Consider the following 57,671-nt stretch of genomic DNA (forward strand, 5'->3'; position numbering starts at 1 on the left):
TTAAGTACGATACTATTCCCCATATAAAAACAGTCATAAAATGTAAGGAATGTAAAGAAGAATCTTACGGATTTTTGATAAAAAAAATAAAAAAGAATAAGAAAAGGCAAGGCTCTATTCGTACACTTGAAGATTTTTTTAAAGATAGAACAGGTTTTAACTTTGGAGGTGGTTACTTTCTAATTAATGGTCACTATTGTAAAAATTTAGGGATGCCAATAGAATAAATCGAAATAACTTTTTCTACATCTACCTGAAAAATAGCCGGTTTTTAAAGTCTGTCCCATCATAAAATAAGTTGATTAATTCTCAACTTATTTTGGATTGACTTTGGTTTTAGGTGTTTCAGGAATTTCAGGTTTAACAGGGTTGAGGACTTTATATTTTAAAAGGTCGATTTTAGGTTCTTTTAATGACATATAGAGCGAAGTATCTGGTTTTACAGTTAGGATTTTATACAGGTCTTTATATTCTTTTCTGGAGGCAGCATTTAGTTTTTCAACAGACAGGATCTCCGGCTTCCCCTGTTTTAAGATCTTAAGAGTATCTGTTTTGGGTAGGAGGGGCAGCTTTTCGGTTTTTTGTGCAGAAACGGCTGCTGAAACTAGAATAAGAGGAAATAATAAAGCTTTCATGCGATGTAATTTTAAATTAAAATATTGGAATCTTCTGTTATTCGGAGGTTCCTGATATTATAAGACAACTCATGTCCTCATATTATTACATTGTCTAATGAAAAAAGGCTTATTTGATATGCAGTCTTGTAATGGAATTGATTTTTCTGTCTTTATCTAACCTGAGTTCAAAATAATGATCTTCCTTACTTTTAAGATCCTCAAAAAACAGTTGCTGCAACTGGAGCTGATCTGTAAAATATTTAAAATCTTTGGATAGCTGAAGGCCGGTATCAACTGATGAAACACACTGAACATCGTACATTGCTTCACAATGTTCATTATTCCCGTTAACATCACTTACAGATGCCGTTCCGGTCAAAATTGAAGCACAGCGGAAGGTCAGTATCATATTTTTTGCTTCTTCTTTTAAACGTACATCTGTAGCAAAAACTATAGTATCTGTCTTAATGGTTTTTTCACATACACATAGTTCTTTCCGGAAAGAATTGTCATTTTGAATTCTATGATTTCCATTCTTTTCTTTGTTGCAGGCAGAGAGCATCAAAACGAGTATTGCAGATGTTATTATTTTCATACGTCTTCTTTGGAATGGCACAACAAGATACTGTTTTTTCTGTTGATATTCAATAAAAAAGCGCCTCAGAAAGGTGAGACGCTTTAATCAAATTTATGTATAAAAGACTAATAATTTCCTTTTTCGATATAGTGAGCAGCCACTTTTTCAGTGAGTGCCACTACATTTGGATGGTTGGCATATTTCGTGAATCTTCTTAATCCTGAAAGCATCATTCTCTGCTCATCTCCTTCAGCGAAAGAAACAATTCCTTCTTTAGCTGCAACAATGATCTTTTCAACCGCTTTATAAAGGTTAAGCTGGGCCATAGCTGCTTCTACAGAATCAGGAGCAAAGTGTTTTTCAGCTCTTAATATCGCAGATTCTGCCATATAGATCTGGTTAAGGATCTCCGATGCATTTAATAATAAGTGCTGCTGTTTTTCAATATCCATCATATACTTCTGAAGCGCTGCTCCGGAAACCATAAGGAATACCTTCTTAAGATTAGCGATGATTGATTTTTCTTCACTCATGAATTCAGAATAATCAGGAACTTCAAATGAAGGAATTCCCATTAATTCTTTGCTGATCGCCATTGCAGGAGACAATAAGTCTAGTTCTCCTTTCATTGCTCTCTTAATAAGCATTCCAACCGCTAATAATCTGTTGATTTCATTGGTTCCTTCATAGATTCTGGAAATTCTTGAGTCTCTCCATGCCGCTTCCATTGGAGTATCTTCAGAGAATCCCATACCACCGTAAACCTGGATTCCTTCATCAGCTGTATGCTGAGCAAGATCAGAAACGAAAACTTTAAGGATAGAACACTCTACTGCGAATTCTTCAACTCCTTTAAGCTCTGCTGCCTGATGATCCATTCCTCCTGCTACCAGCTCATCAATTTTATCCTGAATATTTTTTGCCGCTCTGTAAGAACCTGCCTCACTTACGAAAACTCCGGTTGCCATTTCAGCGATTTTCTTTCTGATGGCTCCAAAAGTAGAAATAGAAACGCCAAACTGCTTTCTTTCGTTAGAATACTGGATAGAGTGGTTTAAAATTCTTCTCTGTGCATCAAGACATGCTGCCGCTAATTTAATACGGCCAACATTTAGTGCATTTAATGCGATTTTGAATCCGTTGTTTCTTTCTCCCAATAAGTTCTCAACAGGAACCTTCATATCATTAAAGAAAACCTGGCGGGTAGAAGAGGCACGAATACCTAATTTATGTTCTTCTTCACCGAAAGTAAGGCTTTCAGGGTTTTCAAGCTCAGATCTGTTGATGACGAAACCGGTGATGTTTTTGTCATCATCAATCTTAGCGAACAGAGTGAATGTATCAGCGAAACCTGCATTGGAAATCCACATTTTCTGTCCGTTGATGATATAATGTTTTCCATCCTCGGAAAGTTTAGCTCTTGTTTTTCCAGAGTTCGCATCAGAACCTGCATCCGGTTCAGTTAAGCAGTAAGCCCCGAATTTTGCTCCTGTTGCCAGATCCGGAAGGTATTTGTTTTTCTGCTCTTCAGTTCCGTAAAGAACAATTGGAAGGGTCCCGATTCCGGTGTGCGCGCCATAAGCAGTTGCCAATGAACCTGTAACTCCTGAAATATAATCGCAGGCAAGCATTGTGGTTACAAAGCCCATTCCAAGACCTCCGTATTCTTCAGGAACGGCAATTCCCAACATTCCCATTTCACCAAGCTTACGCATCGTTTCTTCAGTAAGAGCATAATCTTTCTTTTCAAAACGCTCTTTCTGCGGAACTACTTCTCTATCTATAAATTCTTTCGCAGAATCACGAAGCATTTTTTGTTCTTCATTTAATTCTTCAATACTGAAGATTTCGTTTGCAGGAATTTCTTTGATCAGGAATTCTCCGCCCTTAAGTATATTGCTCATTTGTTATTATTTTAAATTTTAGATTATAAATTTTAAATTAGATTTTGTCGTTATAAATTTTCAGATGATGTTTTAATGATTTTAGTCAAAATATTAATAATCATTTCTATTTCTTTTAAATAAGGCTCGATGTCAATTTGAACAAGACTTGAAGAAGGGTAAAGCTTCAGCCAATATTTTGTTTCTCTAGCTTCTTTGTTTGCAATAGAAAGCTTTGATATAAAATCTTTTTTTAGACTGAGCTACAATAGCTTCTTCTACGTTTGCTCCGATAGAAGTTCCGGAACGAAGAATTTGTTTTGATAAAATAAACTCATTTTGAGATTTACATTCAGTATAAAGTTTTATTATTCTTAAAGCAAATTCAAATGTTTTTATTTGGATCAAATTGTCTTGTTTGAAACTCATCTAAAATTTATAATTTAAAATCTATAATTAATTAAAGTAGTTCAAAAATAGAAGCCGCTCCCTGGCCCGTTCCCACACACATGGAAACCATTCCGTACTTGTTGCCGCGTCTTCTCATTTCGTCAAGAAGCTGAACGGTAAGTTTAGTTCCGGTACATCCAAGTGGGTGACCTAAAGCGATGGCACCTCCGTTTACGTTCAGGATATCTGGATTTAAGCCTAATTCTTTCTTAATTGCTACCGATTGAGAGGCAAAAGCTTCGTTAAGCTCAATAAGCTCGATATCTTTTAGTTCTAAACCTGCCTGTTTTAATGCCTTTGGAATAGCGTAGATTGGTCCCATCCCCATGATTCTGGGTTCAAGACCTGCTGCTGCATAAGCCACTAATCTTGCTTCCGGCTGTAATCCTAATTCTTTAACCATTTCCTCGCTCATTACCATTACGAAAGCTGCTCCGTCACTCATTTGCGAAGAGTTTCCGGCTGTAACGCTTCCTCCGTTGGCGAATACAGGTCTTAACTTTGCTAAACCTGCAAGAGACGTATCTGCTCTTGGGCCTTCGTCCACAGAAAAGTCAAACTTTTTGGTCTGCATTTTCTGATTTTCGTCTAAGAAGTTATATTCTACAGGAATAGGAACAATCTGATTGGCAAATTTCCCTTCCTGATTTGCTTTTAAGGCTTTCATATGGGATTCAAAAGCAAACTGATCCTGCTCTTCTCTTGATATATTATATTGTTTAGCTACTTCTTCAGCTGTGTAACCCATTCCCCAGTAATAATCAGGGTTGGTTTTTGCGATATCCGTTTCCGGAACCGGCTTATAACCTCCCATCGGAATATAAGACATAGATTCTGTACCTCCCGCGATAATACAGTCAGCCATTCCTGCCTGGATTTTCGCTGAAGCAATCGCAATGGCCTCACTTCCTGATGCGCAGTATCTGTTTACGGTTACTCCCGGAACTTTATCTGTATTTAATCCCATCAAAGAGATCAGACGGGCAACGTTAAGCCCCTGCTCAGCTTCAGGCATTGCATTCCCCACGATAAGGTCATCAATTCTGTTTTTATCTAATTGCGGAAGCTCTGCCATTAATTTTTCAATAACGGTAGCTGCCATTACATCGGGTCTTGTAAATCTTAAACTTCCCTTTGGAGCTTTTCCAACGGCCGTTCTGAACCCCTTTACTATATATGCTGTTTTCATATTTTTTGTTTAATTAAATTGTTTTTGAGAAATTTTGCCTCGTAGAGGTAAACTGTTCATAGTTGTATTGTATTGCAATTTGGGGAGCTCCGTAGGAGCGACCTGTTAGTCTTCAATCCATTCAAATAAATATTTCGGATCATATTCAATTTCAAATTTTGACATAAAATCCAGATATTCTTCTCTAAAAGTTTTCTTTTTATGATGTTCTTCCTGTTTTAAAATATATTTTACAACAGAATCAACACTGCTTTTAGAATAAGAAAAAGCTCCGTACCCTTCCTGCCAATTGAATTTTCCATTGATCCATCCTTTTTCATTGATGAATTTTGAAGAACCCGCTTTTATATCTCTTACTAAATCTGAAACTGACAATACAGGATTCATGCTTATAAGAATATGAACATGGTCGGGCATTGCAAATACAGCGAATAATTTTTGATTTCTGTTGCTAATGATACCTGTGATGAATTTATGTAATTCCTCCCTGTTTTCTTTTGAAATCAGGTTTTGTCTTCCTTTTACTGCGAAAACAATTTGAATATAAATTTGTGTATAGGTATTAGCCATAAAACTAACAGGTCGCCTCTACGAGGCTCTGCAAAATTGTAAATTATTCATAGTTATTAACAGTTCGCTCCTACGGAGCTCCCTATTAATTTCTCAACGGTTTACCATTTTGTAACATATACTGAATTCTCTCAAGAGTTTTTCTTTCGCCGCAAAGCTGAAGGAAGGTTTCTCTTTCAAGGTTCAATAGGTATTGTTCCGTTACGACAGTTGGTTCAGAAAGATTTCCTCCTACCATTACGTTGGCTAGTTTATCTGCAATTTTCTTATCGTGTGCGGAAATATAATTTCCTGTAAGCATCTGGTCGGTTCCTACGTAGAACATTCCTAATGCATCCTTACCAAGAACTTTAACTTTTTGCTCGATGGGTTGAGTATAGCCTTGTTCTGCCAATAGTTTGGCTACTTTTTTAGCTTCGGCGATTTGTCTGTTTTTGCTTACGGAAACAATGTCTTTACCTTTTTCAAGGATTCCCATATCGTAGGCTTCATAAGCTGAAGTAGCAACTTTACCCATAGCGATATTCATGAAGGCCTCACGGAGTCTGTTGTTTTTAACATCATCGTTGTGGAATTCTCTTGAAGTTCTTAAAGTCAATTCTTTTGTACCGCCACCGCCAGGAATTACACCAACACCTGTTTCTACAAGTCCGATATACGTTTCTGCTGCTGCAACCACTCGGTCTGCGTGCATGGTCATTTCGCATCCGCCTCCTAAAGTCATTCCGTGAGGAGCAACTACAACAGGAATAGAAGAGTAGCGTACCCTCATCATGGATTTCTGGAAGTAAGCGATTGCCATATTCAGATCATCCCAGTCCTGTTCGATAGCCATCATAAGGATCATGGCAAGGTTGGCACCTACAGAGAAATTGGCTCCTTGGTTTCCTACGACTAATCCATCATATTCTTTTTCTGCTAAGTCAATGGCTCTGTTTAATCCATCAAGAACTTCGCCTCCAAGAGAGTTCATTTTTGAACGGATTTCGAAGTTGATGATTCCATCACCAAGATCTTCAATTGCAGCCCCTGAATTGCTCCAAAGGGTTTTGTTTTTTCTAATATTATCAAGGATAATGAAAGCATCCTGTCCTGGAATTTTATTGTATTCTCCAGAGTTTTTATCAACATAAATGCTTTGTCCTTCGTCATTTACTTTATAGAACGTTTCTACATTTTTCACCCAGTCTGAAACTTCATATCCTGCATCTTTAGCCAGTTCAATACCTTTTTGAACCCCTACGGCATCCCAGATTTCAAATGGTCCGTTTTCCCATCCGAAACCGGCTCTCATGGCATCGTCAATTTTATAAACTTCGTCAGAAATTTCAGGAACTTTATGCGAAACATAGGCGAATAGTGCTCCTAAAGATTTTCTGTAAAGTTCACCTGCTTTATCTTTACCGCCGATCAATACTTTGAATCGATCAATTGGTTTATCAATAGCTTTGGTTAATTCCAGGGTAGGGAAAGAAGATTTTCCCTGAAGTTCATATTCTAAGGTATCAAGGTTTAATCCGTGAATTTCAGATTTTCCTTCTGCATTTTTCACTTTTTTATAGAATCCTTGTTCTGTTTTTGAGCCCAGCCATTTGTTATCCATCATTTTCTGGATATAGGCAGGAAGAGCGAATACATCATTGAAGTCGTTCGCTTCAGCACCGCTTTGGCGTACACCATTGGCTACCATTACTAAGGTATCCAGACCAACAACATCAGCCGTTCTGAATGTGGCAGATTTAGGACGGCCAATCACAGGACCTGTTAATTTATCTACGTCAGAAACAGTAAGACCTAATTTCTGTACATTATGAAGAAGATCCATCATAGAAAATACCCCGATTCTGTTAGCGATGAAAGCGGGAGTATCTTTGGCTAAAACGGTTGTTTTACCTAGGAATTTAGCCCCATAGTTCATATAGAAATCTATGATTTCCGGATCTGTATCATTGGTAGGAATAATCTCAAGAAGAGGAAGGTATCTTACCGGATTGAAGAAGTGAGTTCCTGCAAAGTATTTTTTGAAATCTTCGCTTCTTCCTTCTGTTAAGAAATGGATTGGAATTCCGGATGTATTAGAAGAAATTAATGTTCCCGGTTTTCTGAATTGTTCAATTTTTTCGTAAACTGACTTTTTGATGTCAAGTCTTTCAACCACAACTTCAATAATCCAGTCTGTATTTTTGATTTTCGGAAGATCATCGTCAAAGTTTCCTATCTTTATTCTGTCTGCAAATTTAGGCGAATAAAGGAGTGCCGGACTCGCTTTTTTTAGTTTTTCAAAGTTTTCAGCAGCAATTCTGTTTCTTACTGCCTTATCATCTTTGGTCAAACCTTTTTTCTGCTCAGCTTCAGTCAGTTCAAAAGGAACGATATCCAAAAGTGACACTTCCACGCCAATATTGGCAAAGTGTGCTGCAATACCGCTGCCCATAATTCCTGAACCAAGAACCGTTACATGTTTGATTCTTCTTTTCATATGTAAATTTTTATTGTTTCTAAAGGCCATATATACCTTGTGGTGATATGATCGCTTATTTTCTGTTGTTTAATAATTCGTTGGCTATCTTCATGACTTCAGACATGACTTCTTTGAAGGTTTCCAGTTTTTCAGGAGCAATCTTTTCCATCACTTTCTTATTAAAGTTCACAACAACTTCTTTAGACATGTTTCTGGAGTTGAGACCTTTATCTGTAAGCTTGATGATCACTTCTCTTTTATCGGTGGTCGTCTTTTCCTTATAGATATAGCCGTTATCCTCCAGAAGTTTGATGATCCGGGTCAGGGAAGTGGGTTCAATGGCCATTTTGGGGCCAAGATTGGTACTTCTTGTTCCTTCTTTCGGATCAATCTTAAGAAGAGTTAGGGCCTGAACAGCCGTAGAATCATGCTCCTGTGCCAATTCTGTGTACATTTTGGAAACAGCTAACCATGTCTGCTTCAAAATGAGATCTACGTTTTCTATTTTTTCCTTGTTATTATCCATCTTTCGTACTAATGGTGTTACCCAAATTTAGTAAATATTATGCATGCATAGCATTTATTAACGTTAAATTTTGTTAATAATCTGATAATAAGACGGTTAAATTGTATGACAAGCATAATACTATGCATGCATAATATGTGAATTAAATAAAGAAAACTGAGTATTAATGAATGTTTTTAACGAAATCTATTATTTCTTCAAAAGATTCGCATTGGTGCTTAGAGTTGTTATTACGAATCTCCCAAATTTCATTCTGATAGTCAAAATAAAGAGAGGAAAGATCTTTTTCAAAGTTTTTCTGCAGTAAAGAATACAGCATTTCCTTATGAACCTGGGGGGCAGTTATAGATGGAGGAACAAAACGGTCATTGACCTGAAATAAAGAAACATTGGTGAGTTCATCATGCTGCAGGAGAACATCTTCAACCATTCCTGAAAAAAGCTTTTGATCTTTCACATACCAGATCTTGTCAGCAAATTCTTTGGCCAGCCGCCAGTCGTGGGAAGAGAATAAAATGATTTTGTTCTGTTCTTTTGCCAGTTTACGGAGGGTCTTTAAAATAATTATTTTGTTTTTTTCATCCAGATGTGTGGTAGGTTCATCTAGGATAATAACAGGGGAGTTCTGTGTAATGGCACGGCCGATAAAGGCTTTCTGCAGATTTCCGTCTGAAAGATTCTTAAGCGGAGTATGTCTGTACTGAACCAGATCCAGTTCCTCTATAATATGGACAACTTCTTCCCGGTCTTCTTTTTTAAGTTCAAAATAGAAAGGATAGTAGATGTATTTTCCTAATGAAATAAGATCTTCAACGGTATGATGTTGGGGAATATTCGATTTTGAAAAAACCACAGCGATATTCTCTGCGATTTCTTTCACAGAAAGATTCTTTATGTTTTTATTATTGATCAGGATTTCACCACTTAAAAGAGACTGCTGGTGAAGAATAGATTTAATCAGCGTTGTTTTTCCAACCCCGTTATTTCCGATCAGAAGACATATATCACCCAGCTTCAACTCAGCATTTGCATTTGAAATTAAAATTTTTTGATATCCGATGTTGGCTTGTCTGATTTGTAAGTGCATGTTTAAACAGAAATAAAAATTACAAATAAAATAAGAGGGAGAAGGCTAAATAAAAAATATGAGATTTTATTGTTTTTGACTTTCCCCAAGGAATATCCTCCTAATATAATAGAACCCCAGAAAGCAACAGGCATTGCAATAAAAAGCCACCAATTATGCCCGGATGAATAAATCCAGTGGAGCTCTTTATTCATCCTGAACATTTTTGAATATTCCAGAAAAATAACACTAAATACAAACAAAATTATGCTTGCTGAAATTAACTGTTTCTGTGTTATCCTAATACTCATTGAGTTTATTCTAATATCGTCACTTTTCAATTCGACATATCAATATTACAAAATTTATAGATAAGAATCTGCTTTATCCGCGAGACAATAAATAATCTCGGATTAGATGCAAATATTAATCAAATTATAACTTCTTCATAAATTGACCATTCACACTCATTCACTTATTGACTTTTTAAACCCTATTTTGCTTCAAAAGCATCACCAGGATTACCGGTATCCCAAAAACAGAACTGATCACATTCAGTGGAATATGTGTTTTCTCCGAAACAATGGAGAAAAGAAGCATAACCAACATTCCCAGAAACATATTCAGGATCCACTGTTGCCATAATTTTGATGGATTATATACCAGCCTGCAGAAATGGGGAACAATAATTCCTATGAATAGGATAGGCCCTAAAAAAGCAGTAATTGATGCTGAGAGCAAGGAAGAAGCTGCGATGATCAGGATTTTCAGCTGGTTGAGATTTACGCCTAAGCTTTGTGCATAGGAAGCTCCCAGTGAATTACCTATCAATGGTTTTATGGTTTTAAAGCAGAAAAACAATCCAATGAAAACTAGGATAGAAAGTACATAGATCTGGTTTCTGGATACCATATTATTGGCTCCGAATGACCATAAAATATAGTTTTTCAGGCTTTGATTTTCCGCATAGAACTGAAGAAGGGAAACAATAGCTCCTGCAAATGCAGAAACGAGGAATCCGAAAATAATAAGATAAGATTTATCCTGAAATTTATTTGACATGGAGAGCAAAACCAGCATTAAGACTAAGCTGCCCGCAATGGCTGACAGACTGAGGAAACTGTTTTGCAAAAACTCAGGAATCAGGATATTATGGGAGAAGAAAATATAAAAGGCAACAGATAGGCTGGCCACGGAAGTAATTCCCAAAATATCGGGTCCGGCCAGTGGATTTTGAAAATATTCCTGCATCAGAAAACCTGAGGTTGGAATTGATATACCGGCAAGGAGCATTACCAGAACCCTGTTAATCCGGATTTCAGCGATCTGGCTGTTGGAGGAATCCTGAAAGAAATCCTGTAAATTTAAACTGAGAAATCCTGTGTTCAGATTAATCACTGCAGTCAGTATAATGGCAGCTGTTAAAACTAAACACAGGATTTTGAATTTATTTGACATTATTCAGAATGAATTCTGTAAATTTTATTTTAAAAGAGCATCAATTTTTGAGTTCAGAACTTCCTCTGTCATCATTCCTAAATATTCGTCGGTTTTATCACCTTTTCTCATGTAGGTAAAAGGAATAGAGCCGCCGTCCCACTGTTTGAAATTATTGGCAAAGAACGTCTGATCCAGTAGTTGTCCATCCAGAAGAATAATATTTTTAGCCAGGTCATTTTGTTGGGCAAAACTTTTCACGGAACTGTTCCATTCCGATTTATCATCCAAATTGATAAAAGTAAATTTCACAGGTTTATCTTTCAGCTCCTGCATTTTGTTTTTGAAATGAGGAATTTCTCTCATACAGGGGCCGCACCAGGTTGCAAAAAAGTTCGTTACGTAAAGCGTATCATTATTTTGAGCTAAATATTTTCCTACATTTTCAGGAGAAAGTTCTTTTGAAACGTAAGCACTTGTTTCAGTTGCATTCTCTGTTACAGAAAGTGAATCTGTAGCTGCAGTATCACCGGTTTTCGAGCCTTCTTTGTTACAGCTGTAAAGTGCGGAAAGAATAAGCGTGGATAAAATTATCTTCTTCATAAATTATTTTTTGTCTATTTTTGAATTGAAGTATGGAACAACAAATCTATAAAGGGAAACTGATACAGTTTCATCGGTTAAAAGTAACGAAAAAGGTAGAACTGACCAAAAATACTTTCTCTCTGGAGTTTGAGATTCCGGAGAATCTACAGGAGAGTTTCAGATTTGAAGCCGGACAGTTTGTAAGCATAAAATTTATGGCGCATGGAGAGGAAGTCATCAATGATTATTCAATGACCTCTGCGCCGTATGAAAAAAAGATATGTCTGGGTATAAAAGTAAACTCTAATGAAGGAGCTGCCTCTCAGCTGTTTCATCATTACCATGAAGGAGATGAAATGCTGGTAAGTGAGCCTTCAGGAAGATTTACCCTGGTGTCTAAACCCAGTGAATTCCGGACGATAGTTGCTTTTGCTGCCGGTATAGGAATTACTCCCATCCTCAGTCATTTTAAAAATATTCTGCATAATGAGCCTCGAACAAGACTGTTTCTTTTCTTCGGAAATAAAAGTTCGGAAGAAGTGGTATACAGAGATCAGCTGGATAATCTGGCCAGAGTATATGGGGAAAGATTCCAGATCTTTTACTTTTTCTCACAGGAAAAAACACCGGATCAGTTTTTCTACGGAAGACTGGATGAAAAAAAATTACGTCTCATTATCAATCAGATCCTGCATCTGGATGATACAGATGAAGAATCCACAATCTGGGATGCTGTAGATGAAGTACTGATCTGCGGAAAGGGAGAAATGATCAAGACGCTTGCTAATGCCTGCTATCATCACGGTATACCTAAAAAGAACATACATTTTGAGCTGTTTGAAGAGTTTAATGATGATATTTATCCGATAGAAAAAGAATTTCCGCTGATCAGAAATGTTGAAGTGGAATTTACGTCATTGGGTAGAGATTATCTGACTGAACTTCCTGATAATAAAGAAAAAATTCTGCAACAGCTGCTGGTTCAGAATTTTCCGGTTCCCTATTCGTGTAAATCCGGAATCTGTGGAAGCTGCGAGTGTTATCTGGAAGATGGAGAGGTAGAACTTCTGGAAAATGAATATCTGACAGAGAAAGAAGAGGCACAGGGAAAAATATTAGCTTGCATGTCAATAGCAAAAAGTAAGAAAATAAAGCTTAACTTTGATCTTAGTTGAGAATTATTAGGAACATATTTAATTTAACCTTCATATCAATAGAAATGGGAATTCTGTTGATTATTCTTTGTAATGCCTGGGTTTTTGGGCTGACGAACGGACGTACCTATACCAAGATCTCCAAAATTCCTCCCAGAGAAATCGCTTTAGTTCTGGGAACTTCCCCAAAAATGAGATCAGGACTTTCCAATCCTTATTTTACGAAAAGAATGGATGCTGCTGCGCTTCTTTACCATCACGGAAAAATCAGGAAGATCATTGTAAGCGGAGAAAAAAGTAGGGGATATAATGAACCTGCAGCCATGAAGAATTACCTGGTGTATCAGGAAGGAGTTCCCGAAGATATTATTATAGAAGATCCGAAAGGATTTAATACCTATAAAAGTATTTTACGCTGCAAAGATGTTTATAAGAAAACAGACGTGATTATTGTATCTCAGGGATTTCATAATCTTCGGGCGCTGTTTTTTGCCAGAAATAATAATATGAATGCACTGGGATTTGATGCTCAGGATGTAACGAAGCCCGAAAGCTACTACAGAAACCAGTTCCGGGAGATTCTCGCCAGAGTGATTGCTGTAGTATATTTTATATTGGGCATTTCTCCGGATTAGAAAGGATATCCGAATGCAATATTCAATGTAGGTTTAAAAGGCTGGAAGTTCTTGAATCTCCATCGGTCCCCGTCCGGTTTATTCGGATCGTAGATCTTGTAAGCAAGGTCTAATCTTAAAGTAATATAAGCAATATTCAATCTTAATCCAACACCGCTTCCAACTCCAACCTGTCCCAGAAATTTATTGAACTTGAATTCATCGCCATAGCCTCCGCTTCCATCGGGTTTTCTAAGACTCCATGTGTTTCCTATATCCGTAAATAATGCACCTTCATACATTTCATTAAAAGGAATCCTGTATTCTATATTCGTGGTTAGTTTTACATTGTTCGTCATATAAGTACGAACTCTTTCATCAATCTGGGAATCTGAAGGCCCCAGTCCTCCAAAAGCTACCCAAGCCCTGATATCATTGGACCCCCCATTAAAATAAGACTTAATCACGGGCATATCCGTAGAGTTTCCATAAGGGATACCAACACCAATAAACTGTCGCAACACTAAGGTCTGATTGCCATTGAACTTAAAATATTTTCGGGTATCGATATCAAATTTTACGAACTGAGCGTAAGGGAGACCAAAAATTGTTCTCTGAGGGTTCGCTATAACACCTCCTGCATCTCTTTTTTGATTGAATATGCTTAAAATATTACCCGCAAGTTCTACTTTTCCGTTAAAATAGAAGGCATTCGGATAATCTTTTTTACCAATCTCACTATAAACAAAGTTATAAATCATGGAAGAAATGAGGATATCCTGAGTTTGTCTGTCTTTATTCACGAGTGAGCCCATAAATGCCAACAGAAGATCCTGGGTTTTCTTATCCAGTGAGCCTATGTAAGTATTGTCTTTCAGAATCATTTCTGAAACATCATCAATACTAAGTTGTCCTGAAAGGTATCTGTTCTCAATATTCTTAATCTCTGGAATAGTAGAAGTAGAGGTGTAATCAAAATAATTTCTGAACATATCATCCTTGATTCTTTCATCATTCGTGAAATAATCATAATAAGCATCTTTATTTTTGGTAAGACTGACCTGCGTGTTGAACAGGGTAAGCCTGTGTGAAACCTGATCATTAACATTGGCTTGGTAGTTAAGCCCTGTGTTAAAGTTTACCCTTCCCAAACCGATATTATTTTGTACCGATGCTCCCAATAGGATAGAAGAGGTCGGAGTGTATCTTTTAGGAAGAAGTTTATAATAATCAAAAGGTAGCAGCAATCTCGGGAAGTTAAGGGAGGCCTGAGCAGAAATTTCATAAGCCAGTTCTCTTTTGCTGATATCCTTGGTACTTCTTATAGATCCGAAAGCTCCGGAAAGACTGGTAGAAAGGTTTTCTGCACCTCTGAACACATTCCTTGTGGTAAGATCTACGGAAGGGGATATCCCAAGATTCAGAATCTGTGAATAATTGACGTCGGTTCCTACCTTCAGTTCATATTTTGGAAGAGGTTTTAAGATGTAAAGAACATCAATGATGCTGTCATTAGGTGCCATACCGCCACCTCTTCTCAGTGAATCTCTAGCTTTTACAAGGCTGAAGTTATTCATGGCGAGAAGATTTCTCTTCGTAAGATCCAGCTTTTTCTGATCATATGCCTGCTTATTGTCCACAATAATAGACCTCCACAAGGATGATATTTTATAATTATCATTCACTTTATGGAACCTTATTCTGCGCAGACTGTCTTTAACCGTATTTTTAGGGTAGTCGCCGGGCTCATCTATGATAGCTACATCAATATTTCCGATAGTGGAAACCTTGTAAGGACGGTCTGTTGAGTCTCTGTGGATCTCAAGTATAAGCGGAACCTTTTTTTTACTTTTTAAAGAATCTGCTACAAAGGATATTTCTTCATTAGAACTGTTGAATCTATAATATCCGTTTTCTCTCATCAGATCGGTAATTCTGGCGGCTTCCTTTTCAAGGACAGTCTGGTCAAGGATCTGTCCGGATCTTATCAGACTTTTGTCAAGTTTCTGCCAGTAAAGACCTTTAACGGTAGGGTCTGTAATATTATAGTAATAGTCTTTAATATAAGTGGGTTCATTGTGCTTGATGAAATAATTAACAGCTGCCTTTTTTGAAGCAGAATCCAGCACATGTTTAAAGTTTACTTCTGCATCCCAGAACCCTCTGTAAACCATTCTTTTTTCAACAGATTCAGCACTTTTTTCACTTCTTGTCTGATCCAGAATAACAGGCGGGCTTCCCCAGTTGTGAAGAAGGCGGTCAAGAAAGAGTGTTTTTCCGACACTGCTTTTCATGTCATATTTGATGAACAGTGAATCTCTCAGTTTTTGACTTCTCATCTCACTGGGATAAGTCATGTATTCATTAAGCAGCGTATCATATTTAGGATTAGCCATATTGTAAAATCCTAAGCTTAACGGCATGAACAGAAGCTGCTTTTTATTGGGCTTCTGCTGTACATAATCTTTCAGTTCTTCATCAAAAGGTTCTTTCTTATCTTCAAACTCAAAATTGTTTTTGGAAAGCAGATATTCGCCGTCCGGAACCTTTTTGGTGGTACTGCATGCATAAAGGAGACCAACAAATGTTGCAAATGAGATAATTTTATAATATTTTTGAGGAGAATTCTTATAATGCTTACAGCTCATACAATAAAAGTTTTACAGTCTTTAGATAAAAAGAAGTTCAGACAAAAATACAATTTGTTTTTGGTTGAAGGTAATAAAATCATTTGTGAACTTTTCAATTCGAACATTAAAATTAAGGAAATATTCTCTACCGATCCACAAAAATTGGGCCGTACAGACGCACCTGTTATTCAGATCACTGAAAATGAGCTGAAAAAGATCAGTTTTCTTAAAACCCCGAAAGATTCCGTTGCAGTATGCTATCTGGATGAAGAGGAAAAAATGGAAGACAGGGAAGTACAACTTGTACTGGACGGAATCCAGGATCCCGGAAATCTGGGTACGATTATCCGACTGGCAGATTGGTTCGGAATTGAACAGGTTATCTGCAGTGAGGATACGGTAGATGTCTATAACCCGAAGGTGATACAGGCCAGCATGGGGTCTTTCACACGCGTAAATGTTGCTTATACCGATCTTACAGAATATTTGTCCGGAACAGAAAGTGTTAATATCGGAACCGATATGGAAGGGGAAAATATCTATACGTTTGAAAAGCCAAAGAAAATGAACCTTATTCTCGGCAATGAAGGAAACGGAATGCGTCCGGAAACAGAAAAATTACTTCATAAATGTGTAACAATTCCCAGATTTGGAAAATCACAGTCTACAGAAAGCCTGAATGTTTCAATGGCAGCAGGGATTATTTTGGGACAGCTCTTTAGAGGGTAGTTTCAAAATTTCAGAAATTAGATACCAGACATCAGATATCAGATTTTACATTATAAGTGAATATTCTATCACTCATAGATCTGAAATCTGATGTCTTATATTAATTTATCAGCTTTGTTATATCAACTGCTCCATACTTGAAACACTTTTGTTTTTCTGATATTCTTCAAGTTTTTTTCTTACATATTTAAGAGCAATAGGAGCAAGATAGATCATGGCTGCACCCAGTAATTTCTTTTTCCAGTTGGGACTTTTCATATTCTTTTTGGCGTAGTTGCCAACAAGTGCTGTTACTCCCAATTTGATAAGACTGTCCGTAACATTTCCGCCTAGTGCAGTACTGGCAATGCCTACGGCTGTATTTTTATTGATCAGCAGGTCTTTTACCTCTGAAGTAAGCTGTCTGGCAATAACGTCTTTGCGTAGAATTACTTTTTCATCGCCGTCTTCATCTACTTTCTCCTGCAGATACTGGTCGCTAAGTCCATTGGTAAAGGCGCTTAAACTTTCCTTTGTATTTTTAAAGGTAAGAAGGTTTTCCAGGTCGTCTATTTCGCTTTGAAGCAGTTTTTTCTTTCTCCTTAGTTCTTCGATGCTTTCATATTTTCTGCCCATAGTTTAATGATTTAAAAATTTAATAACCTGGTCTGCAACCGTATTGACAATTTTATTCTTGAATGCAATGACAAGCGCCATGACTACAGCATAAAATGCAGCAACAATCAAAAATCCGTAAGAAGTATTATCCAATGCTTTGCCGATAAGAAAGGCAATTCCGAAGTTGAAAAGGATAATAAAAAAAGCAAAAGCAACAAGCAGCACTACAAAGTAGGTAATGAGCCCAGCGGAAAGAGAAGATTTTTCGGTAGCTTCAATTTTCAGAAGATCTATTCTCTTCGAGGCATATTCTTTAATAGTCTCTATCATTGTTTTTTTTTAAAGTTACAAAAAAAGGAACTTTCGCGCAAAAAGTTCCTTCCCATAATTTACTCAAAAAATAAATTACTTATTTTTTAAGATCATTCAATTCAGCTTCTACATCCTTTACTACGTCTGCAGTTTTAGAAACGATCTGATCTTTGTATTTATCATATCCGTCTTTTACCGTATGGGCTACATTATTAGCTGTTTCTTTGAAAGTAGAAGAAATGTTACCGTACTGATCTTTTACTTTTTCAGAAACCTCGCCATATTTGTTTTTAGCCTGATCTTTTAGGTCGTTTGCTTTATTTTTGATTTTCTTTCTTGTTTCTTTACCTTCTTCAGGGGCATAAAGCATTCCTAAGATTACACCTGCTGCAGCACCTGCAAGAAGTCCTGCCAATATACCTGCTGTATTTTTTCCTTTTCTAGACATTTTAAGTTTTTTAATAGTTAATAAATAGTAGTTTTTACTGTGTTAAAATGTACAATTTGCATACCAAAGGAGGTCAATGGCCTATTAAAAATTGTTAAATCTTATGGATGTGGGATAAAATCATGTCTATTGTTTCTTCTTTCGTCAGTGTTGTATTGTCGATAACAATAGCATCCTCAGCCTGCTTCAATGGAGCAATTTCCCGTTCACTGTCGATCTTATCACGTTCAATAAGGTTCTGTTTTACCTGCTCTCTGTCTGCTTTAATTCCAAGGCCTGCCAATTCAAAATATCTTCTGTTGGTTCTTTCATCAATACTGGCCGTGAGGAAGAATTTGTAGTCCGCATTTGGCAGAACTACTGTCCCTATGTCACGTCCGTCCATAATAATACCGCCTTTTTCTGCCAATGAGCGCTGGGACTGAAGAAGAAAATCTCTTACTTCTTTCTGCTTGGCAACAATGCTTACATTATCAGATACCTCATTGGTACGGATCTGCTTGGAAATATCAATATGATTAAGATAAAGAACCAGTTCTCCGTTATTATTTCTGAATTCCAGTTCTATTTCATTGAATGAATTAAACAATTTCTGAAGATCAATGGTACTATCCTTGTTCATACAGTTCTGTAATGCAAACCAGGTTACCCCTCTGTAAAGCGCGCCGGTATCCAGGTGAATAAGACCCAATTTATCGGCAATGACTTTAGAGATTGAACTTTTTCCGGTAGACGAGTACCCATCGATAGCTATTACAGGTTTTTTCATACCGCAAATTTCAAGATTTTTTTTAAAAAACCAAGGCTGTAAAGAAAAAAATCTACATAACAATGTAGATTTATATTGTAGAATTATTCTCCTGCGTGGCTGCTAAGGTCTATAGATACCCCTATCTGGTTCACATTGGAAGAGTTGTGATAGCGCACATGGGCATAATCAATTCGGAATTTTCTTAATTTAATTCCAAATCCTCCGGAAAGTCCCGAAAAGTTTCTCTGATCTGCCACGGCAAGTTCATTACCTCTTTTTACGTTATATCCCAGTCTGATATTAAACCCTTTTTCCGGGAAAAGTTCTGCTCCCACAGAAAAGTGGTCTGCCAGTTTTCTTCCGAAGCCTACTTCCTGTCCGTTCACATTATATTGATCAGAAATATCAAACTGCTGAAGATCGTGAGCGGTAATGGTGATGGCAAGAGGAATCATTTTCAGAATCTTGGTGTAGCCCAGGTCAACCCTGAACGGAAGATTTTCTCTTGTTCCGTTGAATGATTTCAGCTGAAATCCGAAGTTTCTTAATACTAGGGAAAGAGTTTCTTTATTTTTCTTATTATAGTAGGTAACTCCTGCCGTTCCCGAGATGGCAGAAGACGTATAATTGTCAATTTTTGAAGTGATGAAATTAATTCCTCCGCCAATGGTCCAGTCTTCTTCAAACTGGTAGGCATATCCTGCACCAATAGCTACATCTGAAGCTTTGAAATCTCCGTTCTGATAACCGCTTTCATCGGTTCTCGGAATACTTCCGTAGCTCATATACCTTGCATTGATCGTGGCCATATGACCATTATCGAAATCTCTGGCATAGGCAACGGTTCCATATTTTGAGTCGGCAAGATAGGCCGCACCGTTTACAGAAAGCTGTTTATCTGAATCTCTATTAAGAAGGGACGGGTTTGCAATAGCAAAGGAAACATCATGATCTCTTATGGAAATTGCATCACCGCCTAAGGCAGCCTGTCTGGCAGATACAGGTATGTTTAAGAAAGGATAAACATTTGTTCCTGTTTGCGCATAAGAAACAATTCCTGATAGAAATAATGAAAAAATGATAATTTTCTTCAATTCAATTTATAATTAATGCAAAAATAATCCTTTTTCGTACTTATCAAAATATTTCTAACATTATTTGTGTGTAAATATTTTTCTTTTACCAATATTTTTAATGATTATATTTGCAAAATCAAATTTCGGGGAAATTACCTCCAATAAAATTTATTAAAATTAAAGATGAAATATAAAAGAATCCTTCTAAAACTGAGTGGCGAGGCCTTAATGGGGAACAGACAATACGGTATTGACAATGAAAGACTGCAGGAATATGCAGCAGAGATCAAAAAAGTAGTGGATAAAGGATGTGAAGTAGCGATCGTTATTGGAGGAGGAAACATTTTCCGTGGAGTAGCAGGAGCGGCGAAAGGAATGGACAGAGTACAGGGAGATTATATGGGGATGCTGGCGACTGTCATCAACGGAATGGCTCTTCAGGGAGCGCTGGAAGATGCGGGAATCAAAACAAGGCTTCAGTCTGCTATTGAAATGGATAAGGTAGCAGAACCTTTTATTAAAAGAAGAGCAGTAAGACACCTTGAAAAGGGCAGAGTAGTGATCTTCGGAGCAGGAACAGGAAATCCTTATTTTACTACGGATACGGCTGCTACGTTAAGAGCTATTGAAATCGGGGCAGATGTGATCTTAAAAGGAACCAGAGTAGACGGAATCTATGACAGCGATCCTGAGAAAAATGCGGACGCTGTAAAATATAATTCATTATCTTTCGATGAAGTATTTGAGAAAAACCTTAAAGTAATGGATATGACTGCCTTCACTTTAAGCCACGAAAACAAACTTCCGATCATTGTATTCGATATGAATAAAGATGGTAACCTGGAAAAAATTGTGGACGGAGAAAATGTAGGAACTCTGGTTGATTTGTAAGTAAGAGCCAGATTACGGGCAGTGGATAATAGGTAATTGCAGTTAAGTTTTTTTTATAATACTTATCATTTATCACTTATAATTAATGTGTAATTTATCAAACTATAATATAATAATGGAAGAATTAGATCTTATATTAGACTCTGTAAAGCATGACATGGATGCAGCTGTAAAGCACCTGGAACACGCATTTCAAAGAATTAGAGCAGGACGTGCTTCTACGGCGATGGTTCAGGATGTGATGGTGGAATATTACGGAGCAATGACTCCTATCAACCAGGTTGCCAACGTGTCTATTCCAGATGCAATGACAATTTCTATTCAACCTTGGGACAGAACGGCGATCAATGCAATTGAGAAAGCGATTATTAATTCAAACTTAGGTTTTGCACCTTCTAATAATGGAGAAAACATTATCCTTAACGTTCCGCCTTTAACAGAGGAAAGAAGAAGGGAATTGGCAAAACAGGCTAAAGGAGAAGCTGAGCAGACTAAAGTAACGGTAAGAAACGCAAGACAGGACGGGTTGAAAGAACTTAAAAAGCTGGAAGGAGTTTCTGAAGATGTAGTAAAAGGGGTGGAAGAAGAAATCCAGGCTTATACTGACAAATACGTAAAGCTTTGTGACGAACATCTTAAAACAAAAGAAGCTGAAATTATGAAAGTATAATTTTCAGTTTTTTGAAAATAAAAAAGAGGTTTCCCCTGGAAGCCTCTTTTTGTTTTTTAAAGACATTGCTTTTCTTCTTTCTGATCTTTGTTTTTTATGAGCAGTCCATATGTTTTCATAAGATCTTCAATTGTACAATGGATTTCTTTTCCGGGGATTTTAGAGGGATCTGGTTTTTCTGAATCATCTGATCGTATGCTGTATTTCTTTTCAAGGCACCTGATTGGTTTTCCGTTTTGGATATAAATTCTTGTTTCTGTAATGTCGTCTTTAGTAATCGGTTTTTCCGGGGTTCCTCCATCGAAATTCCAGATTGCTTCTTCTCTGAATATAAAGAATGGTTTTCCATTTTTGATAAAATACTGTTCAGTAGCTGAAAAATGGCTGTGTTCAGCATAGGAATGCCGGATCACCTTAATTTCATTCTTATCCGAGTAGAAAGTAACCTCTCCTGAAGGTTCTTCATTGCAGTTGTAGGTAAAGCCTTTCGTTGTAAACTTCTTAGCTTCCAAAAGGGCATGAAGCCTGTTGTATTCTTTTTTGATGTTATCAATAGGATCAGATGAATCTGTTTCTGAAGCTTTTTTAACAGCAGAACTGTCTGCCCCGGAAGACGGTAGGAGAGCCTTTTCCTTGTTGTCTGCTTTTTTACAAGACATAAAGATAGCCAGGAATGCTGTGATGAATATTGTTTTCATATTTTGTAAGGTGGTATTAAAAACGGAGACTTCCGTGGGAAACCTTCGTTCGGGATCTTGATTTCTGGTTTAGAAAGGTTTGAAGCAGGGAGATGGGGGGATGGAAGTTATGAAAGTCATCACTCATAATTGCCATTCTGTTTAAAATAATTTGATTATACAGTGACCTTCAATACCTATAACCAAAAATAACTTCCATCCTCCTTCTTCCATCCATTAATCTTACCTTACTTCTTCCGAATTCAGGTTATTTATTTGCAGTTTTCGTTATAATCAACAATTACTTCTTCCACAATCTCAGGGATGTTTGACATGACGTCATCAATCTGGCTTTTGATCAGTTTTCCAAGCCCGGATCTTTTCTTTTCGTCATTTTTAAGAGAAGCATAAGAACCTGCAGTCAGCTTTCCTTTGGCATAGCTGCAATCTGTAATAACCGTTTTGGCTTTAGCAAATGTAAGCTCTTCCAGTTTGCCACCCCTTTTGGAATAAATATAAGAAGGGAAATTTCTCATTCTTTCATTTTCCTTGTCAGCGGCAGCAATTTGTCCGCCTGCAGAGAATGTAGTAGGATAGCCGTAAAGTTTATATACTTTGATTTTCCCATCCGTAACCACTTCTGCAAACTGTGTACTTTTGGTAAGGTTATTAAATGCTTTAAGATTACCGCTCAGTCCGCCGGTTGCGGTATTAAAACCTTCTTTTGTATTGGTGTACTTTATGGTTTCAAAATGTCTTTCATTATTGTTTTCATCAACAGCGGTATATCCTTTAATATCATCCGCATCAAAACCTTTGAATTTCTGTTTCTTTTTAGATTTGTCAATATCAGTTGCAGCAATGAATTTCACTTTTTTCTGATTGTCCCACGGATTTCTTTCGTCTCCGTTCAGACGTACGATTCCTTCTATTTTTTTTCCGCTTTTATCGATGATATACCCTAATTTTTCATCATTTTTCAGATCATAATCTGTAGCGTTGTCTTCCTGTGCATACACATTTACTGAGACTATAGTGAATAAGCTCAATAGTAGTACTTTTTTCATGTAGTTATTATTTTTAACAATTTTTGTAAATATAATCTTTTATACTTTAGGGCATGACATAATAGAATACCACACTTTCAGGTATAAAAAAGACCCGGATTTCTCCAGGTCTGTATTTATAAGTGCATTTTTAATATCATTACTGGTATCTCGTATGCTCTTTCGTTTTCACGAACAGCTTTGTAATAGGTTTAAAGAACGCCTTGTATTTCTCCGCATCAAACAGTTGTGAGTCGGTAAGGGCTTTATACGTCATCCATACTCCGAAAGGAAGAAGAATGAGATTAGGAAGCCATGCTGCCAGATAAGGACTCATTTTTCCGCCCCATGCCACGTTTTCAATCCCGAGATTCATCACGTAGAAGATGATGAAAATAACGATGGCTATGATCACCGGAAGTCCCATTCCTCCTTTTCTGATGATGGATCCTAAACTGGCCCCAATCAGGAAGAAGATGATACAGGTTACAGAATAGGAAATAATCCTTTGCTGATAAATGACAACTTTACTGAAATATTTGATATTGGAACTGAATTCATTCTTTTTATCTGCTGCAGTTGTTTTCAGGCTCTCCAGATTATTATAGGAATTATAAAGAAGGTCCAGTTTTTTATCTCCTTTTATTGAATCTAATTTGATCTGGGACTTCGGGGCAGCTTTTGATTTTACATTTTTATCCATATAGCTGATCACCGAATTGGTACGGCTCAGGACATCAGTTCCGATATTGGTGAAAAAATCTGCATTGTCTTTTTTGTTTTTAGCTACCGTTTCAATAAGTTGTCCATAGGTCTGGAAACGATAATCGTCCGTAATCTGTTCTTTTTCAATAGCCTTGTTGACGATTTCACTGACATCGAAGTGAGAAACCAGCGTGTCAAACTTAATGGCCTGATCCGGTTGTTTTTTTCTTACATTCTCTCCTTTTCCTGCAAAATTGTCTTCTAATATATAACCATTATACAATTCCAGCTTTAGAAAGTTTTTATTGGCGATCGGTACAAATCGTCCTTTTTCAGCTACAATAGACCGTTGATTTTCATAGGTGCTGGCTTTTTTGTGAACAAAAACCCCTTCAATATGTTCACCGTTATCCCCATAAATTTTATCAAACTTTACCATGTATCCGGGAAGCTGATCAATAAACTGTCCTGGTGTAAAGTTAAGCGCCGGCTTAGTCTGTGCAATATTGAAAAGCATATTCTTAGCCTTTTTCTGGAAATCTGGAATAATATTATTGGAGAAGAAAAAAAGCATGACTGCCAATACGGTTGCCACTCCCAACAGTGGTGCCATTACCCTTGTAAGAGAAATTCCGGCAGCTTTCATGGCGGCAAGTTCATACCGTTCTCCGAATTCTCCAAAAGACATAATGCTTGCCAGAAGTATGGTAAGCGGGAGTACCATACTGATAACGCTTACCCCCAGATAAAAAAGAAGTTTAAGGATCTGCCAGTAGCTTAATCCTTTACCCATAAATTGCCCCAACTGAACCCAGATAATGTTTACAATAAAAATGAAAAACAATACGCTGAATATAAAGAAAAACGGTCCAAAGAAGGTTTTTATGATATATCGGTCTAGTATTTTTAACATGCGCCAAAATTAATCAAAAAGCCACAAATTTTACTTGTGGCTCTTATAATTTTTATATTTTTCTTTTAAGACTAAATAACAAAAAGACGAATTAGCAGCTTTACGATTTAGTTTTTCTATTTTTAAAGTTCTGTGATCACGTAATTTTTGAACTTATTCTTATCAAAAACGAACATATTAGGGTCCAGCTCCTGGTTTTCCTTGTATTCTTTGATGGCGATTACGGCTACATCCTGATTATTTCCGTGCTGCTCAAGTTTTACCATTTGTTTCTTTGCAGAATCTACAAAAAGATAAACATATTTTATTCCGTTGGATTTTACTGGGGTCAGCTTGATGAAATCTGCGTTTACTCCGTTTACTGTTTTTTTACCATTGTAGGTTACGTTGTAATCATTTCTGTAAGTAGAAAGATAATTGATAGGAGAGAACATAGAACTGCTTCCGTTAGGCTTGGCAATGGTTACCTCCATATCATCAGCATTGATGTTGTAAATTTTGTTTCCATCATAGATCTGTTCCGTATCCATGATCTTAAGCTTATATTTTTCCCCTGCAGCATAATAGATCCCCGGTTCTGTTTTCGTCACCTGTCCATTTAGTCCGCTTCCAAAAGAAAATTTGAAGTAAGAATTCTTTTTAGAATTATAGTTGGCTGTAATATCATCCAATATCTTTTTAGCTTTTGCATCAATTTTCTGTGCCTGAGCCATTCCAACTGCACCTACAACAAAACTTCCCAATATAACTTTTGAAATAATATTTTTCATTTTCTTTATTTAATAATCTTTAGATTTTTAATTTTAAGGGTGAAACAATTTGTTTTTCCTTCTAACTACGCAGATCTTCCAAAAACTGTTCCAAAGAGTGTAAATCACTGATCAGTACCTCTCTTGCTTTAGCTCCGTTAAAGCCTCCTACAATACCACTTGCCTCCAGCTGATCCATAATTCTTCCCGCTCTGTTATAGCCCAGTTTAAGCTGTCTCTGAAGCATAGAAGTAGATCCTTGTTGTGTAGAGACAATAATTCTTGCAGCTTCTTCAAATAATGCATCTTTTTCATTCGGGTCAAAAGCGCCTACTGAACTGGATGAGTCATCAGAAACATATTCAGGAAGAAGGAAGGCAGAAGCATATCCTTTCTGTTCACCAATGTATTCTGCGATTCGTTCCACTTCCGGAGTATCAACAAAGGCACACTGAAGTCTTAAAATTTCATTTCCGTTAAAATAAAGCATATCTCCTTTACCAATCAGCTGATCAGCACCCGGAGAATCCAGGATCGTTCTTGAATCTACACTGGAAATTACTCTGAAGGCCGCTCTCGCAGGGAAATTGGCTTTAATCATCCCTGTAATTACGTTAACAGAAGGTCTCTGTGTAGCAACAATCAGGTGAATTCCTACGGCTCTGGCAAGCTGTGCCAGTCTGGCAATCGGTAATTCTACCTCTTTTCCTGCAGTCATAATCAAATCTGCAAATTCGTCTACAACCAATACAATATAAGGAAGGTAACGATGCCCGTTTTCAGGGTTGAGTTTTCTTTCCGTGAACTTCTTATTATATTCTTTCAGGTTTTTACAGAAAGCATTCTTAAGAAGGTCATATCTTGTATCCATCTCAATACAAAGAGAGTTCAGAGTATTGATTACTTTATTGGTGTCTGTGATAATGGCTTCCTCTGCATCCGGAAGTTTAGCCAGATAATGTCTTTCAATTTTTGAATATAAAGAAAGTTCAACCTTTTTAGGATCTACCATTACAAATTTCAGTTCACTTGGATGCTTTTTGTAAAGAAGCGAGGTAAGGATGGCGTTAATACCTACCGATTTACCCTGTCCTGTGGCTCCGGCCATCAGTAAGTGTGGCATTTTTGCCAGATCGGCCATAAATACTTCGTTAGAAATGGTTTTCCCGAATACAACTGGAAGATCCATGTCCGTATTCTGGAATTTATGAGAAGCAATGACAGACCTCATGGATACCATGGTAGGGTTCTTTCTCGGTACCTCAATTCCAATGGTTCCTTTCCCCGGCATTGGAGCAATAATCCTGATTCCAAGAGCGGAAAGGTTCAGCGCAATATCATCCTGCAGTTTTTTGATGGCAGCAACACGGATTCCCGCTTCCGGTACAATTTCATATAACGTAACCGTTGGTCCAATGGTAGCTTTAATTTCAGCAATCCCTACATTGAAATTCTTTAAAAGACCTACAATTTTATTTTTATTTTCTTCCAGTTCTTCTTTGTTGATAGAAATTTCTTCATTTCCGTAATCTTTCAGAAGATCTACAGTCGGCATCTGGAATCCGGCAAGATCCAGTTTATGATCATACAATCCGTGTTTTTCAACCAGTTCCTGAGATTTTCTGTCCGAATCATCAAGGATATCTATTACAGGAGCTACTTCCACATTAAATTTAATGTTGTTTTCTTGGGCCGGTGTTGAAACAGGAATTGGCACCTGAACCGGAGAAACCGGGCTCATGTCAAATGCCTGCTCCGGAGTAGAAGTAGGAACAGCGGGTTTTGTATTCAAATTAAGATTTACAGATTGAGAGAAATCTTTTTTGTCATCTTCAAAAGAAGTATGGTTGGGCGTTACAATAGTTTCTACTCCGGTTACCGGTGAAACTTCAGGGAAGCCTTTCGGAACCTGTACTGGTTCCGGTTCTCTTGTTTTTGGCTTCTCCGGTTGCTCAGAAACGTCGGTTACCGTAACATTGGGTGCCGTATTTTCAGCTTCTTCTTCAAGTTCATCATCAGCTTCAAAATTTTCATCAGAACTAGGCATCATCGATTTTACCTTTCCGATGGTGTTTTCGTTAATGCTATCCAGCTTAGCTTTGATTGAGCTGGGACGAAGATTGAATTCTAAAATAAAATATAAAAGAATACTTGCCACCAGAACAACCCACAGGCCAACCGTTCCGATGATTGCATTAAGATAATCCATGATCTGGTATCCGTAAACACCTCCCATCACGCCTTGCCCTTTGGTGATAGCACCCATAAAAATAGGCAGCCAGCAGATGAAAAACAGAGAGTGGCCGATGGTTTTCCATGGCTTGAATATTTTTTTCTTAAGGATCAGAGTTCCTACCGCCATAAATAAAAAAGCGATAATAAATGAAGCGATCCCTATGCTTTCAAAAATGAAAATATTTCCCAGCCAGTCTCCGGCTTTTCCGAAAATATTGGAGGATTTTATGCTTTTGTCAAGCATGGTGCCTGCCTGGCTCTGATCTGCTTTCCAGTTCATTAAATAAGAGATGAACGAGAATGTCAGAACTACAGAAAAAAGGATGAAAGTAAGCCCGAAAAATATGCGTGGCTTTGATAATATCTTACCTGTATCAGGTGATTCTGTTGGTTTTGTCTGTGTCTTTTTATCCATAATATCAATGTGGGCAAATTTAATGTTTTTTCAACATTAAAAGAATCTTTTTTACTCAAAAAGAGAGCGTAATTTATGGTTATTTTTTTGAATTTACGGTGCTTTACAATGATAATTTTAAGCTAAAATTTTTAAATCTTTTTCTGTGATGCTGAAACGAAGATTCGTTTTTGAACTAGTTCAAAGGTTATGGATTTCTGGTACTGTAATTTTGCATAATTAAGTTAAAAAAGAAATTCATGAACAATGCATTCAACAGAATTCTGGCCCTGAGCCTGATTTTAATTTCGCTACTATCTGTTAACGCACAACAAAAAAGAAACATGGAAAACACAGCATTATTAATTATCGATGTACAGAATGATTATTTCCCAGGAGGGAAAATGACGCTTGAAGGAGCTGAACGGGCTGGCAGAAAAGCACAGGAGATACTGAGGTTCTTCAGAAAAAATCATCTCCAGGTTGTTCATATCAGGCATATTGACGAGAGTAAAGAGGCTACTTTTTTTCTTCCTAATACAGCAGGATCTGAAATCAATACCTTGGTTGCCCCTGAGGCTAATGAAAAAGTGATTATCAAACACTTCCCGAACAGCTTCCGAGAAACAGGTCTTCTGGAACACCTGCAAAAAAGCGGGATCAAAAATCTGGTGATCACCGGAATGATGACGGATGTCTGCGTAGAATCAACGACAAGTGCCGCTTTTGATTTAGGTTTTAATAATACCATTATCGGAGACGCTATAGCAACAAGAGATCGTGAGCTGAACGGAAAAATTGTAAAAGCGGAAGAAATCCAAAGGTCGTTTCTCGCAGGAATTTCAGCATTAGGAGGTTTGTATGCCCGTGTTGCAGATGCTGAAGATTTTATCAACGGAAAATAATCCTGTCTGAAAAAGAGTTTAGTAAAGATACCTGTTTGAAATATAGGTATCTTTATTCCATTATAATTCATCTAATGTCTGACTTGCTGTATAAAAATATCACCAGATACATCCCTCTTTCCGATGAAGAATTCGGGAGGTTTGCTGAACCCTTTAAACTCAGAAAGTATAAAAAGAAAGAGATTGTCCTGAAAGAAGGTGAGTGTTGTCATTTCGAAGGTTTTGTGCTGAATGGCTGTTTCAAAGTGTATTATCTGAATGAGAACGGTACGGAACAAACCCTTTATTTCGCCGTTGAAGGCTGGTGGATCACAGATATAGACAGCCTGATCAACAATGTTCCCAGCACTTTAAATATTGAAGCATTGGAGGACAGTGAAGTTCTGATGATTTCAAAAAAAGATAAGGAGCAGCTGTACGAAACCATGCCGCAGATTGAAAAGCTTTTCAGAATCATGAATCAACAGTCATCTGTAGCACTTCAGAGAAGAATTCTTTCCCTGACGGGCAAAACTGCCGACAAACGATATTCTGAATTTCTGGAGAAGTATCCCGGACTGGAACAGAGGATTACCCAACAGCAGGCAGCCTCTTATCTGGGGATTACTCACGAATTTTTAAGTAAAATCAGAAAAAAACTGCGCTGAAAAAATGAGGAATATATTTTAATTATATACTTTTGGAGGAAACTAAAACCTATATGAAAATTCTAATGCTGCCTTGTCTTTTCCTTTATGAAGACCTTACGCAGGAGGCTTCAAAAAACTTAAAGCGAAAGGTGATATAGAATATTTCAATAGCTTGGATAGGTATTATGTATCTAGGTTATTATGATATTTGAAATTGAATTTTTCTTAATGTTTTTCATGTTATTAAGAATGATTAAAAATAAGTAAAAGCGGCTTTAAAGTGACAAAAAACAGCTTTTTTTAACCTCTTTATAGTTTATCATCCTTATTTTTGCATGTCAAGTATAATAAATCATGAAGAAGCTCCAAGATATTCTTATCTCAACCAGAACAATGGCTGTGTTGTTACTGGTGTACGCAGGCTCGATGGCTTATGCGACGTTCCTGGAAAACGATTATGGAACGCCAACAGCAAAAGCATTAATTTATGAAGCAAAATGGTTCGAACTGATTATGGTTCTGCTCATTCTCAATTTCATAGGAAATATCGGAAGATACAGACTGTGGAAAAGAGAAAAATGGCCGGTTCTGATGTTTCACCTTGCCTTTGTATTCATCTTTATTGGTGGTGCCATTACAAGATACATCAGTTTTGAAGGCACAATGCACATCAGGGAAGGAGAAACTTCCAATGAGATCATAACGGATAAAAATTTCTTAAAAATTCAGATTGAAGAAAAAGGAGATGTTCTTAATTATCAGGATATTCCTTATCTGATGTCTCCTTTGCATAAAGACCTTAAAGCTACCTATGACTACCGTGGAAAAGAAGTAAAGGTTATTGCTAAAGAATATGTACAAAGAAAAAAAGACAGCTTAGTTGCTGAACCTAACGGAGCGGAATATCTTCACCTGGTTTCTACAGGAAATACCGGAAGACAGAATATTTACATCAAACCGGGAGAAACAAAATCCATCAACGGAACCCTGGTAACGTTTAACAGAGCTATTGAAGGTGCTGTAGAGTTTAAAAATGAAGGCGGAAAACTGTTTATCAAAACACCGGTTGACGCTACTTTTATGACCATGGCAACGCAGGCCACCGGAAATACCAAGAAGGATGAATTCCAGCCTTTAGTATTGAGAAGTCTTTACAGCATCAATGAGTTGAAGCTGGTAGTTCCTGAAGGTCTTAAAAAAGGAAAACTGATCGCTTTTGAAGGCGATAAAAAGAAAGACATGAATGTTCCGGATATGCTTAAAGTTGAGCTGCAGGGACCAAAAACAAAGCAGCTGGTTGAACTTTCAGTTGAAAAAGGAAACCCGAATGCCTACAAGCAGATCACAATGGATGGACTGAATATTATGCTAGGTTTCGGGCCTAAAGTATATAACACACCGTTTGCTTTAAAACTGGATGACTTTGTGATGGAAACCTATCCGGGAAGTTCATCTCCGAGTGCTTATGAAAGCCATGTTAAAATCATTGATGGAGGTAAAGAAACGCCTTATAAAATCTATATGAACCACGTTCTTAACCATGGCGGATACCGTTTCTTCCAGGCAAGTTTTGATCCGGACAGAATGGGTACTGTTCTTTCCGTAAACCACGATTACTGGGGAACTTTGATCTCTTACATCGGATATGCTCTTTTATTTTTAGGAATGTTCATCATTTTCTTCTGGAAAGGAACCCATTTCTGGAAACTGAATAAAATGCTGTCTGATGTTAATAAAAAGAAAGCGGCGGCAGTGCTTCTGATCTTCTTAAGCTTAGGATTGAACGCTCAGAAAATTGAAACCCACGGGACGACTGACGGAAGCAGAGAACATGTTCATACAGAAGGAGACGGGCATAACCACGCTCCGGCTCCGGAAACTAGTGTTTCTACACAAAATTCTGCTGCATCACCGATCAATAAAATGAGAATAATCTCTCCAGATGAGATTATTGCAAGAAACAAGATCAGTAAAGAACATGCAGATAAATTCGGATACCTTCTGGTTCAGAATATTGAAGGAAGAATTGTTCCGATGAACACGCAGGCACTGGAAGTTCTGAGAAAACTATACAAGCATGACCGCTTTAAAGGAACCGACGGAAAATCCCTGGATGCCAACCAGTGGTTCCTGTCTATTAATACCGATACAGAAAGCTGGACAGCTGTCCCTTTGATTAGTGTTGGAGCAGTAAAATCACTTCTGGAAAAAGCCAAAGCCAATGAAGACGGATATACTTCTCTGCTTAATCTTTTCCCGATTGATAAAAAAACAGGGATGATGACCTATGTTCTGGAAAGAGACTATAATATTGCATTTGCCAAAAAGCCTGCAGAACAGTCAGAATATGACAAACAGCTGATTAAACTTAACGAACGGGTTCAGATCTTCAATGAGTTTTTCAGTGGCCAGTTCATGAGAATTGTTCCTGTGAAAAATGATGCCAACCATACATGGCATTCATGGCTTGACCAGAAACTGGAGCCGGATATGGAATCTCAACAGGTAATGGGACCATATTTTGCCGAAATCCTACAGGCACAGAAATCAGGAGACTGGAGTAAAGCTGATGCTGAATTGGCGAAACTTTCAGATTATCAGCAGAAATGGGGGAAAGCTGTTGTTCCTTCAAAATCTAAAGTAGATCTTGAAGTGTTCATGAATAAGGTGAATATCAACTTTAAGCTATTGATTTTCTATACCATTATCGGAGGATTATTGATGATTTTAGGATTTGTTGAACTGTTTAAACCTAACAAGAAATTAAATAAGGCAATTAAAGCCATCATCATATTAGGGGCAATAGGATATGTGTTCCATTTCCTTGGGCTTATCGCACGCTGGTATATTTCTGGACACGCACCTTGGAGTAACGGATATGAAGCGATTATCTTTATTTCATGGGTAGGTATCACGGCAGGATTCCTTCTGTACAGAAATGCCAATGCTCTGATTCCGGCAGCTGGATTTATGGTAGCAGTTATCATGATGGGGTTTGCTCATGGCGGTTCAGCACTTGATCCACAGATCACTCCGCTGGTTCCGGTATTGAAATCATACTGGCTGATCGTTCACGTGGCTATTATCGTATCCAGTTATGGATTCTTTGCACTGTCTATGATTATTGCGGTAATCAGTCTGGTATTCTATATTATTTCCGATAAACCTACTTATAAAATACATCATGATACCACGTTGAAAGAACTGGTTATTGTATCTGAAATGTCTCTTACTATAGGTCTTTTTGCCTTAACCGTCGGAAACTTCCTTGGAGGGATCTGGGCCAACGAATCATGGGGGAGATACTGGAGCTGGGACCCGAAGGAAACATGGGCTTTTATCTCCATTATGGTGTATGCGTTTGTACTGCACATGAGACTGGTACCAGGATTGAGAAGCAGATGGGCATTCCACATAGCAACAATGTTCGCATTCTGTTCAATGGTAATGACCTATTTTGGAGTAAACTATTACTTAAGCGGACTTCATTCTTATGCAGCAGGAGACCCTGTTCCGGTTCCGGCCTGGGTATATATTGGAGTAGGAACAATGATTTTACTAGCGGTAGTTTCTTATTTCAAGTTCAAAGCATTGAACAAAAAATAAAACTGTAAAACAATACAATAAAAATCCCGGAATTCATGTTCCGGGATTTTTTATGCAATGAAGCGGGGTGTAGTTGTATATTTTCAAAATAGACTAGATACAATGCTTGCTGATTTTATTATTTCACATTCAAAATTCCTTGCACCAGGCACCTATCCGAACCTATTAAAAAAATCATATTTTGTGATTCATCGTATAGAATTAATTTGTATCTTTATGATATTAAAATAATATCAAATTAAAATTTACTGTTATGGAAAAAATTTTAAAACCGATGTCAGGGTATCTTACCTTAGTGATCTGCCTGGTTCTGTTTGTAGCATCAATCTATCTTTTTATTTCCGGAGTTGATCAAAGCATTCCGCTTGTAGCCATTGCTATGTTGTGTTTTCTGTTGTCCTGTTTTTTCTTAAAAGGTCTGATGATTATTCAGCCGAACCATTCAAGAGTGCTCAACTTCTTTGGCCGCTATGTGGGAACTGTAAAGGATAACGGATTGTTTTTTATCAACCCTTTATATTCATCCCAAAAGATGTCTTTGCGTTCAGAGAACCTACAGGGTCAGACTTTGAAAGTCAATGACAAAATGGGGAATCCTATTGAAATTGCCGTGGTAATGGTCTGGAAAGTAGGAGATACCTATAAAGCTGCATTTGATGTAGAGCGTTATTCAGACTTTGTGAAAATGCAGAGTGAAGCCGCAGTACGTCATCTGGCAATGAGTTTCCCTTATGACAATCTGGAAGATGATCATGCACCAATTACTTTAAGGGAAGGCGGTGATAAGATCAACTCTATTTTGGAGCAGGAACTTACAGACCGTCTTTCAAAAGCGGGAATTATTATTCAGGAAGCGAGGATTTCCCATCTGGCTTATGCTTCGGAAATTGCTGGTGCCATGCTTCAGAGACAACAGGCAACAGCTATCGTAGCCGCAAGAACTAAGATTGTAGAAGGTGCTGTAGGAATGGTAGATCTTGCATTGAAAAAACTTTCTGAAGAAAATATTGTGGAACTTGATGATGAAAGAAAAGCAGCAATGGTAAGCAACTTAATGGTGGTTTTATGTGGTGAAAAAGCAGCAACTCCCATTTTGAATGCAGGTACACTTTACAATTAATGTGAACAATTAATTATTACATTGTAAGACTGATTTTCTCTGCCTTACAATAATTCAGATCATCATCTTAGAGAAATTTAGAAAATGAAATCAGAAAAAACTCACAACTCTTCAGAAAGTAAAAGTAAAAAATCCTTCGTCATAAGGATTGATGATTCTACGTACAAACTTCTGGAGAAATGGGCCAATGATGAGTTCAGGAGCGTAAACGGGCAGATTGAATATCTGCTGCATCAGAGTTTGGTGAATTCAGGAAGAAAGAAAAAGGAAGAGTAAAAGGTTGAATGAAGCCTTATGTTTTCAATAAAATAACCCAATCAATTAACCTTATAACAAAAAAAGCAGAGATCAATTCTCTGCTTTTTTATTTTATACAACTTTGAAGCGTATCGGCTCCAAAATAGAAGATCACGAGCCAGATCAAACCTTTAATGGTAAAAAAAGCAAATCCTGCCCATCCCACACGCTTGAACCACTTCATGAACTTCGAGTTGTTATTATTTTCCTGAGAATTTTCCATTTCTGTTAAAAATTACCTTACAAAGATAAGCATGTTTATAATTAGTCCAAATAAAAAGCCAACTAAAAATTAAAATTTTGAGGTTCGCATAATATTTTTATCTTTAGAGGAACGAAAAGTAACATTTTATGTCTAAAAAAGTAAAGGATTTCGGAATCGAAAAAACACTCAAAAATCTTGGGATCAAAGAAGAGAATAAAGGAACTTCAACAGGAGGGAAATATTTTGCTTCAGGAAAAACAATAGAAAGCTTTTCCCCCGTAGATGGCAGACTGATTGCCAAAGTAAAGACTTCCGGACAAAGTGATTATGACAAAGTAATTGAGACGGCTCAGAAGGCGTTTCAGGAATTCAGAATGATCCCGGCTCCTAAGAGAGGGGAAATCGTAAGGCAGCTAGGCCAGAAATTAAGAGAATATAAAGACGATCTTGGGAAACTTGTTTCTTATGAAATGGGTAAGTCCCTGCAGGAAGGTCTTGGCGAAGTTCAGGAAATGATTGATATCTGTGATTTTGCAGTAGGAGTATCCAGACAGCTTCACGGGTACACCATGCACTCGGAAAGACCGGGGCACAGAATGTACGAACAATACCATCCGCTGGGTGTAGTGGGAATTATTACCGCGTTCAACTTCCCGGTAGCCGTTTGGGCATGGAACACTGCGTTAGCATGGATTTGCGGAAACGTTACCATCTGGAAGCCATCAGAAAAAACACCAATGTGTGCTATTGCATGCCAGAACATTATGGCAGAAGTATTGAAGGAGAACAATCTTCCTGAAGGAATTTCAAGCGTATTGGTGGCAGATCACGAAATAGGACAGAGATTAGTGGATGACAAGAGAGTTTCATTGGTGTCTTTCACCGGTTCTACAAGAGTAGGAAGAATGGTTTCTTCTAAAGTAGCAGAAAGATTCGGAAAATCAATCCTTGAACTAGGAGGAAATAACGCAATCATCATTTCCAAAGATGCGGATATTGATATGTCTATCATCGGAGCCGTTTTCGGAGCGGTAGGAACTGCAGGACAGAGATGTACTACAACCAGAAGACTGATCATCCACGAAAGTGTATATGATGAAGTAAAGAACAGACTGGTAAAAGCATACGGACAGTTAAAGATCGGAAATCCTCTGGATGAAAAGAACCACGTAGGACCGCTTATTGACGTTGATGCTGTTAATCAGTACGAGGAGGCAATCAAGAAATGTAAAAAAGAAGGTGGTAAATTCATCGTTGAAGGGGGTGTGCTGAGCGGAAAAGAATACGAATCAGGATGCTACGTTAAACCATGTATCGCAGAAGTGAAAAACTCTTACGAGATCGTTCAGCACGAAACATTTGCACCGATTTTATATTTAATCAAATACAAGACATTAGAAGAAGCTATTGCTATTCAGAATGATGTTCCACAAGGATTATCTTCTGCTATCATGACTCAGAATTTAAGAGAAGCAGAATTATTCCTTTCCCAGGCAGGTTCAGACTGTGGTATTGCCAACGTAAACATCGGAACATCCGGTGCGGAAATTGGTGGTGCTTTCGGTGGTGAAAAAGAAACAGGAGGCGGAAGAGAATCCGGTTCTGATGTCTGGAAATACTACATGAGAAGACAAACTAATACTATAAATTATACAGCTCAACTTCCTTTAGCACAAGGGATTAAGTTTGATTTTTAAAAGTTTTAATTTAACTATGAAAATTGAAAATTGAGAGATTTGAAAAAATCATTAGGTCTCTCAATTTTTTTAACCCAATCCCCACATTTAAAAATTAATAACCGGGAAATGATGAACCTCATTTTTTGATCTTCTGATTCCCCACTTATTAAATCACACATCAATTTATTATGGAACAAACATTAGATATAAAAGCAAATAAAGTAAAAGAAACAGTAGGAAAACACGTTTTAGCAGACGGTTTTGATTTCGTGATGGACATCGAAAGATCTCATGGATCATGGCTATATGACAAATTAACCGACAGAGAATATCTGGATATGTTCTCTATGTTTGCATCTGCTTCCATTGGCTATAATCACCCATACCTTGTTGAAAGATCAGAATGGTTAGGCAGAATGGCTGTAAACAAACCAACTTTAGCTGACGTTTATTCCGAAGAATACGCCCAATTCCTGGATGTTTTTGAAAGAGTAGTAATTCCTGAAGAATTGCAGTACGCATTCTTTATCGAAGGCGGAACTTTAGGCGTTGAAAATGCAATGAAAGCTTGCTTCGACTGGAAAACACGTAAAAACTTTGACAAAGGAATTCAAACCGAAGCCGGAATCTGTATCCACTTCAAACAGGCATTCCACGGAAGAAGCGGGTATACTTTAAGCTTAACCAATACTTCAGATCCTAGAAAATATCAATATTTCCCAATGTTTGAATGGCCAAGGATCTTAAACCCAAAACTTTCCTTCCCAATTACAGAAGAAAATCTGGAGGAAACCATCAAGAATGAAAACTTAGCTCTTCTTCAGATTGAGGAAGCCATTTTGATGAACCCTGATAAAGTTGCCTGCATCATTATTGAGCCTATTCAGGCTGAAGGCGGCGATAACCATTTCAGAGACGAGTTCCTGATGGGATTAAGAAACTTATGTGACCAGAACGAGATCCTTCTGATCTTTGATGAAGTGCAGACGGGTATTGCAATTACAGGGAAAATGTGGGCATTCCAGCATTTCACTGCTAAGCCGGATATTATTTCTTTCGGTAAAAAAGCGCAGGTTTGCGGGGTTTTAGCCAACAAAGAAAAATTTGATCAAGTACCAAACAACGTTTTCAGAGAAAGTTCAAGAATTAACTCTACTTTCGGAGGAAACTTTATCGATATGCTTCGTTTCCAATTGGTGATGGAAGTAATCGAAAAAGAAAATCTGGTTGAAAATGCCAGAGTAGTTGGTGATTATCTATTAGAAAGATTAAAAGAATTAGCTCAGAAATATCCTGAAAAAATTTCAAATGCAAGAGGAAGAGGGTTGATGTGTGCCATTGATCTACCTTCAGGAGAGCAAAGAAACCATATGATGAATGAATTGTTCAAAGACGGTTTAATCATTCTTCCATGTGGAGATCAGTCGCTTCGTTTCAGACCTCATCTTAATGTTACCAAGGAAGAAATTCAGCTGGCTTTAGATAAAATTGAAAATAATATTAATAAAATTTAAAACCAAAGATTTGTAATTTTAAAAAAAACATTGTACATTTAGATACTCAAACGATATAGAATATGGAAAGAAGTACGAGAGTATCGGTTTTTGAAAGTGATAAACCTTCAGAAATCCAGTTAATTAAGTCTAAATTGGATGATGCACAAATTACAAATACCGTCGAAAATAATTATCTGACCTTTACGACAACGCCTACCGCAACGTCGCTAAAAATTATGGTGGATTTAAAAGACGAGAAGAACGCATTCAATATTATTGATGCTTATCTTCAACAAGTTGAAAATCAATAAAAACAATTTCATAATTTTAAATTTTACTACTTCGAACCGAAAATTAATTTTTAATTAGTTTTCGGTTTTTTAATTCAAACCGGATAATGTATTTAAAAATTGGAAAAAATACAAGCTTATAATCCATTGTAATTAAGGGTGTTATATCCTTTTGTGATACTTAGAAAATTAAAAAAAGAGGAGATTATTTATTCCTGCATTGAATTTTGTAATGATGGATCGTTATTCAATAGAGGCGGGCTTTACCCCGCCTAAATTAAAAAGATTCCATCCATTTTAAATCCGTTTAAAAACTAATAATTAAAAAGATTAATCAATAAGAGATTATGTATCCATGCATTAAGGTTTGTAACATTGAGACATTATTCAATAGAGGTGGGCTTCAGCCCGCCTAAAACAAAAAATCATGCAACCGGCTTTGCCAAAACCTGAAATATACACCAATCTCTTCATTTTAATATAAACCAACAACAATGAGTTCAGAGACACAACTAAGAAAAGCAGAAATTGAAGACAGAAACGTCATTTGGGAAATCATCCAACAGTCTATCGAAAGAAGGAAACAGGACGGAAGCACACAGTGGCAGAATGGATATCCTAATCTTGGAACCGTAGAAAGTGATATTGCAAAAGGATTCGGTTATGTGATGACAGTGGATGGCGATATTGCGGTATATGCAGCCTTAATTCTAAATGATGAACCGGCTTATAGCCAGATTGAAGGAGCATGGTTGAGTAACGGAGAATTTGTGGTTGTACACAGGGTAGCTGTAGATGAAAAATTTGCAGGCCAGGGTATGGTAAAAAAACTCTTTGATCATATTGAAGATTTTACCCGATCTCATGGAATTCAGAGTGTAAAAGTAGATACCAACTACGATAATATTGCTATGCTGAAAATTCTGGAAAGTAAGGGATATTCTTACTGTGGAGAAGTTCTTTTAGCAGACGGAATGAGGAAGGCTTATGAGAAGATTATAATTTAGCGGAAAAGTTAAATCTATCTTCATTGAATTTTTAAAAGACCCTCTATTTATAAACTCTATCATCTTTGTTCGTTTAGTTCTGAACTAATTTCTACTTTTGTTCAAAATTTTTATATTATGCATCAAAGTATAGAAATTGATGAAAAAATTTTTCAGGATGCCGTAAAATTTTATGGCACCATCTTCAACTTACCTCCTTTAGCCTCAAAAATTTATTCCTACCTTCTTTTCGATTATGAGAAAGTAGGAATTACTTTTGACGAGTTCGTTGAAGTGCTTTCCGCAAGCAAAAGTTCTGTTTCCACCAGTATTTCATTATTGTTGAATGCACAGCTCATTGTGGATCACAATAAAATGGATGAAAGGAAACGGTATTTTTTCATCAATGATGATTATAAGCGAATACGATTTGAAAAAATAGTTCAGAAAATGGAAGACGAATTAAAACTACTAGATGATTTAAACAATTTTAAAAAAAATCAGGACGATGGATACAATGAAAGAATAGAAGTTTACAAAGCACTTTTAAATAAAAACATAAAAAATATTCAGGAATCTCTTAATAAACTATAAAATGAATAATAAGCTAGTTATACTTTCTATTGCAGCGCTCTCACTGACAGCCTGCAAAAAAGAAGCTCCGAAGCAGGGGGGCGCCAAGCCTTATCCTGTGGTTTCAGTGGAGACAAAAAATATAGTGGGTTATCAGACATTCCCGGCTACCGTTCAGGGTAGAGTGAACAATGATGTCCGCGCAAAAATACAGGGATATATTACTCAGGTACTGGTAGATGAAGGGCAGTATGTTACACAGGGACAGCCTTTGTTTCGTCTGGAAACCAATATTCTGAATGAAAATGCCGCTGCTTCCAAAGCAGGAATCGGTGCTGCCGAATCTAGTATTGCTGCTGCCCAGGCTTCAGTGAATGCGGCTCAGGTAGAAGTGAATAAACTTAAACCGCTGGTTCAGAAAAACATCATCAGTAATGTACAGTTACAGACTGCACAGGCTAATTTAGCTCAGGCTCAGGCTCAGCTTCAGCAGGCGAATGCAGCAAAAAGACAGGCTGTTGCCAACTATAAAGGTGTAGAAGCGAACATTGAATATTCTATCATCCGTGCCCCTATTTCAGGAGTAATCGGAAAACTTCCGTTAAAAGTAGGAAGTTTGGTAGGACCTACTGATCAAACCGCTCTGACAACTATTTCTGATACGTCTCAGGTATTTGCTTACTTCTCCATGAATGAAAAAGAGTACTTCGACTTCCTGGAAAAGGCACCGGGAGCCTCTATGCCTGAAAAGATCAAAAATCTTCCGATGGTAGAACTGCAGCTTGCTAATGGAAGCCTTTATCCTGAAAAAGGAAGAATTGAAGCCATTACAGGCCAGATTGATCCAGGGACAGGAACTATCCAGTTCAGAGTAGCTTTCACCAATGCACAAAAACTTCTTAGCAACGGAAACAGCGGAACCATCAGATTCCCTCAGCATTATGACAATGTTCTGGTTGTGCCGGAAAGTGCAACTTACGAGCAGCAGGGAATTGTTTACGTCTATAAAGTAGAAAAAGATACCGCTAAAAATGTCGTAGTAAATGTGATCGACAGAATCGACAATATGGCTCTTATCAAATCAGGAGTTAATAAAGGAGAAACCGTAATTGCTGCTGGTATCGGAGGTTTAAAACCAGGTACACCAGTGATTCGTAAGCCTGTAAAAATGGATAGTCTTGTTCAATCAATAAAACCGAAATTCTAATGATAAAAAACTTTATTAACAGACCGGTTTTATCCACCGTAATCTCAATTCTGATTGTGATTCTCGGTGTATTAGGACTTGTCTCGTTACCGGTTACACAGTATCCGGATATTGCACCGCCTACGGTAAGTGTTACGGCCAGCTATACGGGGGCCAACGCAGAAACGGTAATGAAAAGTGTGGTTGTTCCTTTGGAGGAACAGATCAACGGGGTAGAAGGAATGGATTATATTACTTCTTCTGCAGGAAATGACGGTTCTGCCAACATTCAGGTCTTCTTTAAACAGGGAATTGATCCGGACATTGCAGCAGTAAACGTACAGAACCGTGTAGCCAGAGCAACACCTTTGCTGCCTTCCGAGGTAACCCGTTCAGGGGTTGTAACCCAGAAACAGCAGACCAGTGCCCTGATGTATATGTCTTTCTATTCTGAAAATAAGGACCTGGATGATGTGTATCTTCAAAACTTTTTGAATATCAACGTTATTCCAAACCTAAAGAGGGTTAACGGTGTAGGGGATGCCAACGTTTTCGGAGGTAAAAATTACTCAATGAGAATCTGGCTCGATCCTGCAAAGATGGCGGCATACAACGTAACTCCTACAGACGTTACCAATGCAATTAATGAGCAGAGTAGAGAAGCGGCTGCGGGTTCTATAGGGCAAAACAGTGGTAGCTCGTTTGAATATATCATCAAATATGTCGGGAAGTTCAACGATAAAGAACAGTACGATAATATCATCATTAAAGCATTGAATGACGGACAGAATTTAATGCTGAAAGATGTTGCCAAAGTAGAGCTTGCAGGTCAGTCTTACAGTGGAGTCGGGGAAAACGGAAACTATCCTTCCATCAGTATGGGGATCTTCCAGACTCCGGGATCCAATGCTCAGGAGATTATTAAGAACATCAAAACCTATCTGAAATCTGCGGAAAGTACTTTTCCACAGGGAATTAAATATACCTTTAACTTTGATACCAATGAATTCCTTGAAGCTTCTATCGAAAAAGTAGTACATACCCTGATTGAAGCCTTTATCCTGGTATTTATTGTAGTATACATTTTCCTTCAGGACTTCAGATCAACCCTGATTCCGGCTATTGCAGTTCCGGTATCTATCGTGGGGGCTTTCTTCTTCCTGAATTTATTCGGATATTCATTAAACCTTTTAACCTTATTCGCATTGGTACTGGCGATTGGTATTGTGGTGGATGACGCCATTGTCGTCGTCGAGGCTGTCCATGCGAAGATGGAACACGGTATTTCCGATGCTAAAAAAGCAACAGTAGAAGCCATGGATGAAATTACGGGAGCAATCATTTCAATTACCCTTGTAATGGCAGCTGTATTTATTCCGGTAACTTTTATTACAGGACCTACAGGGGTATTCTATCAGCAGTTTGGGGTTACGCTTATCGTAGCGATCATTATTTCTGCGGTTAATGCTTTAACGTTAAGTCCGGTTTTATGTTCATTATTCCTGAAACCTCACGCAGAACATCATGAGGAATATCAAAAAATGAATTTCCTTAAGAAGTTTTTCTATAAATTCAATATTGCCTTTAAAACAGCTACAGAACGTTACGGAAGAGGGTTTGTATTCCTGTTGAGACATAAATGGGTAACCCTGGTTATTTTCGCTGTTACAGGAGGTATTTTATTCTGGGCGAGTAACACTATGAAGAAAGGTTTTGTACCTACTGAAGACAGAGGAATCATCTTTACCGATGTACAGCTTCCTCCGGGAGCTTCCATGGAAAGAACCTACAATGCTCTGAAAACGCTTCAGGCTAACGCGATGAAAGTGCCTGGCGTACAGAATGTAACAATTTCCACCGGTAGAGGATTTTTATCAGGAAACGGTAGCAACAATGGTCTTGCTTTCGTCAAACTGAAACCTTTTGAAGAACGTAAAAAAGATGGTCAGACTTCTGAAGATATTACCAAAAAACTATTTGGAATTACAGGATCTGTACCGGATGCTAAAGTTGTATTCTTCCAGCCGCCAAGTGTACCCGGATTCGGGAGCAGCGCCGGATTTGAAATGGTATTGCTGGATAAATCCGGAGGTGAATATGCCGATCTGGATAATAAAACGAATGAATTCATCGGTAAGCTGATGGAAAGACCGGAAATTGAATTTGCCCAGACTTCATTCAATACAAAATACCCGCAGTATCAGATGGAAATCAATGTTCCTCTGACCAAGCAGCTTGGAGTTTCCGTAAGTGATATCCTGGCAACGATGCAGGGATACATCGGAGGGGTTTATACAGCCGACTTCACAAAATACGGAAAACAGTTCAGAGTAATGGTTCAGGCACTTCCTGAAAACAGAAAGAACATTGAAAATCTGAATGAATTATATGTAAGAACCGGTTCCGGTGTAATGTCTCCGATTTCGCAGTTTGTAACGCTGAAAAAAGCATACGGACCACAGTCGGTAAGCCGTTACAACCTGTTTACTTCGGTGAAGATCACAGGAGCGAACTCTGCCGGATTCAGTTCCGGGGATGCCATTGCTGCTGTACAGCAGGTTGCCGGAGAAACATTGAACCAAAACTACGGAGTAGAATTTACGGGATTATCCAGAGAAGAATTAGCTTCCGGCTCCCAGACGCTTCTGATCTTTGGTTTAAGTTTGATTTTCGTTTACTTTATCCTTTCGGCTCAGTATGAAAGTTATATTCTTCCGCTGATTGTTGTTATCTCTCTTCCTTTAGGGGTAATGGGAGCCTACTTTGGCCAGAAGATCATGGGCTTGGAAAATAACATCTATTTCCAGATCGCTCTGATCATGCTCGTTGGACTATTGGCGAAAAATGCGATCCTTATTGTAGAATTTGCTGTTCAGAGGAGACATCATGGGGAGACCATTGTTATGTCTGCTATCAATGCGGCAAAAGCCAGATTAAGACCGATCCTGATGACATCATTTGCCTTTATCTTCGGATTATTGCCTCTGGTGTTAGCAAGCGGAATTGGTGCAGTGGGGAACAGATCCATTGCAACAGGAGCAGCAATCGGACTATTAATCGGTACGATCTTAGGATTATTTGTAATTCCGGTACTGTATGTGATTTTTGAAACACTGCAGGAAAAAATCAAACCAATCAAAAGAGAAGACATCAATTTAGCAGAATAAAAATTAAAAATTTGAGGCAGTGAAGTTAGATCCCTATAAAAATCTAACTTCCCACCTCTGATTTCTAACTTCTAATTTTATATAATGAAGAGTTTATTAAACATCATAAAAGGAATAACTTTTTCAGCTGTCATACTGGGAGCCATTACTTCCTGTATGGCCCGGAAAGAGTATGAGAGACCGAAGAATGTTGTGGACGAAAAGCTTTTCCGTACAGATATGCTTCCTTCAGACAGTACTACGATCGCGAATGTTTCATGGAAAGAAATTTTCACAGATCCTGTACTTCAGGGACATATTTCCAAGGCTTTAGAAAACAATCTGGACATCAGAATTGCCCTTCAGAGCATTGGTTCCGCGGAAGCTTATTTAAAACAGAGCAAAGCAGCCTATCAGCCGACGCTGTCAGTAGGTCCCAATTATACGTTTCAAACCCAGTCGATCAATACCCAGTTTGGGCAGATCATTGGAGAAAGAAGATATGTCAACCAATTTGACATTACGGCCAGCATTGGTTGGGAAGCCGATCTTTGGGGAAAACTGAAAGCTCAGGAAAAAGCACAGCTTGCCACGTATTTAGGAACTGTAGCAGCTCATAAAGCCGTTAAAAGCGATTTGGTTGCATCTATTGCATCTGCCTATTATCAGCTGCTGACTTTTGATTCTCAAAAAAGAATCATCACAGAAACCATTGCTGTAAGAGAAAGAAATCTTGAAACAACCAAAGCGCTGAAAGCTTCCGGAAATCTTACAGAAGTAGCCGTACAGCAAAGTGAAGCATTGGTTTTAAATGCAAAATCTCTATTGATTGATATTGATACCCAGATCCAGCTTCTTGAAAATACAATGAGCCTTCTGATGGGAGAACCTTCCCATTCTATTGAAAGATCTACCCTGGAAAGCCAGAAACTTCCGATTGATGTGAAATTAGGATATCCTGCACAACTTCTGGCTAACCGTCCGGATGTGATGAGAGCAGAGTACAATCTGATGAATGCTTTTGAACTGACGAATGCCGCAAAAGCACAGTTTTATCCTACTTTAAAACTTACCGGAAGTGGAGGACTTCAGTCTGTAGACCTTGACCACCTGTTCAGTGTAAACTCTCTTTTCGCCAACGTGGTAGCAGGTTTGGCACAGCCTATTCTGAATAAAAGACAGATCAAAACAAACTATGATGTGAGTCTTGCCAATCAGGAAACGGCCTACCTGAATTTTAGGAAAACAGTGCTTACAGCCGGAAAAGAAGTTTCCGATGCTATCAGAGTGTTTTCAGTACAGGATTCTTTTATTGAATTGAAACAGAAAGAAATGGAAGCCTACAAAAAGTCGGTAGACTATTCTCAGGAATTGGTAAACTATGGTATGGCGAATTATCTTGAAGTATTGAATGCCAGTGTAAATTCATTGAATGCAGAATTGAATATTTCAAACGCAGAATACAACAAAATGAAAGCGGGTATTGAACTTTATCAGGCTCTTGGAGGGGGCTGGAAATAACACTTTCTGCTTTTAAATAAATAAAAACGTATGTCAGCAATGGCATGCGTTTTTTTGTTTCCCGCAGAATTCTCAGATTTTATTCAGAAAATAATTGATGCAGCTTATCAACGTTATAGGGTTTCCAAAACCTATAACGTTTAGAAAATCTAACATGAACAACCTGCTCGATGAGCATAAAACGCATCACGGAAATCGTTTAGTTTTTGTTAAAAAATTTATAAAAGCAAAATTTCGTTTGCATATATGTAGTCAACTACGTAGTCAACTACGTAGTTTTGATGTGTAAAAATTGATATAGTATGGCAATAGAAATTCAACAAATAGGAAATTCATATTCTACTCAGGTTATAGATCTGATCCTGAATATCCAGCAGAAGGAATTTAATATTCCGATTACCATAGAAGACCAGCCGGATCTTATGCAGATAGAAGATTTCTACATAAAAACAGGCGGTAACTTTTGGGGAGCTTTTGTGTATGGAGAATTGGTAGGCTCAATCGCTTTGGTTAAATTTGATGAGCGGGCTGGAGCAATAAGGAAGATGTTTGTAAAAAAAGAATTCAGAGGAAAAGAGCTGAATATTGCACAGTATTTACTGGAAGTTCTGATCCGTTTTTGTAAAGAAAATGAAATTAATGACATTTATCTGGGAACCGTTGATGTTCTGAAAGCGGCCATGCGTTTCTATGAGCGTAATCATTTCAGTCAGGTTGAAAAAGAAAAGCTTCCGGCGCGTTTCCCGTTAATGAGTGCGGATAATGCGTTCTATCATTTAAACATCAATACCAGCGTATGAATATAATAGACGAATCAGGTATTCTGGCCATATCTACAAGGCTTCAGAGGCTTAGTGAGCAATTGAGAAAAGACGGAGCTCTGATCTATAAAACCTTCGGTATTGACTTTGAACCTAAATGGTTTCCGGTGATATTCACATTACATCATAAAAAAACACTTAGTGTTGTAGAAATTGCTAATGAAATAGGGTATACTCATCCTTCCACCATCAGTCTTCTCAAAGAGCTGGAGAAACAGAAACTTATCCTCTCCAAAAAAGATAAACAGGACGAACGCAGAAGACTGATTGAGCTGGCTCCAAAAGGAAGCGAACTGATTGAAAAAATGAAGCCGGTATGGGAGCTGATGTCCAAAGTGCTGGGAGAGATTGCAGACAATGAAAATCATCTGCTTACGGCCATCAATGAAGCAGAGGAGAAAATAGCGGAACAGTCATTTTATCAAAGGGCAATGTATAATAAAAACAAACTGTAGTATTGGTTGTTTTTCATCAATAGACGAAACTATTTTACTTTATAATTGTATTAAACTAATAACTATGACAAAAGAAGAATTAATAAGTATTCTTGAAATATGCAATAAAGCTACCCAAGCTCCCTGGACCTCTTGTATTGAGGGAAGAGATTTCGATTCCGGTTCCGGATTTATCATGACAGGAAAAGATGAAAACAGGGATTATGATATTGAATTTGTATCTATAAAATCCGCAGATCAGGATTTTATCGCCATGGCCAGAAACGTCATTCCTAAACTAGTTGATGACATTTTAAGATTAAAAAATATAAATATCTGAATACTGATTCCATTATTCTCTCACTGCTATCGCACGAATCCTTTCGTATAACCGATAATAATACAAAGACCCCTGCTCTCCGAAGTTTGCAGCTTCGGAGTTTTATGCATTTATTTACGAAAAGCTTATAAAAATGCTTCCCTCAATAAATGAATTTTTCTGATTATAATCTGCCCTCAGTTTAAAGCTATATTTTAAATACTACCGTCTTCCCCCAGTTTTCCTTAAATCTGATGGTCTCGACTGTGTAAACTCATGAAAAGTATCACTAAACGAGCTGATAGAGCTGTAACCCACATCATCAGCAATTTCATTAATCGGTTTATCTGTATTGAGAAGCAGCTCAATGGCTTTGATAATCCTTAATGTTTTCAGATACTGAAGAAAAGAAATATCCATATCAGCTTTAAAGAGGCGTGAAAGTGTGCGTTCACTCAGTCCGAATTTTTCACTGATGCTGGCCAGACTGTGTTTTCCTTCTATATTCTGTTCCAGGTACGAGACAATTTTCATCATCTGTTTGTTTTGGGTAGCAGGAAGAATGATCGGTAAAGGTTGTTGATGAGTTTTTGGGAGTATTTTTTTTAAAGCTACTAAAAATTCAAAATTTTCGTTGGCCTTGGTGACATGTCTTTCGTCCCAGATTTCAGTGTATTTGATCATCTGTATAAGCAGTTCGGAAGCAGGATATATTCCCAGCCTGCCAAAGAAAGGATCAGACAGGTCATCATGCGCATAAAAGTAAAGAGATCTCAATACCGTTGCAGAATGCCCGATCTGCAGGATATGTTCCATTCCCTGAGGAATCCAGAAAAAATGTCTCGCAGGAACTACATACGTACGGTTGTCTATCGTAATATAAGCAATCCCGCCTTCCACATAGCTCAGCTGTCCTTTCGTATGTTTGTGAAAAGGAATGAGTTTCTCCGATTTTTCGTGCATAACAAATACACTGTCATCATGTTTATCGATATCCGGAAGTGCCGCAATTAAGCCCATAAAATAATTGAAAATAGAATGAAAAAACAAAGATAATAATTTGGCCGGAATCATGTAAAACTTGACTATTTTAGATAAAAATAATTTCAGGAGAGCCAATAAATTTGCAGTGCAATAATTCGAAAAATCAGATGAAAATCTATCTCACCGGACTGCTGATCCTTGGAAGTTCCCATGTTGCAACAGCACAGACAGGCAGTCCCGCCAATGACACTGTAAGTCTTAGTTTAAGAGACGCATGGCAAAGAGCCGAAGACAACAGCCGCCACATCAGAATCAGAAATATAGAAACAGAAATAGCCGATGCTGAGCTGAAAGACGCCAAAAGAGAACGCCTCCCGGAAATTGAAATCAAAGGTTCCGCAGAAAAAGCTTCCAACATCCCCATTTATGAAAACGGACTGTTTTCCAAACCTACGCAACACGAAGTAATTCACACTCTCTACCGGGCCGGAGCAGATTTTTACCTGAATATCTATAACGGAAACAAGCTGAATCTGAAGATCAAAGAAGAAGGAACCCTGCAAAAGATCAGGGGAATCCAGAAAGAGCAGGCGGTGTCTGATATTCACTATAAAACCTCAGCGCTTTACCTTGAGCTTCAGAAAGCATTCATTTTCAGAGACCTGATCAAACAGAACATTGTTGATCAGAAAGCACAGCTGAAAGAAATAAAATCCCTGTATAAAAACGGAGTAGTCCTGAAAAGTGATCTACTGCGGGTAGAATTGGAACTTTCACGCCGTGAAATGGCCCTTATCTCCATTAAAAATGATATCCTCATCGCTACCCAGAAGCTGAATATTATTTTAGGATTTCCTGATGAGCAGACCGTTGTTCCTGAAGTTCCTTTTAATCAATGGGAAGAAAATATTACGTATGAAGAATATGTGAAAAGAGCTTTAAAACATTCTTTTGATTATCATATTTCAGAACAGCAGACTGAATTAAGTATTATAAAGCTCAAGCAGGTAAAAGCGAATGTGAGCCCGAAAGTAGGCTTATATGGAGAATTTTACTATGCCAATCCACAGATCTTTCTATATCCTTATAATCCTTATTGGTATTCATTAGGGGTTGTGGGAGTAAAAGCTTCATTCTCGCTGTCTTCCCTGTATCATAACCCTCAAAAGGTAAAAGCAGCCAGATTGGAATTCGAAAAAGAAGAGGAAGCGCACAAAGATACAGAGGATAAAGTGCGCCAGAAGGTGAAAGAAGCCTATCTGAGATATGAGGAAGCTCTTGAACAGATTAAAGTAGCAGAAGCCAACGTGGTGCAGGCTAAAGAAAATGCACGGATAATTAAAAATACCTACTTCAGCCAGACCTCACTGGTAACGGATCTTCTTGACGCAGACATTCAGCTACTTCAGACAAAATTCGAGTTGGAAGCCGCTAAAATTACAGCACAGAATAATTATTATTTATTACAGAATATCATAGGGACCTTATAATACAATGAAAAAAAAATACACGCCCACAGACAGACTCATTACCAGAATTACAGGATGGATAGCTACTTTTATAGTCGCAGGACTTGCCATATGGGGCATTATCAGCCTTTTTAGCTTTTACAAATATGAACAAACCAATGATGCACAGGTTCAGGAGTATGTAAATCCTGTTATTTCAAGAGCCGGGGGATTCATTGTTGATGTTAAATTTGAGGAGAACCAGGAAGTCAAAAAAGGCGATACTCTTCTGGTCATCGATAACCGTGAATATAAATTACAGCAGGAGCAGACACAGGCTGCAATCCAAAAAGCCCGCGCAGAGCTAAGGGTGCTGGAAAGCAATACCCACACAACTGAAAAAGAAGCGGCTTCTGCCTTAGCACAGGTTGAAGCCAGTAAAGCCAAGGTCTGGAAACAGGAGCTTGACTATAAGCGATACCAGGATCTTTACAATGAAGAATCTGCAACAAGACAACGCCTTGAAGATATCAAAGCCGGATTGGACGTCAATAAAAGCGATTATAAATCTTCGCAGGATAACTATGCGGCTTCCCGATCTAAAATTAATGATATCCAGGCTGAAAAAACAGTGGTACGGGCAGAAATTGCAAAATTGGAAGCGCTGCTGGACCGTCATAAACTTGACGTAAGCTACACGGTAATTACGGCTCCTTATGACGGAAGAATGGGAAGAAGAACCGTAGAAGCTGGGCAAATGATTGATGCCGGAGAAACGCTTGCTTTCATCGTGAATAATGAAACAGATAAATGGGTGGTTGCCAATTATAAAGAGACACAGATCAGGGATATGCATATCGGGGATCATGTAAAGATTGTAGCGGATTCCTATCCCGATCAGGAATTTCAGGGGACGATCATTTCCCTGTCTCCGGCTACAGGTTCCAGCTTTTCCCTGCTGCCTCCGGATAATTCTACAGGGAATTATGTGAAAATTGTACAGCGTATTCCGGTAAGGATCAGAATAGATGGAAAGAGAAAAGATATAGAGGTTCTTAAAGTGGGAATGAATGTGAATGTATATGCCCAGAAAAAACGTTTCAATGGTTAGAAAAGTTCCGTTTTTTAAAAGCTGGATCCCCGAATGGCTCATTAAGATCATTCTTTTCCTGATGACCCTTCCCGGAATCACCATATTTTTTCTTCCTTTGGCGAATGTCAATGCAGCAGCAGGATATTACGGCTGTGAGCCGGCTGATATTCAGTTTTCTGTAGCTTTGTTTTATGCCGGATATGTCGGATTTTATAGCCTGGAAAGAAGGTTTTTCAGCTTTCTTGCCGCCAAAGAATACTTTCTCTTATTCATGACGCTGCAGATCACAGCATGCCTGATATGTTATTGTACGAAGGAAATTTATGCTCTCTTTCCTGTACGTTTTCTCCAGGGAATGCTGTTTGCCTGTAATGTCAACCTGTCATTAACTTTAATTTTTACAAGGCTGAGCAGTGAAAGAGCTCGGGAGATCAGCTTTTCCGTATTTTTCGGAATTCTCATCTGCGCCTTGCCATTCAATAACCTGATTACGGCAAACCTCATCGATTCCTATAATTTTAATATCATCTACAAGGGAGCGATATTTTTATATGTACCGGGATTTATTTTTCTGGCTGCTGCCATGAGACATTACCGGATCAGTGCAAGATTTCCTTTATACAAACTGGATTGGGAAAGCTTTGCCCTCTACAGTGCGATGCTGGTGCTTATCGGCTATATCATGATTTTCGGACAGGAATATTACTGGCTGGAAGATAAACGCATTTTAGGAAGTGTAATAGCCATTGCGGTTCTGTCGGTTTTATCTATATTTCGTCAGAAAGCCATGAAAAGGCCTTATATTGATCTGCGTGTTTTCAGATACCGTAATTTTAAAGTAGGGCTCGTCATTCTTTTTGTCATGTACATCTGTCGTTTTGCATCGGGAATTACTAATAATTACTTTATTTCCGCACTTCATTTTGACCCGTTTTATCTTTCCTATATCAATATTTTTAATATTCTGGGATTGGTTGCAGGAGTAATCATTGCGTGCTGTATGGTCCTTCAGAAGAAGAACATACGGTATATCTGGGGACCGGGTTTCCTGCTGCTCCTGGTATTTCATGCGGTGATGTATTTTTCATTTGATGTGCAGGCGGATGAGTTCAACTATTATATTCCGCTGTTTATCCAAGGGTTAGGAGTAGGGTTGATTATGGTGCCTACCATTATTTTCATTATTTCTTCAGTTCCTGCATCCATCGGGCCTTCTGCGGCTGCAACAGCGCTTGCCATCAGATATCTGGGATTTTGTGTAAGCATTGCCCTGATCAATTTTTTTGAACTTTTTGAAAAAAGCAGGCATTATAATGCTTTTCAGGACCATCTCAGCGAAATAGATCCTGCCGTTAGGAACTTTATTCACAGCCAGACGGCAAAACTCAGCAGCAAAGGAATGCCTGAAGATTATGCGTTGAAAGGAGCGGATAAGCTTTTAGCTGCAAGGATGAATGTACAGAGCCAGGTTCGCTTTGCCATGGATTATTATGAAATGATGGTCTGGATTCTTTTCGTATCCCTGCTATTGATTCTTCTTTTTCCTTATCTGAACCGTACAGCACTGTATCTGAAATCAAGACGCCTGTCGCCGGCATAAGTTATTACTCTTTCTTTTAAATAAATAATAATGAATAAAATAATCAGAATTTTCTCTCTTATTTCACTGGTATTTCTTCTTTTTTCCTGTGGAAATGATGACCGGACTTTTCAGCTAAAAACGGTGAAACTTACGGAATATGCACGACGTGAATCACTTCCGGAGCAGAACCTCTACATCAAGGTTTTCAAAGATGAAATTCCTACCAGTATTGCCCAGACGGAAACCTATCCAAATAGTCTTCCGCTTCCGGTTGTTCTTAAAGTCCATCCGTCACCGGAGATGAACTTATATGCAGAGTCTTATCATATCGAGCTTTGGGGTGACGTTACCGGATATATCGGAAACTGCTCCGTCAATATGGACAATTATAAGATTGTTTTCCCGATAGATATGGAAGTTAAAAGCGAAAACCTGGAAGTCTCTTTACAGGGAAGCTGGAGGTAATTTTAAAATTGGGAAAACGAAAGAGATTAGGTCAGTGTATGAAGGGGAGTAAATTGTACAGAAAAAGATTGTTCGTATATTTAAGCGTAAATTTTGATTATGAGATTGACTGTATTTTTTATCATGATAGGCAGTGCTCTGTCCAATGCCAGTGCACAGGATCTTATTCCCTATAATAAAAATGAGAAATTTGGATTGTGTGACATTCATGGAAAAATAAAACTGGAACCTCAATATAATGATATTTCCTTTTTTAAGCCTAAACTGAATGGATATTCCATAGAAAAAGATGGAAAATTCGGGCTTATGAATCAGGCATTACAAACGGTGATTTCTCCTCTGGCTGATCAACCTATATTCGGCAGCGGGGAGCATCTGATTGCAAAAAGCGGGAATGAACTGATCTACTATGATAAAAACTACAAAGAGACACAAAGACGGCAGTTAAATACTTCCGCAAAAGAAAGCGGGTTGGTATATCCAGCCGATTATCCTCAGCAGTCTGGCTATAGCAGGGAAGAGGTTCTGAAAATGTTTAAGGAAAAATTCGGAAATAAATACAAAGCTGTAGAACTCAACGTCGTTTCTGCCAATAACACTTATTTTCACATTGAATCCTTTTCAGAAGGAAAGAGAAAAAGTGAAGGACTGTTTCTTCCCAAAACAAAAACATTCATGCTTAATGATGGGCAGATTAGTTACCAGTCTGCGGTCTGGATACCTTCCAAAAAGTGCTATTATATAAAAATAAAACAGGGCAACGATAAAGGAGTAATTACGCATGATGGAAAAACTGTTTTCGAATCCAAACAATACTCATATCTGGCAGTAATGCCGAATTATATTGCTTATACAGAACCGGGAACCACTACCGGAACAATCGCTTTTTATTATATGATCAGCTCCGGAAAATCTATTGAAAATGAATTTTCAAGTTTCAGATATTCCACAACTGTCTCAGATCAAGGAAAAGAATTTGAAGTCTTTTCAGCCGTCGTAGAAAATCCTGATCTGCATAAAAGCGCACAGGTCTTCATTGGAGAAAATGGAATGAAATACTATGACCTTGATTTTGTAAAGTAGTGTGTGATCTCCGGAATTTTCCCTAAGATTAAAAGCTGCGATTTTTATTAGCTATCCAATAAAAGATCTGTGTTGTCTGTAAAATGATTCCGTAAATTGAAAACATAAAATCAAACACCATGAACAAGATATTCCAATTCAACTGCTGTCTTACCAACGGCATGAATTATTTTATTGCAGCAGATCCGTATGCTTTGTTAGCGTTCAAAAAACGGAATCATCTTTCGGATAACCTGCTGACCGAGTTTACGACGAATGAGAGCGGTGACAATGTGGTCCGTGAAGGTATTATGATAGCGCTGGAAGGCTGCGAGATTGTACCACACACCATTTATCTCAATTTGGATGAAACATACAAGGTGTTGGAAGAAGAACAAAACGATTTCCAGTTTAGGGAAAGCGATTATCCCTTAAAAATTGAAAATGGTGTTTTTTGTGCCTTTGCCATAGGATATTTACAGAACTTTACTGAAGAGACCGTTGAGAGACTCTTAGCGCTTCATCGAAATAATGGATATGCCATTGCGGACATAGAAAATGGATGGTATTCGGTTGAGATTTTGGCAGGACTTACACAGCAGAATTTTGAAAAATCTGCCTATCACTGGGGCGAAATAATGGACGATATGGAGCCTACTTTTGAATTTTGCCTGAAAAAAACCGATGCAGCTCCGCAACTGACGGCAAAACTCAACCGGAATTATGCTATAGAAATTAATAAAGAAATGTATAAGGAACGGAGAGTTTTTAAAGAACAGTAAAAAATCATAGCTATACCAATCAGATATTTATGAAAAAGCCTTTAACCGTGTTCCAAAAGATACTGCTCAGCCTTATCACCATAATGCTGCTTATTATGTTTAGTGATTTGCTGCTGCAATATTTTTTTGACATCAGTCTCTCCTGTGGGGAACTCATTATCCCTTAGCGGTTGTGGGATTGATCAGCTTATATGTTTTCTTTCCGAGGAAAAAACTGTTTGTACTGGTACTCTTATACCTCATTACCGGCTTTGTGCTTATCTTTTATAATATCACGAAAGAAGGTATTGTCAGTAGTCGAAGGGCGATAAGCGATAGTAAATACAGCATCGAAGTCAGCCGGCATGGCTATTCTATCATCAGATATTATGATTTTGCGGAAAAAATAGTAGCAACGAAACAATCAGATGCTTTTTTCGACCCAAATTCAAAAACAGCAATAGATCCCGGTTATCAGGTAAAAATACTGAAAGAAACCCCGGACAGTCTTTATATTGAAATCAATTCTCAGCTTCATAAGCTTGATCATTTGAAAAAAAGAAGGCTTTGGGAGAAAGACTGAAACATTTTTAAAATACAGATTCGTTTCGCTTATCTTTGAAATACAGTATTTTATCTGAATTTGATTTTTTGATACCACCAGGTATTTGTATTTTTTAAGAAAATAATTTGATAAAATATTTGCATATACCGTTTAAATACTTACTTTTGTACCGCTTCAAAGCTGGGGGATTGGCGCAGTTGGCTAGCGCGTTTGACTGGCAGTCAAAAGGTCACGGGTTCGAATCCCGTATTCTCCACGTAAAAGGGTTGTAATTTAATTGATTACAGCCCTTTTTGTTTTTTTGACGATTGATGATGTGCAAAACTGATTAGAGATCAGTTGGGGGAGAATACTTTTTTATTAATCGCTATGGTAGACAAAAATGAATAATAGCAAAGCGTTTTTAGGATAAACAAAGGTGCTTCGCTTATTTTTGAAATACAAGGTTGTAGATAATTTACATTTTTGAAAATATCAGATAATACTGTTGAGTTTTTATTAAGGACAAAATGGGGTATACTGCGGCAGATTAATCGACTTAGGAAGCAGGAGCGTTAAAAAAATTGAGATTGAATCCGTTAAAAAATTTCCACTGTCTGAGCATGGCTCGTATTTAGACCCGAAGAAGCACCATCTGAACCATGCGAGTTTGGAAATTTTAGGAGTCAATATCAATTTTTAGCGGATGATTCCAGTCTTGAATTTTGTATACTTTTTTTCAAGAAAAAGTATAATAAAAAAATAATTACCACCTTCTACTGATTCTGATTTCTCTATGTTTCGCAAATGGTCCAGAAAATCCGGTTCTATAAAGCCCGTAGTTCTGCAATAATTTGCAAGCCTTCTTTTTAAGAGGGCTTTTGTTATATTTGATAGAAATAACCATTTATGAGTCAAAATAGACCAGCAATAAAATCATCTATTAAAAGAGAAGTTCGCCAACGATGTGGTTTTGGTTGTGTAATTTGTGGTAATCCAATATATCAATATGATCATTTATTAGGCTGGGCAAAAGTCAGACGTCATAAAGCTGAAGAAATAACTTTACTTTGTAGTGAACATCATTCAGAAAAAACATCAAAGAGGCTTCCAGATTTCATTGTTGAAGAATTTAATAAGAATCCATACAATTTAAGATCAGGCATTACAAAACCTAAAACTTTATACTATTTTGGAGATAGTGCAAATGTAGTATTTGGTTCTATGAGATTTTCAATGACTAAAAATGATCTGTATGATTATCTAATCCCGTTTACAATAGATCATGCTTCGCCAATAAAAATAATATTTAAAGATCAAATGTATTTATTAAATATTGAATTACAAGATCCGTTTGGTAAATTGATACTCAAAATCGTAAATAACGAATTGGTTATGAACATTGGTTTGTGGGATATTCAATATGTAGGACAAAGAATAACCATAAGAGAAAGTTTTTACAAAATTTTTATAGAAATTAGATTCGAAACACCAAATACAATAAATTTTATAAGAGGTAAAATATTCATAAAAGGAAAGATTATTACTATTCATCGTGAAAATGGGCTTAAGTTACCTTGTGGTGGTGGATTTAGTAATTTTACAATAAAGGCTCCCAATGGATTTATTATGTAAATTTCATTAAGGAGATTAGTGTAAAATTTATTTAAATGCCAACCTATTCTTATTAAACAGATCGTTATTAATAATTTCAAAACCCGGCGATCAACTCAGATTGCAAAAAAATCCAAACCACTCCTTATATCACTTCATCAAATCAATGCAGTTGATTCTCTCCTTTGTCATCTAAAATCACCAATGTCAACAATCAAACTTAACATTAAATTATAAAACCATCAAAAAACACCCTCTTCATATAAAATCTCCTTCATCAGCTTCCATTTGAAAAATAATTGTATTTTAGCCAAAATATGCTGCTTATTCATAAAAATATAAACGGCTGATTAAAATTCAGATAATCTGAATGAAAAATTTAGTAGATTTGCACGACATTAAACAATAATAAACATATTAATTCTGTTCTCTGTTTATGAACAATAAATAAGAAAACAATCCAATTTGATTAGGGTATAAAACTATTAGAACTATGAAGAAACTTTTTTTACTTCTTTTGACAGCTTTTTTATTTATCGGATGTAGCTCTGATGATGACACTATTTACGATTTTATCGGAACATGGTCAGGGAAATACGATGGCAATGATAAAGGAACCTGGAACTTTGTGGTAGCAAGTGACGGTAAAGTATCCGGAACCATGCATTCTGAAGTAAATAATGAAAACTATACTATTTCAGGTCATTTAACAGATACCGGAGATTTAACCACTGTAGTGGGTCTTCCTTCAGACGGAGAGTTCAGAGGAGCACTCACAAGAGAAGGTAGTGGAAACGGAAGCTGGTCAAACTCAGTTCCTACTCCAACAAGAACCGGAACCTGGTCAGGAAATAAAAATAAACAATAAAAAAAAGTCTGCAGATCAACCTGCAGACTTTTTTATTTCTTCAATCAAACGACAAAGTCCCGAAGGGACACTTCAAACCAGGACA

At 37.6% G+C, this 57,671-nt stretch carries 54 protein-coding genes, 1 tRNA gene and 1 pseudogene (1 of these 56 running past the window's edge); 32 read left to right on the forward strand and 24 right to left on the reverse strand.

Annotated features, from left to right (window positions below; all coding sequences use genetic code 11):
- On the forward strand, nt 1-227 hold the 3' portion of the coding sequence (locus J2Y40_RS16190) for a hypothetical protein (RefSeq protein WP_310000091.1). It extends 139 nt beyond the left edge of the window; 227 of the gene's 366 nt are visible here — the last part of the coding sequence; the start codon falls outside the window, past its left edge; its stop codon occupies nt 225-227.
- An 87-nt stretch (nt 228-314) separates the two neighbouring features.
- On the opposite strand, the gene J2Y40_RS16195 is transcribed toward J2Y40_RS16190, so the two are convergent.
- From J2Y40_RS16195 to J2Y40_RS16245, 11 genes and pseudogenes are all read right to left on the reverse strand, one after another.
- Nucleotides 315-635: a hypothetical protein gene (locus J2Y40_RS16195; protein ID WP_153391974.1), complete on the reverse strand. Its 321-nt coding sequence runs from the start codon at nt 633-635 to the stop codon at nt 315-317.
- A 109-nt stretch (nt 636-744) separates the two neighbouring features.
- Nucleotides 745-1,212, reverse strand: a complete 468-nt coding sequence (locus J2Y40_RS16200) for a hypothetical protein (protein WP_310000094.1) — start codon at nt 1,210-1,212, stop codon at nt 745-747.
- Between the two features lie 107 nt (nt 1,213-1,319).
- Nucleotides 1,320-3,098 carry an acyl-CoA dehydrogenase family protein gene (locus J2Y40_RS16205; RefSeq protein WP_310000096.1) on the reverse strand — a complete coding sequence of 593 codons (1,779 nt, stop codon included), beginning with the start codon at nt 3,096-3,098 and terminating at the stop codon, nt 1,320-1,322.
- Nucleotides 3,099-3,148: 50 nt separating this feature from the next.
- Nucleotides 3,149-3,506: pseudogene (locus J2Y40_RS16210) on the reverse strand (four helix bundle protein).
- 31 nt (nt 3,507-3,537) lie between these two features.
- Nucleotides 3,538-4,716 carry an acetyl-CoA C-acyltransferase gene (locus J2Y40_RS16215; protein WP_153391982.1) on the reverse strand — a complete coding sequence of 393 codons (1,179 nt, stop codon included), beginning with the start codon at nt 4,714-4,716 and terminating at the stop codon, nt 3,538-3,540.
- A gap of 105 nt (nt 4,717-4,821) precedes the next feature.
- Complete coding sequence (tnpA, locus tag J2Y40_RS16220) at nt 4,822-5,286, reverse strand: IS200/IS605 family transposase (RefSeq protein ID WP_153391984.1); 465 nt, start codon at nt 5,284-5,286, stop codon at nt 4,822-4,824.
- 85 nt (nt 5,287-5,371) lie between these two features.
- A complete protein-coding gene (locus J2Y40_RS16225; protein ID WP_153391986.1) occupies nt 5,372-7,765 on the reverse strand; it encodes a 3-hydroxyacyl-CoA dehydrogenase/enoyl-CoA hydratase family protein in 2,394 nt (797 codons plus the stop codon).
- Nucleotides 7,766-7,820: 55 nt separating this feature from the next.
- Nucleotides 7,821-8,273 carry a MarR family winged helix-turn-helix transcriptional regulator gene (locus J2Y40_RS16230; RefSeq protein WP_153391988.1) on the reverse strand — a complete coding sequence of 151 codons (453 nt, stop codon included), beginning with the start codon at nt 8,271-8,273 and terminating at the stop codon, nt 7,821-7,823.
- Between the two features lie 163 nt (nt 8,274-8,436).
- A complete protein-coding gene (locus tag J2Y40_RS16235; RefSeq protein ID WP_310000101.1) occupies nt 8,437-9,360 on the reverse strand; it encodes an ABC transporter ATP-binding protein in 924 nt (307 codons plus the stop codon).
- A 465-nt stretch (nt 9,361-9,825) separates the two neighbouring features.
- Nucleotides 9,826-10,797 (reverse strand): iron ABC transporter permease, encoded by a 972-nt coding sequence (locus tag J2Y40_RS16240; RefSeq protein WP_153391992.1) that lies wholly within the window; start codon nt 10,795-10,797, stop codon nt 9,826-9,828.
- Nucleotides 10,798-10,821: 24 nt separating this feature from the next.
- A complete protein-coding gene (locus tag J2Y40_RS16245) occupies nt 10,822-11,379 on the reverse strand; it encodes a TlpA disulfide reductase family protein (RefSeq protein ID WP_153391994.1) in 558 nt (185 codons plus the stop codon).
- A 32-nt stretch (nt 11,380-11,411) separates the two neighbouring features.
- On the opposite strand from J2Y40_RS16245, the gene J2Y40_RS16250 reads away from it, so the two are divergent.
- Nucleotides 11,412-12,536, forward strand: coding sequence for a ferredoxin--NADP reductase (locus tag J2Y40_RS16250; RefSeq protein ID WP_310000103.1), 1,125 nt, complete (start codon nt 11,412-11,414; stop codon nt 12,534-12,536).
- 44 nt (nt 12,537-12,580) lie between these two features.
- On the forward strand, nt 12,581-13,150 hold the full coding sequence (locus J2Y40_RS16255; RefSeq protein ID WP_394349956.1) for a vancomycin high temperature exclusion protein: 570 nt from the start codon (nt 12,581-12,583) through the stop codon (nt 13,148-13,150).
- On the opposite strand, the gene J2Y40_RS16260 is transcribed toward J2Y40_RS16255, so the two are convergent.
- Entirely contained in the window at nt 13,147-15,777 is a 2,631-nt protein-coding gene (locus tag J2Y40_RS16260) for a BamA/TamA family outer membrane protein (protein WP_310000106.1), read from the reverse strand. The two genes, J2Y40_RS16255 and J2Y40_RS16260, sit on opposite strands and share 4 nt — an antisense overlap.
- Here J2Y40_RS16260 and J2Y40_RS16265 point away from each other — a divergent pair.
- Nucleotides 15,763-16,488 (forward strand): RNA methyltransferase, encoded by a 726-nt coding sequence (locus J2Y40_RS16265; protein ID WP_153392002.1) that lies wholly within the window; start codon nt 15,763-15,765, stop codon nt 16,486-16,488. The genes J2Y40_RS16260 and J2Y40_RS16265 overlap by 15 nt on opposite strands.
- Nucleotides 16,489-16,605: 117 nt before the next feature.
- On the opposite strand, the gene J2Y40_RS16270 is transcribed toward J2Y40_RS16265, so the two are convergent.
- From J2Y40_RS16270 to porQ, 5 genes are all read right to left on the reverse strand, one after another.
- Entirely contained in the window at nt 16,606-17,103 is a 498-nt protein-coding gene (locus J2Y40_RS16270) for a phosphoribosyl-ATP pyrophosphatase (protein WP_310000109.1), read from the reverse strand.
- Between the two features lie 3 nt (nt 17,104-17,106).
- Complete coding sequence (locus J2Y40_RS16275) at nt 17,107-17,415, reverse strand: phage holin family protein (RefSeq protein WP_153392006.1); 309 nt, start codon at nt 17,413-17,415, stop codon at nt 17,107-17,109.
- Between the two features lie 79 nt (nt 17,416-17,494).
- Entirely contained in the window at nt 17,495-17,845 is a 351-nt protein-coding gene (locus J2Y40_RS16280; protein WP_153392008.1) for a YtxH domain-containing protein, read from the reverse strand.
- Nucleotides 17,846-17,939: 94 nt separating this feature from the next.
- Entirely contained in the window at nt 17,940-18,614 is a 675-nt protein-coding gene (gene cmk / locus J2Y40_RS16285) for a (d)CMP kinase (protein ID WP_153392010.1), read from the reverse strand.
- A gap of 83 nt (nt 18,615-18,697) precedes the next feature.
- On the reverse strand, nt 18,698-19,690 hold the full coding sequence (gene porQ / locus J2Y40_RS16290; protein ID WP_153392012.1) for a type IX secretion system protein PorQ: 993 nt from the start codon (nt 19,688-19,690) through the stop codon (nt 18,698-18,700).
- A gap of 165 nt (nt 19,691-19,855) precedes the next feature.
- On the opposite strand from porQ, the gene pyrH reads away from it, so the two are divergent.
- Nucleotides 19,856-20,563 carry a UMP kinase gene (gene pyrH, locus J2Y40_RS16295; RefSeq protein WP_002979821.1) on the forward strand — a complete coding sequence of 236 codons (708 nt, stop codon included), beginning with the start codon at nt 19,856-19,858 and terminating at the stop codon, nt 20,561-20,563.
- Nucleotides 20,564-20,678: 115 nt separating this feature from the next.
- A complete protein-coding gene (gene frr, locus J2Y40_RS16300) occupies nt 20,679-21,233 on the forward strand; it encodes a ribosome recycling factor (protein WP_153392014.1) in 555 nt (184 codons plus the stop codon).
- A 56-nt stretch (nt 21,234-21,289) separates the two neighbouring features.
- Here the strand turns inward: frr and J2Y40_RS16305 are convergent, their stop codons facing one another.
- From J2Y40_RS16305 to J2Y40_RS16325, 5 genes are all read right to left on the reverse strand, one after another.
- Nucleotides 21,290-21,931 carry a hypothetical protein gene (locus tag J2Y40_RS16305; protein WP_153392016.1) on the reverse strand — a complete coding sequence of 214 codons (642 nt, stop codon included), beginning with the start codon at nt 21,929-21,931 and terminating at the stop codon, nt 21,290-21,292.
- Between the two features lie 251 nt (nt 21,932-22,182).
- Nucleotides 22,183-22,977: a hypothetical protein gene (locus tag J2Y40_RS16310; protein ID WP_153392017.1), complete on the reverse strand. Its 795-nt coding sequence runs from the start codon at nt 22,975-22,977 to the stop codon at nt 22,183-22,185.
- Nucleotides 22,978-23,116: 139 nt separating this feature from the next.
- Complete coding sequence (locus J2Y40_RS16315) at nt 23,117-24,574, reverse strand: LptF/LptG family permease (RefSeq protein ID WP_153392019.1); 1,458 nt, start codon at nt 24,572-24,574, stop codon at nt 23,117-23,119.
- A 122-nt stretch (nt 24,575-24,696) separates the two neighbouring features.
- Nucleotides 24,697-25,344, reverse strand: a complete 648-nt coding sequence (locus tag J2Y40_RS16320; protein WP_153392021.1) for an outer membrane lipoprotein carrier protein LolA — start codon at nt 25,342-25,344, stop codon at nt 24,697-24,699.
- 61 nt (nt 25,345-25,405) lie between these two features.
- On the reverse strand, nt 25,406-27,973 hold the full coding sequence (locus tag J2Y40_RS16325; protein WP_153392023.1) for a DNA translocase FtsK: 2,568 nt from the start codon (nt 27,971-27,973) through the stop codon (nt 25,406-25,408).
- A gap of 239 nt (nt 27,974-28,212) precedes the next feature.
- Here J2Y40_RS16325 and J2Y40_RS16330 point away from each other — a divergent pair, with 239 nt between their 5' ends.
- The 5 genes from J2Y40_RS16330 to J2Y40_RS16350 all read left to right on the forward strand — a co-directional run bounded on the left by J2Y40_RS16330 (nt 28,213) and on the right by J2Y40_RS16350 (nt 34,488).
- The gene (locus tag J2Y40_RS16330) at nt 28,213-28,857 is read left to right on the forward strand and encodes a cysteine hydrolase family protein (RefSeq protein ID WP_310000119.1); all 645 of its coding nucleotides are present in this window, start codon (nt 28,213-28,215) and stop codon (nt 28,855-28,857) included.
- Nucleotides 28,858-28,931: 74 nt separating this feature from the next.
- Nucleotides 28,932-29,504 (forward strand): Crp/Fnr family transcriptional regulator, encoded by a 573-nt coding sequence (locus J2Y40_RS16335; protein WP_153392027.1) that lies wholly within the window; start codon nt 28,932-28,934, stop codon nt 29,502-29,504.
- Nucleotides 29,505-29,840: 336 nt separating this feature from the next.
- The gene (gene ccsA, locus J2Y40_RS16340) at nt 29,841-33,092 is read left to right on the forward strand and encodes a cytochrome c biogenesis protein CcsA (protein ID WP_310000123.1); all 3,252 of its coding nucleotides are present in this window, start codon (nt 29,841-29,843) and stop codon (nt 33,090-33,092) included.
- A gap of 253 nt (nt 33,093-33,345) precedes the next feature.
- On the forward strand, nt 33,346-34,212 hold the full coding sequence (locus J2Y40_RS16345; protein ID WP_153392031.1) for an SPFH domain-containing protein: 867 nt from the start codon (nt 33,346-33,348) through the stop codon (nt 34,210-34,212).
- Between the two features lie 84 nt (nt 34,213-34,296).
- The gene (locus tag J2Y40_RS16350; RefSeq protein WP_153392033.1) at nt 34,297-34,488 is read left to right on the forward strand and encodes an Arc family DNA binding domain-containing protein; all 192 of its coding nucleotides are present in this window, start codon (nt 34,297-34,299) and stop codon (nt 34,486-34,488) included.
- An 88-nt stretch (nt 34,489-34,576) separates the two neighbouring features.
- Here J2Y40_RS16350 and J2Y40_RS16355 read toward each other — a convergent pair whose 3' ends face one another.
- A complete protein-coding gene (locus J2Y40_RS16355; protein WP_153392035.1) occupies nt 34,577-34,732 on the reverse strand; it encodes a histidine kinase in 156 nt (51 codons plus the stop codon).
- Between the two features lie 128 nt (nt 34,733-34,860).
- Between J2Y40_RS16355 and J2Y40_RS16360 the strand changes: the two genes are divergently transcribed.
- The 11 genes from J2Y40_RS16360 (at nt 34,861) to J2Y40_RS16410 (ending at nt 47,186) form a co-directional block, all read left to right on the forward strand.
- Nucleotides 34,861-36,411: an aldehyde dehydrogenase family protein gene (locus tag J2Y40_RS16360; RefSeq protein ID WP_310000124.1), complete on the forward strand. Its 1,551-nt coding sequence runs from the start codon at nt 34,861-34,863 to the stop codon at nt 36,409-36,411.
- Nucleotides 36,412-36,581: 170 nt separating this feature from the next.
- The gene (gene lat / locus J2Y40_RS16365) at nt 36,582-37,907 is read left to right on the forward strand and encodes an L-lysine 6-transaminase (RefSeq protein ID WP_153392039.1); all 1,326 of its coding nucleotides are present in this window, start codon (nt 36,582-36,584) and stop codon (nt 37,905-37,907) included.
- A 62-nt stretch (nt 37,908-37,969) separates the two neighbouring features.
- A complete protein-coding gene (locus J2Y40_RS16370) occupies nt 37,970-38,200 on the forward strand; it encodes a DUF2007 domain-containing protein (protein ID WP_153392041.1) in 231 nt (76 codons plus the stop codon).
- 473 nt (nt 38,201-38,673) lie between these two features.
- Nucleotides 38,674-39,186, forward strand: a complete 513-nt coding sequence (locus J2Y40_RS16375) for a GNAT family N-acetyltransferase (RefSeq protein ID WP_153392043.1) — start codon at nt 38,674-38,676, stop codon at nt 39,184-39,186.
- Between the two features lie 117 nt (nt 39,187-39,303).
- On the forward strand, nt 39,304-39,759 hold the full coding sequence (locus J2Y40_RS16380; protein ID WP_153392045.1) for a transcriptional regulator: 456 nt from the start codon (nt 39,304-39,306) through the stop codon (nt 39,757-39,759).
- Nucleotide 39,760: 1 nt separating this feature from the next.
- The gene (locus J2Y40_RS16385) at nt 39,761-40,945 is read left to right on the forward strand and encodes an efflux RND transporter periplasmic adaptor subunit (protein ID WP_310000131.1); all 1,185 of its coding nucleotides are present in this window, start codon (nt 39,761-39,763) and stop codon (nt 40,943-40,945) included.
- Nucleotides 40,945-44,091: an efflux RND transporter permease subunit gene (locus tag J2Y40_RS16390; RefSeq protein WP_153392049.1), complete on the forward strand. Its 3,147-nt coding sequence runs from the start codon at nt 40,945-40,947 to the stop codon at nt 44,089-44,091. The genes J2Y40_RS16385 and J2Y40_RS16390 overlap by 1 nt, the downstream gene beginning before the upstream one ends.
- 84 nt (nt 44,092-44,175) lie before the next feature.
- Entirely contained in the window at nt 44,176-45,591 is a 1,416-nt protein-coding gene (locus tag J2Y40_RS16395; protein WP_310000134.1) for an efflux transporter outer membrane subunit, read from the forward strand.
- A 302-nt stretch (nt 45,592-45,893) separates the two neighbouring features.
- Complete coding sequence (locus J2Y40_RS16400; RefSeq protein WP_153392053.1) at nt 45,894-46,391, forward strand: GNAT family N-acetyltransferase; 498 nt, start codon at nt 45,894-45,896, stop codon at nt 46,389-46,391.
- The gene (locus tag J2Y40_RS16405) at nt 46,388-46,867 is read left to right on the forward strand and encodes a MarR family winged helix-turn-helix transcriptional regulator (RefSeq protein WP_153392055.1); all 480 of its coding nucleotides are present in this window, start codon (nt 46,388-46,390) and stop codon (nt 46,865-46,867) included. Before J2Y40_RS16400 ends, J2Y40_RS16405 begins: the two co-directional genes overlap by 4 nt.
- Nucleotides 46,868-46,931: 64 nt before the next feature.
- On the forward strand, nt 46,932-47,186 hold the full coding sequence (locus J2Y40_RS16410; RefSeq protein WP_153392057.1) for a hypothetical protein: 255 nt from the start codon (nt 46,932-46,934) through the stop codon (nt 47,184-47,186).
- 201 nt (nt 47,187-47,387) lie between these two features.
- On the opposite strand, the gene J2Y40_RS16415 is transcribed toward J2Y40_RS16410, so the two are convergent.
- Nucleotides 47,388-48,185: a helix-turn-helix domain-containing protein gene (locus tag J2Y40_RS16415; RefSeq protein WP_310000438.1), complete on the reverse strand. Its 798-nt coding sequence runs from the start codon at nt 48,183-48,185 to the stop codon at nt 47,388-47,390.
- Nucleotides 48,186-48,316: 131 nt separating this feature from the next.
- On the opposite strand from J2Y40_RS16415, the gene J2Y40_RS16420 reads away from it, so the two are divergent.
- From J2Y40_RS16420 to J2Y40_RS16465, 10 genes are all read left to right on the forward strand, one after another.
- A complete protein-coding gene (locus tag J2Y40_RS16420) occupies nt 48,317-49,639 on the forward strand; it encodes a TolC family protein (protein ID WP_310000139.1) in 1,323 nt (440 codons plus the stop codon).
- Between the two features lie 4 nt (nt 49,640-49,643).
- Nucleotides 49,644-50,708 (forward strand): HlyD family secretion protein, encoded by a 1,065-nt coding sequence (locus J2Y40_RS16425; protein ID WP_310000141.1) that lies wholly within the window; start codon nt 49,644-49,646, stop codon nt 50,706-50,708.
- Nucleotides 50,701-52,290 (forward strand): beta-carotene 15,15'-monooxygenase, encoded by a 1,590-nt coding sequence (locus tag J2Y40_RS16430; RefSeq protein ID WP_310000143.1) that lies wholly within the window; start codon nt 50,701-50,703, stop codon nt 52,288-52,290. The genes J2Y40_RS16425 and J2Y40_RS16430 overlap by 8 nt, the downstream gene beginning before the upstream one ends.
- A 30-nt stretch (nt 52,291-52,320) precedes the next feature.
- Complete coding sequence (locus J2Y40_RS16435) at nt 52,321-52,737, forward strand: hypothetical protein (RefSeq protein ID WP_310000145.1); 417 nt, start codon at nt 52,321-52,323, stop codon at nt 52,735-52,737.
- Between the two features lie 99 nt (nt 52,738-52,836).
- Nucleotides 52,837-53,820 (forward strand): hypothetical protein, encoded by a 984-nt coding sequence (locus J2Y40_RS16440; RefSeq protein WP_310000147.1) that lies wholly within the window; start codon nt 52,837-52,839, stop codon nt 53,818-53,820.
- A gap of 119 nt (nt 53,821-53,939) precedes the next feature.
- Nucleotides 53,940-54,581 (forward strand): hypothetical protein, encoded by a 642-nt coding sequence (locus J2Y40_RS16445; RefSeq protein ID WP_153392070.1) that lies wholly within the window; start codon nt 53,940-53,942, stop codon nt 54,579-54,581.
- Nucleotides 54,582-54,834: 253 nt separating this feature from the next.
- Nucleotides 54,835-55,143 carry a hypothetical protein gene (locus J2Y40_RS16450; RefSeq protein ID WP_310000150.1) on the forward strand — a complete coding sequence of 103 codons (309 nt, stop codon included), beginning with the start codon at nt 54,835-54,837 and terminating at the stop codon, nt 55,141-55,143.
- Between the two features lie 164 nt (nt 55,144-55,307).
- Nucleotides 55,308-55,381 (forward strand) — tRNA-Ala (locus J2Y40_RS16455).
- Nucleotides 55,382-56,013: 632 nt separating this feature from the next.
- On the forward strand, nt 56,014-56,739 hold the full coding sequence (locus tag J2Y40_RS16460; protein WP_153392074.1) for an HNH endonuclease: 726 nt from the start codon (nt 56,014-56,016) through the stop codon (nt 56,737-56,739).
- A 472-nt stretch (nt 56,740-57,211) separates the two neighbouring features.
- Nucleotides 57,212-57,586 (forward strand): hypothetical protein, encoded by a 375-nt coding sequence (locus J2Y40_RS16465; RefSeq protein ID WP_153392075.1) that lies wholly within the window; start codon nt 57,212-57,214, stop codon nt 57,584-57,586.
- Nucleotides 57,587-57,671 lie beyond the last annotated feature (85 nt).

The sequence above is a fragment of the Chryseobacterium sp. 2987 genome (assembly GCF_031456375.1).
Classification (GTDB): Bacteria; Bacteroidota; Bacteroidia; order Flavobacteriales; family Weeksellaceae; genus Chryseobacterium; species Chryseobacterium vaccae.

Bases quoted from the DNA above. Each gene is read 5' to 3' on its own strand.
- J2Y40_RS16255 (WP_394349956.1), top strand. From the start codon at position 12,581: ATGGGAATTCTGTTGATTATTCTTTGTAATGCCTGGGTTTTTGGGCTG.
- tnpA (WP_153391984.1), bottom strand. From the start codon at position 5,286: ATGGCTAATACCTATACACAAATTTATATTCAAATTGTTTTCGCAGTA.
- J2Y40_RS16435 (WP_310000145.1), top strand. From the start codon at position 52,321: ATGAATAAAATAATCAGAATTTTCTCTCTTATTTCACTGGTATTTCTT.
- J2Y40_RS16380 (WP_153392045.1), top strand. From the start codon at position 39,304: ATGCATCAAAGTATAGAAATTGATGAAAAAATTTTTCAGGATGCCGTA.
- J2Y40_RS16325 (WP_153392023.1), bottom strand. From the start codon at position 27,973: ATGGATAAAAAGACACAGACAAAACCAACAGAATCACCTGATACAGGT.
- J2Y40_RS16345 (WP_153392031.1), top strand. From the start codon at position 33,346: ATGGAAAAAATTTTAAAACCGATGTCAGGGTATCTTACCTTAGTGATC.
- ccsA (WP_310000123.1), top strand. From the start codon at position 29,841: ATGAAGAAGCTCCAAGATATTCTTATCTCAACCAGAACAATGGCTGTG.
- J2Y40_RS16305 (WP_153392016.1), bottom strand. From the start codon at position 21,931: ATGAAAACAATATTCATCACAGCATTCCTGGCTATCTTTATGTCTTGT.
- J2Y40_RS16370 (WP_153392041.1), top strand. From the start codon at position 37,970: ATGGAAAGAAGTACGAGAGTATCGGTTTTTGAAAGTGATAAACCTTCA.
- J2Y40_RS16465 (WP_153392075.1), top strand. From the start codon at position 57,212: ATGAAGAAACTTTTTTTACTTCTTTTGACAGCTTTTTTATTTATCGGA.
- J2Y40_RS16410 (WP_153392057.1), top strand. From the start codon at position 46,932: ATGACAAAAGAAGAATTAATAAGTATTCTTGAAATATGCAATAAAGCT.
- J2Y40_RS16260 (WP_310000106.1), bottom strand. From the start codon at position 15,777: ATGAGCTGTAAGCATTATAAGAATTCTCCTCAAAAATATTATAAAATT.
- J2Y40_RS16240 (WP_153391992.1), bottom strand. From the start codon at position 10,797: ATGTCAAATAAATTCAAAATCCTGTGTTTAGTTTTAACAGCTGCCATT.
- J2Y40_RS16310 (WP_153392017.1), bottom strand. From the start codon at position 22,977: ATGAAAAAAGTACTACTATTGAGCTTATTCACTATAGTCTCAGTAAAT.
- J2Y40_RS16200 (WP_310000094.1), bottom strand. From the start codon at position 1,212: ATGAAAATAATAACATCTGCAATACTCGTTTTGATGCTCTCTGCCTGC.
- J2Y40_RS16460 (WP_153392074.1), top strand. From the start codon at position 56,014: ATGAGTCAAAATAGACCAGCAATAAAATCATCTATTAAAAGAGAAGTT.
- J2Y40_RS16225 (WP_153391986.1), bottom strand. From the start codon at position 7,765: ATGAAAAGAAGAATCAAACATGTAACGGTTCTTGGTTCAGGAATTATG.
- pyrH (WP_002979821.1), top strand. From the start codon at position 19,856: ATGAAATATAAAAGAATCCTTCTAAAACTGAGTGGCGAGGCCTTAATG.
- J2Y40_RS16215 (WP_153391982.1), bottom strand. From the start codon at position 4,716: ATGAAAACAGCATATATAGTAAAGGGGTTCAGAACGGCCGTTGGAAAA.
- J2Y40_RS16335 (WP_153392027.1), top strand. From the start codon at position 28,932: ATGTCTGACTTGCTGTATAAAAATATCACCAGATACATCCCTCTTTCC.
- J2Y40_RS16415 (WP_310000438.1), bottom strand. From the start codon at position 48,185: ATGGGCTTAATTGCGGCACTTCCGGATATCGATAAACATGATGACAGT.
- cmk (WP_153392010.1), bottom strand. From the start codon at position 18,614: ATGAAAAAACCTGTAATAGCTATCGATGGGTACTCGTCTACCGGAAAA.
- J2Y40_RS16425 (WP_310000141.1), top strand. From the start codon at position 49,644: ATGAAAAAAAAATACACGCCCACAGACAGACTCATTACCAGAATTACA.
- J2Y40_RS16355 (WP_153392035.1), bottom strand. From the start codon at position 34,732: ATGGAAAATTCTCAGGAAAATAATAACAACTCGAAGTTCATGAAGTGG.
- lat (WP_153392039.1), top strand. From the start codon at position 36,582: ATGGAACAAACATTAGATATAAAAGCAAATAAAGTAAAAGAAACAGTA.
- J2Y40_RS16385 (WP_310000131.1), top strand. From the start codon at position 39,761: ATGAATAATAAGCTAGTTATACTTTCTATTGCAGCGCTCTCACTGACA.
- J2Y40_RS16230 (WP_153391988.1), bottom strand. From the start codon at position 8,273: ATGGATAATAACAAGGAAAAAATAGAAAACGTAGATCTCATTTTGAAG.
- J2Y40_RS16280 (WP_153392008.1), bottom strand. From the start codon at position 17,845: ATGTCTAGAAAAGGAAAAAATACAGCAGGTATATTGGCAGGACTTCTT.
- J2Y40_RS16275 (WP_153392006.1), bottom strand. From the start codon at position 17,415: ATGATAGAGACTATTAAAGAATATGCCTCGAAGAGAATAGATCTTCTG.
- J2Y40_RS16315 (WP_153392019.1), bottom strand. From the start codon at position 24,574: ATGTTAAAAATACTAGACCGATATATCATAAAAACCTTCTTTGGACCG.
- J2Y40_RS16440 (WP_310000147.1), top strand. From the start codon at position 52,837: ATGAGATTGACTGTATTTTTTATCATGATAGGCAGTGCTCTGTCCAAT.
- J2Y40_RS16235 (WP_310000101.1), bottom strand. From the start codon at position 9,360: ATGCACTTACAAATCAGACAAGCCAACATCGGATATCAAAAAATTTTA.
- J2Y40_RS16360 (WP_310000124.1), top strand. From the start codon at position 34,861: ATGTCTAAAAAAGTAAAGGATTTCGGAATCGAAAAAACACTCAAAAAT.
- J2Y40_RS16405 (WP_153392055.1), top strand. From the start codon at position 46,388: ATGAATATAATAGACGAATCAGGTATTCTGGCCATATCTACAAGGCTT.
- J2Y40_RS16390 (WP_153392049.1), top strand. From the start codon at position 40,945: ATGATAAAAAACTTTATTAACAGACCGGTTTTATCCACCGTAATCTCA.
- J2Y40_RS16320 (WP_153392021.1), bottom strand. From the start codon at position 25,344: ATGAAAAATATTATTTCAAAAGTTATATTGGGAAGTTTTGTTGTAGGT.
- J2Y40_RS16420 (WP_310000139.1), top strand. From the start codon at position 48,317: ATGAAAATCTATCTCACCGGACTGCTGATCCTTGGAAGTTCCCATGTT.
- J2Y40_RS16395 (WP_310000134.1), top strand. From the start codon at position 44,176: ATGAAGAGTTTATTAAACATCATAAAAGGAATAACTTTTTCAGCTGTC.
- J2Y40_RS16265 (WP_153392002.1), top strand. From the start codon at position 15,763: ATGCTTACAGCTCATACAATAAAAGTTTTACAGTCTTTAGATAAAAAG.
- J2Y40_RS16430 (WP_310000143.1), top strand. From the start codon at position 50,701: ATGGTTAGAAAAGTTCCGTTTTTTAAAAGCTGGATCCCCGAATGGCTC.
- J2Y40_RS16245 (WP_153391994.1), bottom strand. From the start codon at position 11,379: ATGAAGAAGATAATTTTATCCACGCTTATTCTTTCCGCACTTTACAGC.
- J2Y40_RS16400 (WP_153392053.1), top strand. From the start codon at position 45,894: ATGGCAATAGAAATTCAACAAATAGGAAATTCATATTCTACTCAGGTT.
- J2Y40_RS16375 (WP_153392043.1), top strand. From the start codon at position 38,674: ATGAGTTCAGAGACACAACTAAGAAAAGCAGAAATTGAAGACAGAAAC.
- frr (WP_153392014.1), top strand. From the start codon at position 20,679: ATGGAAGAATTAGATCTTATATTAGACTCTGTAAAGCATGACATGGAT.
- J2Y40_RS16195 (WP_153391974.1), bottom strand. From the start codon at position 635: ATGAAAGCTTTATTATTTCCTCTTATTCTAGTTTCAGCAGCCGTTTCT.
- J2Y40_RS16270 (WP_310000109.1), bottom strand. From the start codon at position 17,103: ATGGGCAGAAAATATGAAAGCATCGAAGAACTAAGGAGAAAGAAAAAA.
- J2Y40_RS16205 (WP_310000096.1), bottom strand. From the start codon at position 3,098: ATGAGCAATATACTTAAGGGCGGAGAATTCCTGATCAAAGAAATTCCT.
- J2Y40_RS16445 (WP_153392070.1), top strand. From the start codon at position 53,940: ATGAACAAGATATTCCAATTCAACTGCTGTCTTACCAACGGCATGAAT.
- J2Y40_RS16250 (WP_310000103.1), top strand. From the start codon at position 11,412: ATGGAACAACAAATCTATAAAGGGAAACTGATACAGTTTCATCGGTTA.
- J2Y40_RS16330 (WP_310000119.1), top strand. From the start codon at position 28,213: ATGAACAATGCATTCAACAGAATTCTGGCCCTGAGCCTGATTTTAATT.
- J2Y40_RS16350 (WP_153392033.1), top strand. From the start codon at position 34,297: ATGAAATCAGAAAAAACTCACAACTCTTCAGAAAGTAAAAGTAAAAAA.